Source organism: Pseudomonas sp. GW823-FHT02C05, assembly GCF_058797595.1.
On sequence record NZ_JBXAJU010000003.1, the window covers coordinates 559987 to 615615 of the forward strand.

The window sequence follows — 55629 nt, forward strand, 5'->3', positions numbered from 1 at the left end:
CTGGCTCAGGTGCAACAAACCGTCGAATTCGCCGACCCGCCCGGCGAAGGTGCCGGATTTCAGCCAGCTTTCGTCCGCCGAGCTGTAGCCGGTCTTCAGGCGCGCGCCAAAATCCTCGCCGGGCTTGATGATGTCGTCGGCGTCCAGAGTGTAGTAACTGACGGCGCCACCGATGGCGCTGCTGCCGTAGAGCACCGAGGCCGGGCCACGCAGGATTTCCACGCGCTTGACGATTTCCGGGTCGACGTAGTTACGGTTGGTCTTGGCATAAGGGCCGCTGAAGAAGTGATCCGGCACTTCCACGCCGTCCACCTGGGTGAGGATCCGGTCGTTGTCGATACCACGGATGTTGTAGCCGCTGATACCGGCACGCTGGCCTGCACCGCCGACTGAAACACCAGGCTCATAACGCACCAGTTCCTTGATCGTGTTGACGTTCTGGCGGTCGAGTTCTTCCCGGGTGTGCACGCTCACGGTGCTGGGTACCGAGTTGATGTCCTGCTCCTGACGGGTGGCGCTGATGGTCACCTGCTGCAGGTTCACCACATTGGCTGCGCTGCGCTTTTCCAGAACGATGTTGTTGTTGCCCAGCTTGCGGTAGCTCAGGTTGGTGCCGCTGAGCAGCCGATCCAGGGCCTTTTCCGGTGGCAGCGAACCGCGCACGCCCGGGGAGGACACCCCGCTGCCCAGCTCCGCCGGCAGGCCCACTTGCCAGCCGGTGACCGCAGTAAAGGCGTTGAGCGCCGATACCAGCGGCTGCTGGGCGATAGCGAAGTTGTAGTTGCCCATGCGCTGGCTGGAGGATGCCGGGGCATCGGCGGCCATCACGGGGGCAGCGTGGGCGCCGGCCAGCAGGATGGCTGCGGTCAGCAGCGACAGGGTGCAGTTTTGCAGGCGGGCACAGGGAACAGGGGATCGGCTGTTGAGGCGAGGGGACATCGAGAGCGCTCCGGGTCGCACGAAACTTTTATAGGTGCAGATACGCATTCAAAATGCGAATCAGTTGCATTGGCTATAACGAGACGTACGACCCGTAGAGATCGCGTAAAAATAATTGTTCTCAGTTGAGAATCACTAGTGCCGGGAACTCGGAAAGCCGTGCCGAAGTGATGTGGGCCAGGGAACGCACCACGTCCAGAGGCTGATCCAGGCGGTAGTTGCCGGTTACCGCGACCTTTGCCAGGTGTTCGTTGTTGTTGACGATCCAGCCCGGGTAATAGCGCCGCAGTTCGGCCAGGACCTGGCTCAGGGGGCAGTTCTCGAACACCAGGCGGCCCTGGACCCAGGCCAGCTCCTTGTCGGCGTCGAGCCTGGCCGGCTGGTCGAAGCCCTGGGGCCCGACCCGCACGCTTTCCCCGGCGCGCAGGCGCAGGCGCTGGTCGGCGTGGGTGGCGCGCAGGTCGATGTCACCGCGCTGCACCTGGACTTGTGCCACGCCGTCCAGGTAGCGCACGGCAAAGGTGGTGTCGCGCACGCTGGCCTTGACCGGGCCGGCGTCCAGTTCCAGGGGCAGGCCGCGATTGCCGGGGATCTCGAAGAAGGCTTCGCCCTGGTACAGCCGGGCCACGCGCTGGTGGTCGTTGATGTCGCTGGAAAAGGCCGAGTTGGTGTTGAGCAGCACCTTGGAACCGTCTTCGAGCTGCAGGCGCTGGCGCTCGCCGACCTGGGTCAGGTGGTCGGCCTGCAGGCGCAGCGGCAGGTTGCTGAAGCTGAATAATCCGAGCAGCAGCACCGCGGCGGTGGCCAGGGGTTTCCAGTGGGGGCGCAGGCGCGCCAGGCGCGAGACTTTCGGTGGCGCTGCCAGGGTCAGGGCGCATTGCGCCACTTGCGGGCCATTCCAGATCGCCTGGGCCTTTTCGAAGGCCTGGGCGTTGAGCGGTGAAGCCGCCAGCCACTGATGAAACTGGCGCACTTGTTCCTCGTTCGGATGTTCCAGCTCGATCAGCCAATCCAGTGCCTGATCCATGGCCAGGGTGCTTGAGTGCGGGCCGGCAGGGGTGGGCGGCTCGGCGCTGTGAAAATCCGTCACGGGTGTTCCTCGGCTGCGTCTGTGCGCGGCTGTTTTTTCAAGAGAGAGCGAAAGCCGGCCAAGGTTAACAAAGGCTCGGGGCTGCCGCAGTCATTCTGTTCAGCGGTTGAGACTCACTGGCCGTCGAGACGTTCGGCGACGCCGATGCAGATGGCCATGATCAGTTTCAATTCCTTTTGCACCGTGCTCAGTGAAACCCCGAGCTTGTCGGCGATCTCCTGGTAACTGTGGCCGTGCAGGCGGCTGAGGATGAAGATCTGCTGCTGGCGCGGGCTGAGCTGGCCGAGGCTGAGGTTCAGGCGTTCCAGCATCTGCTCGGCGTGGGCCGCGTCTTCGGCACTGCTGACGGGCGCGGCGACATTCTCCACCACCTCCGGCGGTACGTCTTCGAGCAGGGTGCGGCCCTGGATGCGCCGGGCCCGCAGGTGATCCAGGGCGAGGTTGCGCGCGGTCTGGAAGACAAAGGGTTCAAGGTGCGTGATCGGCCGCTCGCTCAGGGCCCGGGTCACGCGCAGGTAGGTTTCCTGCAGCAGGTCTTCGGCGGTGCTGTGGTTGTTGACCATCCGCTCCAGCGTTCGCAGCAGAGAAATGCGTTGGGTGAGGAAGACGTGGTTGAAGTGCGATTGACTCACAGCAAGGCCTGATCCATTTTTTCAGCAGATGATAATGATTGTCATCTACGTCAATGGTCAAGCCTTGCGTGAATTATCCTCGGCCGGCCAGGTAGGCCTGATAGTCGGGAATCCGGTGCTCATGGGCCTGGTTCATCAGCGGGCTGCTGAGCAGGTAGTCGGCGCTGCACTCGTTGCAGGCCACCGGAATGTTCCATACCGCCGCTACCCGCAACAGGGCCTTGATGTCCGGATCATGGGGCTGGGGTTCGAAGGGGTCCCAGAAGAACACCAGCAGGTCGACCCGTTGCTCGGCAATCTGCGCCCCCAGTTGCTGATCGCCGCCCAGGGGGCCGCTGATCATGCTTTCCACCGGCAGCCCCAAGTGCTTGCTCAGCAACAGGCCGGTGGTACCGGTGGCAACCAGCTCGTGCTCGGCCAGGCGCGCCTTCTGCCGCCCGGCCCACTCCAGCAGGAACGCCTTGCAGTGGTCATGGGCGACCAGGGCGATGCGCTTGCGCGCGGCCATGGTCTTGTGGGTGAAACTGATACCGATCATCGACGAATATCCGTTTTATTCCGCGTTGCACAGGGCCAGGCAGTTATCCAGCATGCGGTTGGAGAAACCCCACTCGTTGTCGTACCAGGCCAGCACCTTGAGCAACCGGCCACCGCTGACCTTGGTGTGGTTGGCGTCGAAGATCGACGACAGCGGATTGTGGTTGAAGTCGCTGGAGACCAGCGGCAGGGTGTTGTAGCCGAGGATCGTCGAGTGCTGGCTGGCGCTCTTGAGCAAGGCATTGACCTCTTCGGCGGTGGTGTCGCGCTTGAGGGTCACCGTCAGGTCCACCAGGGACACGTTGATCACCGGTACTCGCACGGCCATGCCGGTCAGCTTGCCAGCCAGCTCCGGCAGCACCAGGCCCACCGCTTCGGCAGCGCCGGTCTTGCTCGGGATCATGTTCTGGGTGGCCGAACGGGCGCGATAGGGGTCGCTGTGGTAGACGTCGGTGAGGTTCTGGTCGTTGGTGTAGGCGTGGATGGTGGTCATCAGGCCGTTGTCGATGCCCAGCTCGCGGTGCAGTACCTGGGCCACCGGCGCCAGGCAGTTGGTGGTGCACGAGGCGTTGGAGATGATCTGGTGCGACTGGCGCAGGATGTCGTGGTTGACCCCGTAGACCACGGTGGCGTCGGCGCCCTTGGCCGGGGCCGAGATGATGACCTTGCGGGCACCGGCGGTCAGATGGGCGGCAGCCTTGGCGCGGTCGGTGAACAGGCCGGTGCATTCGAACACCACGTCGATCTTCTCCGCGGCCCAGGGCAGTTCGGCCGGGTTGCGGATGGCGCTGACGGCAATCCGGTCGCCATTCACGGTGAGGCTTTCCTGATCGTGTTCGACTTGGGCGTCGAAAGTACCGTGCACGGTGTCGTATTTCAGCAGGTGGGCATTGATAGCGCTGTCTCCGAGATCGTTGATAGCGACGATCTGCAGATCCTGGCGATAGCCTTGGGTATAAAGTGCGCGCAGGACGTTACGGCCGATACGGCCAAAACCATTGATTGCGATTCGAAGAGTCATGTGCAAACGCCTGTCGTTGAATTTGTTGTTGGAATTACAAGATTATTCGCATAGAAATAGAAAACAAGCCTTTTTAGTGGCAATATTTTGTCTTATCTACAACGAGTGACCTGAATCAACTGGTCCAAATGGTCAGAAACATCCTCCACTGTCCCTGAGCGGTGGCGCGTCTGATCAGCATAGACAAACAGGTCGCCACATCCGTTAGCCTGGAGTTCTACACATGCATCCCCGCGTTCTTGAGGTCACCGAACGGCTTATCGCCCGTAGTCGCGCCACTCGCCAGGCCTATCTCGCGCTGATCCGCGATGCCGCCAGCGATGGCCCGCAGAGGGGCAAGCTGCAATGTGCGAACTTCGCCCACGGCGTGGCCGGTTGTGGCACCGACGACAAGCACAATCTGCGGATGATGAATGCGGCCAACGTGGCAATTGTTTCGTCATATAACGACATGTTGTCGGCGCACCAGCCTTACGAGGTGTTCCCCGAGCAGATCAAGCGCGCCCTGCGCGAGATCGGCTCGGTGGGCCAGTTCGCCGGCGGCACCCCGGCCATGTGCGATGGTGTGACCCAGGGCGAGGCCGGCATGGAACTGAGCCTGCCGAGCCGTGAAGTGATCGCCCTGTCTACGGCGGTGGCCCTCTCTCACAACATGTTCGATGCCGCGCTGATGCTGGGGATCTGCGACAAGATTGTCCCGGGGTTGATGATGGGCGCCCTGCGCTTCGGTCACCTGCCGACCATCTTCGTTCCGGGCGGGCCCATGGTCTCGGGCATTTCCAACAAGCAGAAAGCCGACGTGCGCCAGCGTTACGCCGAAGGCAAGGCCAGCCGCGAGGAACTGCTGGAGTCGGAAATGAAGTCCTACCACAGCCCCGGCACCTGCACCTTCTACGGCACCGCCAACACCAACCAGTTGCTGATGGAAGTCATGGGCCTGCACCTGCCGGGCGCCTCTTTCGTCAACCCCAATACGCCGCTGCGCGACGCCCTGACCCATGAGGCGGCGCAGCAGGTCACGCGCCTGACCAAGCAGAGCGGCAACTTCATGCCGATTGGCGAGATCGTCGACGAGCGCGTGCTGGTCAACTCCATCGTTGCCCTGCACGCCACGGGCGGCTCCACCAACCACACCCTGCACATGCCGGCCATCGCTCAGGCGGCGGGCATCCAGCTGACCTGGCAGGACATGGCCGACCTCTCCGAGGTGGTGCCGACCCTGTCCCACGTCTATCCAAACGGCAAGGCCGATATCAACCACTTCCAGGCGGCGGGCGGCATGTCGTTCCTGATCCGCGAGCTGCTGGAAGCCGGCCTGCTCCACGAAGACGTCAATACCGTGGCCGGCCGCGGCCTGAGCCGCTATACCCAGGAACCCTTCCTGGACAACGGCAAGCTGGTGTGGCGCGACGGCCCGATCGAAAGCCTGGACGAAAACATCCTGCGCCCGGTGGCCCGGGCGTTCTCTGCGGAGGGCGGCTTGCGGGTCATGGAAGGCAATCTCGGTCGCGGCGTGATGAAGGTTTCCGCCGTGGCCCCGGAGCACCAGATCGTCGAGGCCCCGGCCGTGGTGTTCCAGGACCAGCAGGACCTGGCCGATGCCTTCAAGGCCGGCCTGCTGGAGAAGGACTTCGTCGCGGTGATGCGCTTCCAGGGCCCGCGCTCCAACGGCATGCCCGAGCTGCACAAGATGACCCCCTTCCTCGGGGTGCTGCAGGACCGCGGCTTCAAGGTGGCGCTGGTCACCGACGGGCGCATGTCCGGCGCTTCGGGCAAGATTCCGGCAGCGATCCATGTCAGCCCCGAAGCCCAGGTGGGTGGCGCGCTGGCCCGGGTGCTGGACGGCGATATCATCCGCGTGGATGGCGTCAAGGGCACCCTGGAGCTTAAGGTAGACGCCGCAGAATTCGCCGCCCGGGAGCCGGCCAAGGGCCTGCTGGGCAACAACGTTGGCACCGGCCGCGAACTCTTCGCCTTCATGCGCATGGCCTTCAGCTCGGCAGAGCAGGGCGCCAGCGCCTTTACCTCTGCCCTGGAGACGCTCAAGTGAAACTGGCCCTGGTCGGTGATATCGGTGGCACCAACGCGCGCTTCGCGTTGTGGAAAGACCAACAACTGGAGGCGATCGAAGTCCACGCCACCGCGGACTACAGCTGCCCGGAAGACGCCATCAAGGCCTACCTGCGGGACCAGGGGCTGGCCCTGGGGGCCATAGGTTCGGTGTGCCTGTCGGTGGCCGGCCCGGTCAGCGGCGATGAGTTTCGTTTCACCAACAACCACTGGCGCCTGAGCCGCCAGGCTTTCTGCCAGGCTTTGCAGGTGGACCAACTGCTGTTGGTCAACGACTTCTCGGCCATGGCCCTGGGCATGACCCGCCTGCAGCCGAATGAATTTCGCGTGGTCTGCGAAGGCGTTGCCGAGCCCTTGCGCCCGGCTGTGGTGATCGGCCCGGGCACGGGCCTCGGGGTGGGCACCCTGCTGAACTTCGGCGACGGTCGTTACATGGCCTTGCCGGGAGAGGGCGGGCATGTCGACCTGCCCTTGAGCAGTGCGCGGGAAACCCAGCTCTGGCAGCACATTCACGACGAGATCGGCCATGTCAGCGCCGAGACCGCCCTCAGCGGTGGCGGCCTGCCCCGGGTGTATCGGGCGATCTGTGCGGTGGACGGCCATGAGCCGCGGCTCGAGACTCCGGAGGCCATCACCGCGGCCGGCCTGGCCGGCGACCCGATCGCCCGGGAAGTGCTGGAGCAGTTCAGCTGCTGGCTGGGCCGGGTGGCGGGCAACAACGTGCTGACCACCGGGGGGCGTGGCGGGGTGTACATCGTCGGTGGGGTGATTCCGCGCTTTGCCGATTTCTTCATCCACAGCGGCTTTGCCAAGAGCTTTGCCGACAAGGGTTGCATGAGCGATTACCTCAAGGGCATCCCGGTGTGGCTGGTGACCGCGCCCTATTCCGGGCTCACCGGTGCCGGCGTGGCCCTGGAGCAGGCCCAGGGCTGACGTCGCCCTGGCAGGCGACCCGGCATCAGGCATAATCGCGCACCCTGCCTAACAATAAGGACGGCCCCGGTGAGTTCAGTCAGTAAGTCGATTTTGTTGGTTGACGACGATCAGGAAATTCGCGAGCTGCTGGAAACCTATCTCAGCCGCTGCGGCTTCCAGGTGCGCAGCACCGCCGACGGGGCCGGCTTTCGCCTGGCCCTCAACGAGGCGCCCAGCGACCTGGTGATCCTCGATGTGATGCTGCCGGACGAAGACGGCTTCAGCCTGTGCCGCTGGATCCGCCAGCATCCCAAGCGCAGCCAGGTGCCGATCATCATGCTGACCGCCAGCTCCGACGAGGCCGACCGGGTCATCGGCCTGGAGCTGGGCGCCGACGACTACCTGGGCAAGCCTTTCAGCCCCCGGGAGCTGCAGGCGCGGATCAAGGCCCTGCTGCGGCGCGTGCAGTTCACCCAGGAGCGGGTTGTCGGCGAGGTGCTGTGCTTCGACGAATGGCGCCTGGATGTGATCAGCCACCGGCTGTTTCACAACGATGGCGAGGAGGTGATTCTCTCCGGCGCCGACTTCGCTCTGCTCAAGCTGTTTCTCGACCATCCCCAGGAAATCCTCGATCGCGACACCATCGGCAATGCCACCCGCGGGCGTGACCTGATGCCCCTGGATCGCATCGTCGACATGGCGGTGAGCCGCCTGCGCCAGCGTCTGCGTGACACCGAAAAGCCGCCGCGGCTGATTCGTACCGTGCGCGGCAGTGGCTATCAATTGGCAGCCAATGTGGTTGCCGGCAATGGCCACTGAGGCATTGCGCAAAGTGCTGCGGCGCCTGCCGGTGCCCCGTTCCCTGCTGGGGCGGATGCTGCTTTTGACCCTGCTGGCGGTGCTGTTCGCCCAGGCGCTGTCCAGCGTGATCTGGGTTTCCCAACTGCGCGCCACCCAACTCGAAGGGCTGGTGACCAGCGCCCGCAGCCTGGCCCACTCGATGACCGCCAGCGTCAGTTACCTGCGTTCGTTGCCGGTGGCGTACCGGCCCCTGGTGCTGGACCAGTTGCGCAGCATGGGCGGTACGCGGTTTGTCGTGACCCTGAACGACAAGCCCCTGGGCATGCAGGTGCTGCCCGCCACCCCGCGCAAAGAAGCGGTGTTGCAAGCCGTGGAGCAGGTGTTGCGCCAGTCCCTGGGCAATGACGCGGATATCTCCGTGACCTTCGTCAGCCCCGATGACCTGCGGATCTTCAATGGCGGCCTCAAGCTCGACGAATTGCCGCGCTCCTGGGCCCATTACGCCCTGACCCTGGAACCGGTGAACCCGCCGGTGCTGGTGACCCAGATCCAGATGGCGCCGGGAGAGTGGCTGTACATCGCCTCGCTGTTGCCCGAGCCCTACACCAGCCTGGAAGAACAGGGCCTGCCGGCGCAGCAGGTGTGGTTCATCCTGCTCACCAGCGGTTTTCTGCTGTTGTTCATCGGCCTGTTGGTGCATTGGCAGAGCCGGCCCCTCAAGCGCCTGGCCCGGGCGGCGCGGGACATGTCCCTGGGGGCCGACGTCGAGCCGGTAGCGGAGGGCGGTGGCAGCGAGGTGGTGGAAGTGGGGCGGGCCTTCAACAGCATGCGCGAGCGCATCAGCCGCTACCTGACCGAGCGCAGCCAGCTGTTCAGCGCCATCTCCCATGACCTGCGCACCCCCATCACCCGCTTGCGCCTGCGGGTGGAATTGCTGGAGGACGAGCAACTGCAGGCCAAGTTCGGGCGCGACCTGGATGAACTGGAGTTGCTGGTCAAGGGCGCGCTGCAGTGCGTCAAGGACACCGACATCCACGAGAACATCGAGCCGGTGGACCTCAATCAGGTACTCGACTGCCTGGTAGAGCCTTATCTGGCACCCAACGGCAATGGCCGCGTGACCCAACAGGGCCGGGCCCTGGCCAGCTACCCGGGCAAGCCCCTGGCGCTCAAGCGCTGCATGGGCAACCTGATCGACAATGCCCTGAAGTACGGACAGAACGCTCACCTGCACATCGAAGACGACGACAGCGGCTTTGTCCTGCATGTCGACGACGAAGGCCCCGGCGTACCGGAGCAGCGCCTGGAGCAAGTCTTCGAGCCGCACTTCCGTCTTGCTGGCCAGCAGCAGGGCTACGGCCTGGGCCTGGGGATTGCCCGCAACATCGCCCACAGCCATGGCGGCGAAGTCAGCCTGCAGAACCTGCGCGAAGGCGGCCTGCGCGTAACCCTTTACCTGCCCCGGACCTTCGACTGACCTGCCGGCCGTTGTAAGCGCTGGCTTGTGTCGGAGCTGGCTTGCCAGCGAAGGCGTCCTCAAGGGCACCACAGGGCTCAAGGGCCTCTTCGCCGGCAAGCCGGCTCCTATGGGGGAGTGCAATGTCACGGTTTGGTGACATTGCGCTGGTCCTTTGTTACCTGCGGTCGCAGGCGGCTTGATTAGACTCAAGCCTTCGATAAAAACAACAACAGGTCACCCATGGACGCTCTCTCCCTGCCATTCAGCAGTTGGCTGAATGCCCCTGCACATCAGGCCTGGCTCGCCGCCGAAGGCCTGCGCCTGCTGGATTTTGCCAAGGCCTCACGGCTTCCTGCGGGCTTTGGCAACCTCGATGAACAGGGCCGCCTGCCCAGCGGCGCCCAGGCCGAAACCATGAACACCGCGCGCATGACCCACAGCTTCGCCATGGCCCATATCCAGGGCCTGCCGGGTTATGCCGCTCTGGTGGACCACGGCATCGCCGCCCTCGGCGGGCCCTTGCGTGATGCCGAGCACGGCGGCTGGTTCGCCGTGGCCGGGCAGGCCGACGGCAACAGCACCAAGGCCGCCTACCTGCATGCCTTTGTCGCTCTGGCGGCCAGCTCCGCGGTGGTGGCCCAACGTCCCGGCGCCGAGCGTTTGCTGGAGGAGGCCATCGCCATCATCGACCGGCATTTCTGGAGCGAGGAGGAGGGCGCGCTGCGCGAGTCTTTCAACTGCGACTGGAGTCAGCCGGAAGCCTATCGCGGTGCCAACAGCAACATGCACGCCACCGAGGCGTTCCTGGCCCTGGCCGATGTCACCCAGGACTCACGCTGGCTGACCCGCGCCCTGCGGATCGTCGAGCGGGTGATCCACACTCAGGCGGCGGCCAACGACTTCATGGTGATCGAGCATTTCGACCTCGCCTGGCAACCACTTCGTGACTACAACCGGGCCTTTCCCGCCGACGGTTTCCGGCCCTTTGGCACCACCCCGGGACACGGCTTCGAATGGGCGCGGCTGTTGCTGCACCTGGAGGCTTCGCGGGTGAAGGCTGGCATGCTGACCCCCGGCTGGCTGGTGCAGGACGCGCAGAAGCTGTTCGAAAGCAACTGCCGCCATGGCTGGAGCGTCGATGGCGACCCGGGCATGGTCTACACCCTGGACTGGGACCACCAGCCAGTGGTGCGCGAGCGCCTGCACTGGACCCACGCCGAGGCCAGCGCCGCCGCCAGCGCCTTGCTCAAACGCACCGGCCAGGCCCAGTACGAGGCCTGGTACCGCTGTTTCTGGGAATTCTGCGAGGCCCATTTCATCGACCGCAGGCACGGTAGCTGGCACCACGAACTGGGCCCGGACAACCAGCCGTCAGCCCGGATCTGGGGCGGCAAGCCGGACCTCTATCACGCCTGGCAGGCGGTGCTAATCCCGCGCCTGCCGTTGGCCCCGAGCATGGCTTCGGCATTGGCCCAGGTGTCTGTTCCGGGCCTTGTGTAACCATGTGGTGACATTTCCCCATCGCTTCGTTACTCGAATGATCGACTAGGCTGTTTAGACTCGTTTGCAGCGCAAGCACCAGACTTGCATGCATAACAACAAGAAAGGTACTTCAAATGAATGCGATTTCTCGCCTCGCCACTGTCATTTCCCTTGCCTCTCTATTTCCCCTGAGTGCCCTCGCCGCCGACTCCAAAGGTTCCGTGGAAGTCGTCCACTGGTGGACTTCGGGTGGTGAAAAAGCCGCCGTCGATGTGCTCAAGGCCCAAGTGGAAAAAGACGGTTTCACCTGGAAGGATGGCGCCGTGGCCGGCGGTGGCGGTTCCACTGCCATGACCGTGCTCAAAAGCCGCGCCGTGGCCGGCAACCCGCCGGGTGTGGCGCAGATCAAGGGCCCGGACATCCAGGAATGGGGCAGCACCGGCCTGCTCAGTACCGAAACCCTCAAGGACGTGGCCAAGGCCGAGAACTGGGACGGCCTGCTGTCGCCCAAGGTGGCCAATACCGTCAAGTACGAAGGTGACTACGTGGCGGTGCCGGTGAACATCCACCGGGTCAACTGGCTGTGGATCAACCCTGCCGTGTTCAAGAAAGCCGGGATCGACAAGGCCCCGACCACCCTCGAAGAATTCTATGCCGCCGGCGACAAGCTCAAGGCCGCCGGCTTCATCGCCCTGGCCCACGGCGGCCAGCCGTGGCAGGACAGCACCGTGTTCGAAGACGTGGTGCTCTCGGTCATGGGCCCGGAGGGCTACAAGAAAGCCCTGGTGGACCTGGACCAGAAAACCCTCTCCGGCCCGGAAATGGCCAAGGCCTTCACCGAGCTGAAGAAAATCACCGGCTACATGGACCCCAACCGTGCCGGGCGTGACTGGAACATTGCCGCAGCCGACGTGATCGGCGGCAAGGCCGGCATGCAGATGATGGGCGACTGGGCCAAGAGCGAGTGGACCGCGGCCAAGAAGGTCGCCGGCAAGGACTACCAGTGCGTACCGTTCCCGGGTACCGACAAGGCCTTCACCTACAACATCGACTCCCTGGCGGTGTTCAAGCTCAAGGCCGACCGCAAGGGCGATATCGCTGCCCAGCAGGACCTGGCCAAGGTCGCCCTGGGCAAGGACTTCCAGAAAGTCTTCAGCATCAACAAGGGTTCGATCCCGGTGCGTACCGACATGCTCAACGACATGAGCGCCGAGGGCTTCGACTCCTGCGCCCAGGCGTCGGCCAAGGACTTCCTGGCAGACGAGAAGACCGGCGGCCTGCAGCCGAGCATGGCGCACAACATGGCCACTTCCCTGGCGGTGCAGGGCGCGATCTTCGACGTGGTGACCAACTTCATGAACGACAAGGATGCGGACCCGGCCAAGGCCAGTGCGCAGCTGGCTTCGGCGGTCAAGGCCGCGCAGTAATTCTTGAACCCCGCCGCCGGTACGCCGGCGGCTCACCCGTGACTGTCGCCGCCCTGCCTGTGCCCCGGCCCATGCAGCGACGGTGTGCAGCCCGGATTCACTCCTGACTGGGTTATTCCGATGAGCTCTGTGGCGGTTTTCAGCAAAGCCTCACCGTTAGATGCATTGCAGCGCTGGCTACCCAAGCTGGTGCTGGCACCGAGCATGGTGATCGTGCTGGTGGGTTTCTACGGCTACATCATCTGGACGTTCATTCTGTCCTTTACCAATTCCAGCTTCATGCCGAGCTACAAGTGGGTCGGCCTGCAGCAATACCTGCGCTTGATGGACAACGACCGCTGGTGGGTGGCGAGCAAGAACCTCGCGGTCTTCGGCGGCATGTTCATCGCCATCAGCCTGGTGCTGGGAGTGTTCCTCGCGGTGCTGCTGGACCAGCGCATCCGCAAGGAAGGCTTTATTCGCACCGTGTACCTGTACCCCATGGCGCTGTCGATGATCGTCACCGGTACCGCCTGGAAGTGGTTGCTCAACCCCGGCCTGGGCCTGGACAAGATGCTTCGCGACTGGGGCTGGGAAGGCTTTCGCCTGGACTGGCTGGTGGATCAGGACCGGGTGGTGTACTGCCTGGTGATCGCCGCGGTGTGGCAGGCCTCGGGCTTTGTCATGGCGATGTTCCTCGCCGGCCTGCGGGGTGTCGACCAGTCGATCATCCGCGCCGCCCAGGTGGACGGCGCGAGCCTGCCGACCATCTACCTGAAGATTGTCCTGCCGAGCCTGCGGCCGGTGTTCTTCAGTGCCTTCATGATCCTCGCCCACATCGCCATCAAGAGCTTCGACCTGGTGGCGGCGATGACCGCGGGCGGGCCGGGCTATTCCTCCGACCTGCCGGCGATGTTCATGTATTCCTTCACCTTCAGCCGCGGCCAGATGGGCATAGGTTCGGCCAGCGCCATGCTGATGCTGGGCGCCGTGCTGACCATCCTTGTGCCGTACCTGTATTCCGAACTGCGGGGCAAACGCCATGACTGACTCCCTTGGCAAACCGACCCTGAACTTCAGCCGGATCGCCATCTACGCCACCCTGCTGCTGGCGGCGGCGGTGTACCTGATACCGCTGGTGGTGATGCTGCTCACCAGCTTCAAGACCCCGGAGGATATCCGCACCGGCAACCTTTTGAGCTGGCCACAGGTGGTGGACGGCATCGGCTGGATCAAGGCCTGGGACACTGTCGGTGGCTACTTCTGGAACTCGGTGAAGATCACCGTGCCGGCGGTGCTGATCTCCACCTTCATCGGTGCAATGAACGGCTACGTGCTGTCGATGTGGCGCTTTCGCGGCTCCCAGCTGTTCTTCGGCCTGCTGCTGTTCGGCTGCTTCCTGCCGTTCCAGACGGTGCTGCTGCCGGCTTCGTTCACCCTGGGCAAGTTCGGCCTGGCCAACACCACCACCGGCCTGGTGCTGGTGCACGTGGTCTATGGGCTGGCCTTCACCACTTTGTTCTTTCGCAACTACTACGTGAGCGTGCCGGATGCGCTGGTCAAGGCTGCGCGCCTGGACGGTGCCGGGTTCTTCACCATCTTCGGCAAGATCCTGCTGCCGATGTCGGTGCCGATCATCATGGTCTGCCTGATCTGGCAGTTCACCCAGATCTGGAACGATTTCCTCTTCGGCGTGGTGTTCGCCAGTGGCGACGCGCAACCGATCACCGTGGCCCTGAACAACCTGGTCAACACCAGCACCGGGGCCAAGGAATACAACGTTGATATGGCAGCGGCGATGATCGCCGGGCTGCCGACACTGCTGGTCTACATCTTCGCCGGCAAGTATTTCCTGCGCGGGCTGACGTCCGGCGCGGTCAAGGGGTAAGGCATGGCAACTCTCGAATTACGCAACGTCAACAAGACCTACGGTGCCGGCCTGCCGGACACCCTGAAGAACATCGAGCTGAAGATCGATGACGGTGAATTCCTGATCCTCGTCGGCCCATCCGGCTGCGGCAAATCCACCCTGATGAACTGCATCGCGGGCCTTGAGAACATCAGTGGCGGGGCGATCCTGGTGGACGACGCCGACATCAGTGGCATGAGCCCCAAGGATCGTGACATCGCCATGGTGTTCCAGTCCTACGCGCTGTACCCGACCATGAGCGTGCGCGACAACATCGCCTTCGGCCTGAAGATCCGCAAGATGCCCGCCGCCGAGATCGACGCGGAAGTGGCAAGGGTGGCCAAGCTGCTGCAGATCGAGCACCTGCTCACCCGCAAGCCGGGCCAGCTCTCCGGTGGCCAGCAGCAACGGGTGGCCATGGGCCGGGCCCTGGCCCGGCGGCCGAAGATCTATCTGTTTGACGAGCCGCTGTCCAACCTCGACGCCAAGCTGCGGGTGGAGATGCGCACAGAAATGAAGCTGATGCACCAGCGTCTGAAAACCACCACGGTCTATGTCACCCACGACCAGATCGAAGCCATGACCCTGGGTGACAAGGTGGCGGTGATGAAGGACGGGATCATCCAGCAGTTCGGCACCCCGAAGCAGATCTACAACGACCCGGCCAACCTGTTCGTGGCCAGCTTCATCGGTTCGCCACCGATGAACTTCATCCCCCTGCGCCTGCAGCGCAAGGATGGCCGCCTGCTGGCCCTGCTGGACAGTGGCCAGGCTCGCTGCGAGCTGCCCCTGGGGCCCCAGGATGCCGGGCTGGAAGACCGTGAGGTGATCCTCGGCATTCGCCCGGAACAGATCGCCCTGGCCGCGGGCGAGGCCAACGGCCTGCCGACCATTCGTGCCGAGGTCCAGGTGATCGAGCCCACCGGCCCCGACACCCTGGTATTCGTCACGCTCAATGGCACCAAGGTCTGCTGCCGCCTGGCACCGGACCAGGCCCCCGAGGCCGGGGAAACCCTGACACTGCAGTTCGATCCGGCCCGGGTGCTGTTGTTCGACGCCCAGAGCGGCGAACGCCTGGGCGCCGCCGGGGCATCGGTGACAGAGGCCCGGGGCGGCAATGTGGCGCAGTTCAAGGGCCGCTGAATCCGTGACGGATGGCCTGTCATCCGTCGCCATTGCTGTAAACCGCGTTGGATAAATCGTTAATAACAATAAAGACGAGGATGTAGGGATGAAAAAGCAACACAGCAACACCCGATTGCTCTGCCAGTTGTCGGCGGTGGCGGCCCTGGTCCTGTCCGGCAATGCCATGGCCGATGAGGCGTTCAGCGCCGATTCGAAATGGATGACCGGCGACTGGGGCGGCGAGCGCACCAAGCTGATCGAGCAGGGGATCGACATCAAGGCCGACTACGTCGGTGAAATGGGCGCCAACCTGCATGGCGGTTACAACGACGACAAGACCGGGCGCTACAGCGACCAGTTCGGCCTGGGCGTGGCGTTCGACCTGCAGAAGCTTTTGGGCTGGGACAACACCCAGGCCAAGATCCAGCTGACCAACCGTAACGGCCAGAACATCTCCAACGACCGCATCGGCGACCCGCGTGCCGGCACCTTGAGCTCCTCCCAGGAGGTCTATGGCCGGGGGCGCATGGTCCGCTTGACCCAGTTGTGGGTTCAGCACCAGTTCCTCGACGGCAAGCTGGACGTCAAGGCCGGCTACTTCGGCGAAGGCGAAGACTTCAACACCTTCCCCTGCGACTTCCAGAACCTGGCGTTCTGCGGCTCCCAGGTGGGCAACTGGGCCACCGGCATCTGGTACAACTGGCCGGTCAGCCAGGCGGCGCTGCGCATCAAGTACAACATCACCCCCGAGCTGTATGCGCAAATCGGCGCCTACAACCAGAACCCGTCGCAACTGGAGCACGGCAACGGCTTCAAGCTCAGCGGCAGCGGCACCAAGGGCACCGTGTTGCCGGTGGAACTGGTCTGGTCGCCCAAGCTCAACAGCCTGCCGGGCGAGTACCGCGTCGGTTACTACAAGAGCACGGCCGATGCCAATGATGTGCGCAAGGACGTCAATGGTCAGGATGCCGCGAACACGGGTGATGCCTATCGCGTGCACAACAGCAAGCACGGCTACTGGTTCGTCGGGCAGCAGCAACTCACCACGCACAACGGTGATGCTTCCCGGGGCCTGAACATCGCCGCCAACGCCACCTTCCACGACAAGGACACCAACGTCGTCGACAACTACCAGTCGCTGATGTTCGTGTACAAGGGGCCGTTCGATGCGCGTCCCAAAGATGACGTCGGCATCGGTTTTGCTCGGATCCACGTCAACGACGATGTGCGCAAGAACGCCCAGCTGATCAACGAGGACAACGGCATCAGCAACTACGACAACCCGCTGTACATGCCGCTGCGCGACACCGAATACAACTACGAGATCAACTATGGCTTCCACGTCACCAACTGGCTGACCGTGCGCCCCAACCTGCAATACATCACCCACCCGGGTGGTGTGGATGAAGTCGACAACGCGCTGGTGGCCGGCCTGAAAATTCAGTCGGTGTTCTAAGGCCGTTGCGATAAGCTCCTTCTCTCTGTGCGCATTTTGCGGATGGCCTGGGCCGTCCGCTTTTTTTTGTCGGGCCGGCGCCCCCCTCATGAGTAGCGAGACAGCATTGATTTTCAGGACTGCGGCCCATGCATGAGCATCCGCTACAACGCTTTTTCAGATCCTTGCGCGAGCGCCCGGTGTTTGCCTGGGAGCGTTATCAACTGCGTGACGTGCTGGTGATCGATCACCCGCTGTGCCAGGCCGTGTTCAGTCGTCAGGGTGCCCAGTTGCTGCACTTCCAGCCGGCCGGACAAAAACCCTGGCTGTGGTGTGCGGCGAAGTGGCCGCAGGTGGGGGCGATCCGTGGCGGAGTGCCGGTGTGCTGGCCCTGGTATGGGCGCCATCCCAGCGAAAATGCCTGGCCTTCCCATGGCTGGGCGCGGCTGCTGGACTGGAAGCTGCTGGACAGCAGCAGTGATGAAGAGGGCGTGCGCCTGCACTGGCAATTGCAGTTGTGCGACTGGAAGGTCGACCTGCATGCGCACCTGGGCCAGAGCATGGACCTACGCCTGAGCACCGAGCACCAGGACACCGAACCCTGCCAGTTGAGCCAGGCTCTGCACGCCTACTGGCGTATTGGTGATGTCGGCGAGATAGCGCTGTCTGGGCTCGATGGCGCCCAGGGTTATGACCAGTTGAACCGTCAGGTCTGCCAGCAGCAGGGCGAGTTGCGGGTCGAGGGCGGTTGCCAGCGGGTGTTCCAGCACGAGGGTGAGTTGCAGCTCAAGGATCACGCCTGGCAGCGCGAGTTGTGCATCGATACCGGTGACCATGCCGACACCGTGGTCTGGCACCCCGGCACCCGGCCGCTGCTGGGGGTGAGCTGGAATGAGGTGTCGCGGTTCGTCTGTGTCGAAGCGGCTGTGGGTGGCACCGACAGCCTGCGCCTGGCGCCCGGGGAGCAAGCGCACCTGAGCTTGCAGGCGCGCGCTGCGGGGTAGGGAGCCGGCTGGCCGGCGAACCGGCCCGGCTTCAGTTGAACTCGTCGCCCACCGGGTAGCGGCTGGCGTTGAGGCTTTCCTTGATCTTGCGCAGGTGTGGCTGGAAATCCACGCCGCGGCGCAGGGTCATGCCGGTGGCCAGCACGTCGAGCACGGTGAGCTGGATGATCCGCGAGGTCATCGGCATGTAGATGTCGGTGTCTTCCGGCAGCGGGATGTTCAGGCTCAAGGTGCTGGCCTTGGCCAGTGGCGAGTTTTCTGCGGTCAGCCCCAGCACCGAGGCGCCGTTTTCCCGTGCGATACGCGCCACTTCCACCAGTTCGCGGGTGCGGCCGGTGTAGGAAATGATCACGAACAATTCGCCGGTATGAGCCACCGACGCGATCATCCGTTGCATCAGCACATCGGCGTGGGCGGTGACGGCGAGGTTGAAGCGGAAGAACTTGTGCTGGGCGTCCAGGGCCACCGGGGCCGAGGCGCCGAGACCGAAGAAGTGGATCTGCCGGGCCTGGATCAACAAGTCCACGGCCTTGCTGATCAGGTTCGGGTCCAGGGCCTGGCAGGCGCTGTCCAGGGAGGCGATGGCGCTGCCGAAAATCTTTTGCGTGTAGGCTTCTGGGTTGTCGTCGGCCTCCACGGCACGGCTGACATAGGCCGCACCGCTGGCCAGGCTCTGGGCCAGTTGCAGCTTGAGTTCCGGGTAGCCGCTGACGCCAAAGGAGCGGCAGAAGCGATTGACCGTCGGTTCGCTGACCGAGGCAGCCTGGGCCAGGGCGGCGATGCTGAAGCGAGTCGCCTGCTGCGGGTTGAGCAGGATGACTTCGGCGACTTTACGTTCCGCCTTGTTCAGTTCTTCAAGACGGTTCTGGATCTGCTCCAGAAGGTTTCGCACTCGGTCCATTAAGGTTTCCTAGATCGGCTAGACAGGCGCTGCGGGCAGGGCCGGGAAGCGGTCAATCGAGCAAGGCGCGCCGACGGATTGTCGGTGCAGGCCTTTTGAGCTTGCTGCGATTGCGCTGCGCACCGGGTCGCTGGCGCGCCTGCAATGCGAAGTTGAGAGGTGGCCTATCCTACTGATGGCCCGGATCGACCACCACCTGGAATCTGTATTTTGTAAAAATGTTGTGTTTATTACTACATTTTTCCTTGAGTGATGCCTTGAAAAAAGGTATTTGTAGCTTAACTTGATAAAAGAACAAACATCATGCCTTCGATAACGGTTGAACCCTGCACCTTTGCCTTGTTTGGCGCGCTGGGCGATCTGGCGCTGCGTAAGCTGTTTCCTGCCCTGTACCAACTCGATGCCGCCGGTTTGCTGCATGACGATACGCGCATCCTGGCCCTGGCCCGCGAGCCTGGCAGCGAGCAGGAACACCTGGCGAATATCGAAACCGAGCTGCACAAGTATGTCGGCGGCAAGGATATCGATAGCCAGGTCCTGCAGCGTTTTCTCGCCCGCCTGAGCTACCTGCATGTGGACTTCCTCAAGGCCGAGGACTACGTCGCCCTGGCCGAACGTGTAGGCAGCGAGCAGCGCCTGATTGCCTACTTCGCCACGCCGGCGGCGGTGTATGGCGCGATCTGCGAAAACCTCTCCCGGGTCGGGCTCAACCAGCACACCCGTGTGGTCCTGGAAAAACCCATCGGCTCGGACCTGGATTCATCACGCAAGGTCAACGACGCGGTGGCGCAGTTCTTCCCGGAAACCCGCATCTACCGGATCGACCACTACCTGGGCAAGGAAACGGTGCAGAACCTGATTGCCCTGCGTTTCGCCAACAGCCTGTTCGAAACCCAGTGGAACCAGAACTACATCTCCCACGTGGAAATCACCGTGGCCGAGAAGGTCGGCATCGAAGGCCGTTGGGGCTATTTCGACAAGGCCGGCCAGCTGCGGGACATGATCCAGAACCACTTGCTGCAACTGCTCTGCCTGATCGCCATGGACCCGCCGGCCGACCTTTCGGCCGACAGCATCCGCGACGAGAAGGTCAAGGTGCTCAAGGCCCTGGCGCCCATCAGCCCGGAAGGCCTGACCACCCAGGTGGTGCGCGGCCAGTACATCGCCGGCCACAGCGAAGGCCAGTCGGTGCCGGGCTACCTGGAGGAAGAAAACTCCAACACCCAGAGCGACACCGAGACCTTCGTCGCCCTGCGCGCCGATATCCGCAACTGGCGCTGGGCCGGTGTGCCGTTCTACCTGCGCACCGGCAAGCGCATGCCACAGAAGCTGTCGCAGATCGTCATCCACTTCAAGGAACCCTCGCACTACATCTTCGCCCCCGAGCAGCGCCTGCAGATCAGCAACAAGCTGATCATCCGCCTGCAGCCGGACGAAGGTATCTCGTTGCGGGTGATGACCAAGGAGCAGGGCCTGGACAAGGGCATGCAACTGCGCAGCGGTCCGTTGCAGCTGAATTTTTCCGATACCTATCGCAGTGCACGGATCCCCGATGCCTACGAGCGGTTGTTGCTGGAAGTGATGCGCGGCAATCAGAACCTGTTTGTGCGCAAAGATGAAATCGAAGCCGCGTGGAAGTGGTGTGACCAGTTGATTGCCGGGTGGAAGAAATCCGGCGATGCGCCCAAGCCGTACGCGGCCGGGTCCTGGGGGCCGATGAGCTCCATTGCACTGATCACGCGGGATGGGAGGTCTTGGTATGGCGATATCTGATTTGCAACTGCCGGCGGGCGTGCGCGCCCACGAATTCCGCAGCCCCACGCTGCTGGCTGAAGGCCAGGCGCTGAAGGTCGCCGAGCTGCTGCGCGAGGCCATTGCCGCGCGCGGCAACGCCACCCTGGTGGTGTCCGGTGGCCGTAGCCCGGTGGCGTTTTTCCAGGCCCTGGTGAAGCAGGAGCTGGATTGGTCCAAGGTGCTGATCACCCTGGCGGACGAGCGCTGGGTGCCTGTGGAGCATGCCGACAGCAATGCGGGCCTGCTCAAGCGCTACCTGCTCCAGGGGCCAGTGGCCAAGGCTCGCTTCCTCGGCCTCTACAGTGCGGCGGCCAATCTTGAAGAGGCTGCCCTGCAAGCGGACAGTCTGCTGGCCGAACTGCCAGGCATCGATGTGCTGGTGCTGGGCATGGGGGATGACGGCCACACCGCGTCGCTGTTTCCCAACAGCCCGAACCTGGCTGAAGCGCTCAAGGCCGATGGCACTCGTCGCTGCTGGCCGATGCTGGCGCCCAGCGTGCCCCATCAGCGCCTGAGCATGAGCCGGGCATTGCTGGCTTCGGCCCGCAACAGCCTGTTGTCGATTTCCGGTCAGTCCAAGCTGACCACCCTGAGCGCCGCACTGGCTGGTGACGCTGTCGCCGAAATGCCGATTCGCGCCTTCCTGCAAACCCCGTTAGAGATTTACTGGTGCCCATGAGCCAAGGATCAGCCGCTATGACAAACCTCGCCCCGACCGTTTCCATGGCGGACAAAGTTGCCCTGATCGACAGCCTCTGCGCCAAGGCGCGGATCCTGCCGGTGATCACCATTGCCCGCGAGCAGGATGTCCTGCCGCTGGCCGATGCCCTGGCGGCCGGCGGCCTGACCGCCCTGGAAGTGACCCTGCGTTCGCAGTTCGGCCTCAAGGCGATCCAGATCCTGCGCGAACAGCGCCCGGAGCTGGTGACCGGTGCCGGCACCGTGCTCGACCCGCAGATGCTGGTGGCGGCGGAAGCGGCAGGTTCGCAGTTCATCGTCACCCCGGGCATCACCCGCGACCTGCTGCAAGCCAGCGTGGCCAGCCCGATTCCCCTGCTGCCGGGGATCAGCAATGCCTCCGGGATCATGGAGGGTTATGCCCTGGGCTACCGCCGCTTCAAGCTGTTCCCGGCGGAAGTCAGTGGTGGCGTGGCGGCGATCAAGGCCCTGGGCGGGCCGTTCGGCGAGGTCAAGTTCTGCCCTACCGGCGGCGTCGGCCCGGCCAATATCAAGAGCTACATGGCGCTCAAGAATGTGATGTGTGTCGGCGGTAGCTGGATGCTCGATCCCGAGTGGATCAAGAACGGCGACTGGGCACGGATCCAGGAGTGCACGGCCGAGGCCCTGGCCCTGCTGGACTGAAGGTTCTACCCGATTCGTTGGTGTGTTCTACGGCTTTACGGTGCGCTTGGTCGGCGCACCGTTTTTTTTTGCCTGGAGAATAGCGCTGCCCGGCGCGCGACAGGTGGGCAGGGCTTACCGGCCGGCCAGGTCGGTGAGGGCTTCGATCAACTGCTGCATATGCGCAAGGGGAGTGGTCAGCCCCGGAGTGATGCGGATGCAGGTGCCGAACCCTGCGCCATTGCGGGCCACGGTAAACAGGTTGTAGTCCCGTAGCAGGCGATCCGCCAGGGCTTGCTGGTTCTGGTGGCGGGTGAAGCGCACAGCGCTGATGGCGCAGCACAGGCGCGGGTCCTGCGGGGTCATGACTTCCAGCCCGTCCATTTCGCGCACCGCTTCGCTCCAGCTATGGCGCAGGTAGTTCAGGCGCGCGCCCTTGGCCGCCGCACCACCCATCGCCCGGTGTTCCTCGAACACCCGGGGCAGGGTCATCAGCGCCGGAATATTTGGCGTGCTGTAGGGCGTACGGGCGCGCACGTCGTCACGGGGAAAATGGAACTCGTCCATGTCCGGGTCGATGTCTTCCAGGCGTTCGGGGTGGATATACACAAAGCCCAGGCTCAGCGGTGCGCCGATCCACTTGTGCAGGTTGAAACCGGCGAAGGCGATGCCCAGGTCGCGAAGGTCGAAGTCGATCTGGCCCAGGGCGTGGGCGCCGTCGAGGATGATGTCGACCCCGTGTTCCCGAGCGGCGGCGGCAATCGCCCGGACCGGCATCACCAGCCCGCTGCGATGGGTGACATAGGTCAGGGGCATCAGCTTGAGCCGTGGGTAGCGCTCGAAAGCGTCTTTGTAGGTGCTTACAAGGCTGTCAAAACTGGCAGGATGCCGGTGGACGATCTCTATCACTTCGACGCCGCGCTGGCGGGCCAGCCAGCGCATGGCGCTCTTGACCGTGTCGTACTCCAGGTCGCTGAGCAGCACCTGGTCGCCCGGTTGCAGGCGGTTGTAGTTGCGGATCAGCGATTGCAGGGCGTCGGAGGCACAGCGGGTCAGGGCCACGGCGTTTTCCGGCGCCTGCAGCAGCGCCGCCAGTTGGCGGCGGATGTCCAGCGCGTCGATCTGCTCGAAGCGCTGGCGCACCAGCAGCGAGTTGCTGCGGTTCACCCACTGGATGTTGTGCTGGTACTCCTGGGCCACGCTGCGGGTCATGCGCCCGAAGTAGCCGTTTTCCAGGTTGATCGGCCCCGGCTCGATGTCGAACTGGCGAGCGATGCCCTGCCAATGATCTTCGTCGTGGGCAAGTGTGGCTGCAGTCCTTGGCATGGAGGGCTCTTTTTCAGTGACGGGGTTTGGGTTTGCCGTGTTTGGCCCGCAGGGGATCGAGCAGGTCGCTAAGGCCGTTGTGGTCGATTTCCTGCATCAGGGCCAGCAGGCCGCCGAGTTCGCCCTTGGGAAAACCTTCCCGGGCGAACCAGTTCAGGTAGGGGCCGGGCAGGTCGGCCAGGATTCGGCCCTTGTATTTGCCGAAGGGCATTTCCCGGGTGACCAGCAGTTCAAGAGTTTCAGGGGGCATGGCGGGGGCTGTCGTGTCATTCAAGAGCCTTGGAAAATACAGGCATTCTGCATGGAGGCCAAATGACAGATCATGCAAATAACTCGGATACAGATTTTTGTATATTTTCTAAGTAATTGAATAGTAAGGAATAAAAATATAATCCAAGTCTGGCATGGCGGGTGCAACAGTTAACTCAACTAACTCAACTCTCGAGTTAACCCAATTCTCGCAACCCACAAGGAACCAGAAAATGACTGACTTGAATAAAGAAGCTATTTCGGTACTCAACAGCCTGATCGAGACCAGCAAGGACGGTCAGGAAGGGTTCAAGACCTGTGCCGAAGACATCAAGCACCCCGAGCTCAAGGCGCTGTTCATCAAGCGCTCCACCGATTGCGCCACGGCCGCGGCAGAACTGCAGTCGGTAGTGCGCTCCATGGGCGGGGATCCGGAAACCTCCACCAGTGTCAGCGGCGACCTGCACCGTCGCTGGGTCGACCTCAAGTCCCTGGTGACCGGCAAGGACGAGGAGGCGGTGCTCAACGAGGCCGAGCGTGGTGAAGACCATGCACTGAAGGCCTACAAGGAGGCTCTGGAGAAGATCAACAAGCACAACCTGGTGGGCATTCGTGACGTGGTAGAGCGCCAGTACCACGGCGTGCAACGCAATCACGACCAGGTCAAAGCCCTGCGCAACCAGGCACGCGCCCGTTCGTAAGGGGCAAAACCTGTCAAAAACGCCAGCCAGTCTGGCGTTTTTTTATGCCGGTAATTTAATGCTGGACGGTATTTAGTTAGCTAGCTAATAATTAGCCCAGCTTCGCTGATGCCTATCGCGACTATCGTTGTGTTTGTCCTGCCAAGAGTTGCCAGCCGTGCCCATTACCCTGCAAGCCCTACTTGCTCCCAACCTTCCTGCATTGCAGTTCGCGATCAAGACCCTGCTCGGTGGTGGGGTAGCGCTGTGGCTGGCATTGCGCTGGGGGCTGGAGCAACCGGCCTGGGCCCTGATGACCGCATTCATCGTGGCTCAGCCGCTGTCCGGCATGGTCCTGCAAAAAGGTCTGGCGCGGCTGTTGGGGACCCTGGTGGGGACCCTTATGTCGGTGCTGTTCATGGGGCTGTTCGCCCAGACCCCCTGGCTGTTCCTCCTGGCCCTGGCGCTGTGGCTGGGGTTGTGCACGGCCAGTTCGACCCTGTTGCGCAGTGCCTGGTCCTACTCCTTCGTGCTGGCCGGCTACACCGTGGCCATCATTGCCTTGCCGGCCATCAGCCATCCCCTGGGGATCTTCGACCAGGCGGTAGCCCGCTGTACGGAGATTTCCCTGGGCATCATCTGCGCCACCGCCAGCAGCGCGCTGCTCTGGCCGCTGCGCGTCGAGCGACAGTTGGCCGATCAGGCCCGCAGCGCCTGGCACAGCGGGATGCAGGCGGCCCGTGCCACCCTGGCCGGGGATGCCCAGGCCCGCAAGGGCCTGCTGGAGATCCTCGGGCGCATCGTCGCCGTCGATGCCCAGCGCGAACATGCCTGGTTCGAAGGCCCGCTGGGCCGCCAGCGGGCCCGGGCGATCGGTGGCCTGAGCCAGAAACTGTTGATGCTGCTGCGCATCTCCCGTTCGGTGCGGCGCCAGTGGAAGCAGTTGGATAGCGTCGAAGCCGCGCGGTTGCAGCCGTGGATGGATCAGGTCCTGGCGGCCCTGGACAGCGCTGAGGGGGCCAGCCTGCAAACCTTGTCGCCACGGGTGCTGGAGGCCTCCCGCGATGGGGCGATCAGCCCGGCGCAGAGTTACTGCCTGGCGCGTTTCAGCTTGTTGCTGGACACCGCCCTGGCTGCCACCCAGGCATTGGAAGCGGTGCAGGAGGGGCGCGGGGCAATGGTGCAGCCGGCGACGCTGACACCTCACCGCGACTTGTCGCTGGCCCTGGTATTCGGCGCCCGCAGCGCCCTGGCTTTTCTGACGGTGGCCAGCTTCTGGCTGGCCACCGCCTGGCCCGCGGCCTCCGGGGCGATGCTCCTGACCTGTGTGGTCTGCAGCCTGTTCGCCAGCCGCGAGAACGGGGCGCAGATCGGCATGAGCTTCATGCGCGGGATCTTTCTGGCGGTTCCGGCAGCCTTCGTGGTGGGGCAGATCCTGCTGCCTCAGTGGAGCGGTTTCCCGATGCTGGCGATGGCCATGGGCGTGCCGCTGTTCTTCGGCGCCCTGGGCATGGCCAAGCCGCAGATCGGCGCCACGGCCACTTCGTTCTGCCTGCACTTCATCGTGCTGATCTCGCCGATGAACCGCATGAGTTTCGATGTGGCCAGTTTCTTCAATAACGCCCAGGCCATGGTGCTGGGGGTGGGCGCTGCGGTGCTGGCCTTCCATCTGCTGATCCTGCGCAACCCGGCGTGGCACGGCCGGCGCCTGCTGGCTGCGACCCTGCACGACCTGGTGCGCCTGACCCGGCGCAACCTGCGGGGTGCGGAAAGCTGGTTTGGCGGGCGCATGGCCGACCGCCTGTTACAACTGGCGCGGCATTATCCGGAACTGCCGGAGCCGGCCCGCAGCCGCTGGGACGATGGCCTGCTGGGCCTGGATATCGGCGACGAACTGATGCACCTGCGCCTGAGCCTGGCGGTGGCCCAGGTACCGGTCGGCGCCGCGCAGCGAGCTTATTTCGAGCACCTGCAGCGCACCCTGGAACAAGGCCCGGCGGGCAGTCGTCAGGATGCCCTGGAGCAGCCCAGCGTGGCCCTGCTGGAGGCGCTGGGGCAGCAGCCGCCCAGTGATGCGTTGAAACTGGCGCAGGGCGCCGTCGTGCAATTGCAAAGCAGCTGGCGCAGTTGGTGCCGGCAGCAGGAGGAAAGTCATGGGGCTGCGTGAGTGGTCGCTGGGCGGGGTGCTGCTCAGCCCGTTCCTGATTTATGTGGTGCTGGCGCTGGTGCTGACCGGTGCCCTGCGGATGCTGGTGCGGGTAACCGGGCTGGGCCGCTGGATCTGGCACGAAGCACTGTTCGATTGTGCCCTGTACGTCTGTGTCTTGACGGTCATTACGCTGGTCCTGGGGCCCTTATAAGGAGTTGATCATGCGTACACCCGTACGTGTCGTGTTTACCCTCTGCCTGGTGGCGGTGGCGATCTTTGCCGGTTATCACCTGTGGCAGTACTACATGCTTACGCCCTGGACCCGCGATGCGCGGATCCGCGCCGACGTGGTGATAGTCGCCCCGGATGTGTCCGGCTGGGTGCGCGAGCTCAAGGTGGCGGACAACCAGTCAGTCAAGGCCGGCGAGCTGTTGCTGAGTATCGACCGCGACCGTTTCGAGGCCGCCCTGGAAAAAGCCCAGGCGGTGGTGCAGACCCGCCAGCAGCAGTTGAGCCTGCGCGAACATGAAGCCAGCCGCCGCGCTGCTCTTGGCCCCCAGGCCATCAGCGCCGAGCTGCGCGAGAACGCCCAGATCAACGCCGGCATCGCCCGTGGCGAGCTGCGCCAGGCCCAGGCCGAGGCCAAGGTCGCCGAATTGAACCTGGCCCGTAGCCAGGTGCATGCGCCCCGTGACGGGCATATCACCAACTTGCGCCTGGCCGAGGGCAACTACGTCAATGCCGGGCAGCCGGTGATGGCGCTGATCGATGACTCGACCTTCTATGTCCAGGCCTATTTCGAGGAAACCAAGTTGCCGCGGATCCAGGTCGGCGACCCGGTGAAGGTCTGGCTGATGAGCGCCGGTGATGCCCTGCAAGGCCATGTGGAAAGCATCAGCCGGGGGATCACCGACCGTAATGCCACGCCTGACGGGCAACTGCTGGCGGAAGTGGAGCCGACCTTCAACTGGGTACGCCTGGCCCAACGGATTCCGGTGCGGATCAAGCTCGACAAGGTGCCCGAAGGCATCAACCTGAGCGCCGGCATGACAGCCAGTGTGCAGGTGGAGGAGGGCGGCAAACAGTAGGAGCCGGCTTGCCGGCGAAAGCGCCGGCATAGCCTTCGCCGGCAAGCCGGCTCCTGAGGAGCGAGACTCAGCCGATGGTGATGGCTGGCAGGGTGGTCAGGGTCACGGTCTGCTTTCTGCGCGGAGCGGCGATTTCGGCTTCGCCGTCCACAACCAGTTCATCGTGCTGGTTGAATACGCGAGTGGCGATGCGCACGCGGAACTTGGGCAGTTTTTCGAGGATCTCCAGGCGCACGGTCAGGGTGTCGCCAATCTTCACCGGCTTCTGGAAGGTCATCTGCTGGCCGATGTAGATGGTGCCCGGGCCAGGCAGCTCGCAGGCCACGGCGGCACTGATCAGCGCGCCGCTGAACATGCCGTGGGCGATGCGCTCCTTGAACGTGGTGGCGGCGGCGAACTCGGGGTCCAGGTGCACCGGGTTGTGGTCGCCGGACATGGCGGCGAACAGCTGGATGTCACGCTCCTCGACGGTCTTGCTGTACTGGGCGGTCTGGCCGACTTCCAGGGCTTCGTAAGGCGTGTTGGTTACCTGGGTCATGTTGCTGAAATCCTCTGACAGATAAATAAGCGCACTGGCTGCGCACCGGCTATTCCGACCGTGGTGGCCGGCGGTGCTGCAGGGCCTGGTCGAGCCAGGCCAGCACGTCGTGGGTCACTTGGTCACGGTTGCTTTCGTTGAACAGCTCATGACGTGCCTGGGGGTAGATATTGAGTTGCAGGCACTGGCTGCCGGCCTCGCGCAACGCGTTGGCCAGATCCTTGAGACGCTTGCCAGCGCTCACCGGATCACATTCACCCCCCATTACCAGCAGCGGCAGGCCCGGATCGATCTGCTTGAGGTTGGCAATCTTGCTGATTTGCTGCAGCCCACCCAGCAGATCGATCCACAACTGGTTGGTGCAGCGAAAGCCGCACAATGGATCGGCCACGTACTTGTCGACTTCCGCCGGGTCGCGGCTGAGCCAGTCGAAGGCGGTGCGATTGGGTTTGAACGCCTTGTTGAACGAACCGAAGGACAGCCACTCGATCAGTGCGCTGCGCCCCTGGCCGCCCTGGCGCCAGCGTTCGATGCGGGCGATCAGGCTGGCGGCGCGGTACAGCGCCACCGGCTGGAAATTCGAGCCGCTGAGAATCGCCCCGTGCAGGCTGGCGCTGTGATGTTGCAGATAGGCCTGGGCGATGTAGCTGCCCATGCTGTGGCCCAGCAGCACGATGGGCGTGCCGGGGTGCTGCTGGCCGATGTGCTGGTTGAGGCTGGCCAGGTCGCCGACCACCTTGCTCCAGCCGTTCTGGTCTGCGTAGTGGCCCAGCACCCCCTGTTCCGCCGTCTTGCCGTGGCCACGCTGGTCGGGGGCGTAGACGGCATAGCCTTCGGCGCACAAGGCCTGGGCCAGGCGCGCGTAGCGCCCGCTGTGCTCGGCCATGCCGTGGGACAGCAGGACCACCGCCTTGAGTGGCGGTTCGGGCAGCCACTGGTTGACGAAGAGGCGGTGGTGGTCGCTCGTGGTCAACCAGAACGTGTCATGGGTCATGGCGATTCCTTTGCTCGAAGACGCTGCACTTTATAGCGCATCGGTGCCTGGGCGTCTGATTCGCGCGCCCGTTGGAAGCAAGATTCACAAAATTAATGACACACTTGCGCATATTTGCCTGAATCGCCATAGCTGCTAACGTCCGAGGAGCCCCGCCCCTGAGAGCGTTGCAGTGGCGGCCCGGACAGCTCAGGTACAAGAGAGGACAAGAATAATGCAACCTGATTTCTGGAATGATAAGCGCCCCGCTGGCGTCCCCAACGAGATCGACCTGGGGGCCTTCAAGTCGGTGATCGAGGTGTTTGAGCGTTCCTGCAAGAAATTCGCTGATCGCCCGGCCTTCAGCAACATGGGCGTGACCCTCACCTACGCCGAGCTGGAACGCTACAGCGCGGCCTTCGCCGGTTATCTGCAAAGCCATACCGATCTGGTTCCGGGAGACCGTATTGCGGTGCAGATGCCCAACGTTTTGCAGTACCCGATCGCGGTATTCGGAGCCTTGCGCGCAGGGCTGGTGGTGGTCAATACCAACCCGCTGTACACCGCGCGGGAGATGCGCCACCAGTTCAAGGATTGCGGGGCCCGGGCCCTGGTCTACCTGAACATCTTCGGCCAGAAGGTCCAGGAAGTGCTGGGGGATACCGATATCCAGTTCCTGATCGAGGCCCGGATGGGCGACATGATGCCCAGCGCCAAGGGCTGGCTGATCAATACCGTGGTGGACAAGGTCAAGAAGATGGTGCCGGCCTACCACCTGCCCCAGGCCATTTCCTTCAAGAGTGCCCTGCGCCTGGGGCGTGGCCAGAGCATCAAGCCGCTGCAGGTGGGCCACGACGATGTTGCGGTGCTGCAGTACACCGGGGGCACCACCGGCCTGGCCAAGGGCGCGATGCTGACCCACGGCAACCTGGTGGCCAACATGCAGCAGGCGCGGGCCTGCCTCGGCCAGCATGGGCCCGACGGCCACACCCAGTGGCGCGAAGGCCAGGAGGTGATGATCGCGCCGCTGCCGCTGTACCACATCTATGCCTTCACCGCGAACTGCATGTGCATGATGGTGACCGGCAACCACAACGTGCTGATCACCAACCCGCGGGACATCGGCGGCTTCATCAAGGAGCTGAAGAAGTGGCGTTTTTCTGCGCTACTGGGGCTCAACACGCTGTTTGTGGCACTGATGGATCACCCGGATTTCAAGAACCTGGATTTTTCCAATCTGAAGCTCACCAACTCTGGCGGCACGGCCCTGGTCAAGGCTACCGCCGAGCGCTGGCAGAAGCTGACCGGCTGCCGGATCACCGAAGGCTACGGGCTGACCGAAACCTCGCCGGTGGCCTGTACCAACCCCTATGGCGAGCGTTCGCGGTTGGGCACCGTCGGCCTGCCGGTACCGGGCACCACCTTAAAGATCATCGATGACCAGGGCGTCGAGCTGCCGCTGGGCGAGCGGGGCGAGCTGTGCATCAAGGGCCCGCAGATCATGAAGGGCTACTGGAACAAACCCGAGGCCACCGCCGAAGTGCTGGATGCCGAGGGCTGGTTCAAGTCCGGTGATATCGCGGTGATCGATCCGGACGGTTTCGTGCGCATCGTCGATCGCAAGAAGGACATGATCATCGTCTCGGGTTTCAACGTGTACCCGAACGAGATCGAGGATGTGGTCATGGCTCACCCGAAAGTCGCCAACTGTGCAGTCATCGGCATACCGGACGAGCGTTCCGGCGAGGCGGTGAAGCTGTTTGTGGTGCCGCGTGAGGCGGGGGTCAGCCTTGAAGAGCTCAAGGCCTACTGCAAAGAGAATTTCACCGGCTACAAGGTGCCCAAGCACATTGTGCTGCGTGACTCTTTGCCGATGACCCCGGTGGGCAAGATCCTGCGCCGCGAGTTGCGCGATATCGCTTGAGCCCAGGGCTTTTACCTGGCGGGCAAGCCGGTTGGCGCAACCGACTTGCCCGCTCTGCATTCCGAGGGGCGCAAAGCCCCGGGCCAGAGCGGAATTCAGGTGGGTAGAATTTTTACTCTAAAAGTGACTATTTAAGTGTCTTGAGTCATTTTTGTGACTATTCAGGCCTTCTTTGGCTCTAGTCGGCCTTTTCCAAAGCTGCTACTCTCGGCGCGCTTTGTGACTTCTCGGCCTAAGTAAAAGCCAGACTCACCAACAATAGACACCAATAAAAAACACAGACAAATAATAATCGCATCAAATGCGGTGATGAATTCGCGTTGCTGAGGAGTGGGCTTCCATGATCGAAGACTTTTGGAAGGATAAGTACCCAGCTGGGATTGCTGCCGATATCAATCCAGACGAGTATCCGAATATTCAGGCGGTGTTGAAGCAGTCCTGCCAACGTTTCGCTAACAAACCGGCCTTTAGCAACCTCGGCAAGACAATCACCTACGGTGAACTGTACGAACTGTCCGGGGCCTTTGCCGCGTACCTGCAGCAGCATACCGATTTGCAGCCCGGCGATCGAATCGCCTTGCAACTGCCCAACCTGCTGCAATACCCGATCGCGGTATTCGGTGCGATCCGCGCCGGCCTGATCGTGGTCAATACCAACCCGCTGTACACCGCGCGGGAAATGGAACACCAATTCAACGATTCCGGCGCCAAGGCCCTGGTCTGCCTGGCCAACATGGCCCACCTGGCAGAGGCCGTGGTACCCAAGACCGGGGTCAGGCACGTGATCGTCACCGAAGTGGCGGACCTGCTGCCGCCGCTCAAGCGCCTGCTGATCAACAGCGTGGTCAAGTACGTGAAGAAGATGGTGCCGGCCTATCACCTGCCCCAGGCCGTCAAGTTCAATGACGTTCTGCGCAAGGGCCATGGCCAGCCAGTGCAGGAAGCCAACCCTGCCAGCAGCGACGTGGCAGTGCTGCAATACACCGGTGGCACCACCGGGGTCGCCAAGGGCGCCATGCTGACCCACCGCAACCTGGTGGCCAACATGCTGCAGTGCAAGGCGCTGATGGGCTCAAACCTCAATGAAGGCTGCGAGATCCTCATCACCCCGCTGCCGCTGTACCACATCTATGCGTTCACCTTCCATTGCATGGCCATCATGCTCATGGGCAACCACAACATCCTGATCAGCAACCCGCGGGACTTGCCGGCGATGGTCAAGGAGCTGTCGAAGTGGAAGTTCAGCGGCTTTGTCGGCCTCAACACCCTGTTTGTCGCCCTGTGCAACAGTGAAGCGTTCCGCAAGCTGGATTTCTCGGCGCTGAAAGTCACCTTGTCCGGTGGCATGGCCCTGCAACTGGCGGCGGCCGAGCGTTGGAAGGAAGTGACCAACTGCCCGATCTGCGAAGGCTACGGCATGACCGAGACCAGCCCGGTGGCCACGGTCAACCCGATCCAGAACATCCAGATCGGCACCATCGGCATTCCGGTGCCTTCGACCCTGTGCCGGGTGGTGGACGACGCCGGGGAAGAGCTGCCCCTGGGCGAAGTCGGCGAACTGTGCGTGAAGGGCCCGCAGGTGATGAAGGGCTACTGGCAGCGCCAGGATGCCACCGATGAAGTCCTCAACAGCGAAGGCTGGCTGAAGACCGGTGATATCGCGCTGATCCAGCCCAATGGCTACATCCGCATCGTCGACCGCAAGAAGGACATGATTCTGGTCTCCGGTTTCAACGTCTATCCCAATGAGCTGGAAGACGTACTGGCCTCGCTGCCGGGCGTGCTGCAGTGCGCGGCGATCGGCGTGCCGGACGAGAAATCCGGTGAGACCATCAAGATCTTCATCGTGGTCAAGCCGGGCGTGACCCTGACCAAGGAGCAGGTGATGGCGCACATGCGTGCCAATGTCACCGGCTACAAGGTGCCCAAGGCTGTTGAGTTCCGCGATGCGTTGCCAACCACCAACGTCGGCAAGATCCTGCGCCGCGAGCTGCGTGACGAAGAGCTGAAGAAGCTCGGCGTGAAGAAGTAAGCCGCAGCGCCCACAAAAAAGCCCCGCCAGTGCGGGGCTTTTTTATTGGGCGGCGCCCGCCTTACTGCTGGAACTGGGCGAAGTTCACGCCGGTGCCGGCCGGGCGCACGTCCTTGAGGAAGGAGTCCTTGTCGGCGCTCAACTCCAGGCTCAGGGCGGCCTTGCGCTTGCCTTCGTTGCGGATCACCAGGCCTTCGAGTTTTTCCCGCAGGAACACCGTAGGCACTTTCAGGTGCAGCAGTTGATCGGTGTCCGGGGTGTGCAGCAGCAGGTGCACCCATTCGTACTGACCGATGGCCAGGCGGGTGACCAGGATATCGAACCACCAGATATTGCGGTTGCGGTTCAGCTCCGCGAAGTGGCAGTTGTTGACGCCCAGCACCGCACCGCCCAGTTCCTGGTTCCTGCGGGCGATAGCCTGCTTTTTATCGAGTTTCATAACGTTCCTACGGGGATTGGATCTTCAGTGCTTGGCCTGAACAGGGGGAGCATTCTCCCGGGTTGCCCGGCAAACATAAAGCGCTACCTGGGCGGCGCGATGAAATGCCCGGCAAAAATAATTGAAACTCTGCGCGAAAGCCGCGGGTCAACCTTGGGTAACGACGCAATCCCCTTTGTTCGATCAATGAATGTTCTACGGAGAAATACCATGGGCAGCACAGCGGATAAGGCAAAAGGTCTGGCTAACGAAGCCATCGGTAACGTCAAGCAAGGTGTCGGCAAAGCCACCGACAACACCAAGCTGCAGGCTGAAGGCAAGCTGCAGGAGAAGAAAGGCGAAGCCCAGCAAGCGGTGGGCAAAGCCAAGGATGCAGTGAAAAAGACCATCGACAAGGCCTGAAAACGGCCTGTTCGATGACCCACTGCAGCGGCCATCCACGGATGGCCGTTTTCATGTGAGGTGTGGGTGAGAGAGGGGAATCGGCCACTGGAAATGGTTGCGGTTCGCCAACTAGGCTAATTTGTTGTAGAAAACGCCCCCTGAGTCGCTATCGACTTCAACCTTTTTGCGGCGAAAGGAGACGCTATGATTTTTCCGGACCTCAAAGGTTTGCCCCTGCACCGGGTACTGATCCGCACGGTGAATGAGTTCATCGCGGACGAGATGTCCACCTACGCCTCGGCACTGGCCTACCAGATGCTGTTCTCGCTGTTCCCCTTCATTCTGTTCCTGATCGCCCTGATCGGTTTCCTCCATCTGCCGGACTTCTTCACCTGGCTGCGTCTGCAGTCGGAGCTGGTGCTGCCCCACGAGGCCCTGGAGCAGGTCAACCCGGTCATCGATCAATTGCAGCAGTCCAAGGGTGGCCTGCTGTCCATCGGTATCGTCATCGCCCTGTGGACCGCTTCGGCGGGTGTACGCCTGATGATGAGCGCGATGAACGCCGCCTACGACGTGGTCGAGGGGCGGCCGATCTGGAAGCGCTTCCCGCTGTCGGTGTTCTACACCGTGGGCATTGCCGGCATGCTTCTGGCCGCCGCGGCGCTGATGGTGCTGGGGCCGCAGGTGATGGCCTGGCTGGCGGGGCAGGTGGGCCTGGAGGACTTCATCGTCACCCTGTGGACCATCCTGCGCTGGCCGGTGATCGTGCTGCTGATGATGGTGGCCGTGGCCCTGATGTACTACGTGATGCCCGATGTGGAGCAGAAATTCCGCTTCATCACCCCGGGCTCGGTGCTGGCGGTGGTGGTATGGATCGTCGCTTCCCTGGGTTTTGCCTACTACGTGAAGACGTTCGCTAACTACAACGCCATGTATGGCAGTATCGGTGCGATCATCGTGCTGTTGCTGTACTTCTATATCTCCGCCGCGGTGCTGTTGCTGGGAGCGGAGATGAACGCGGTGATCGAACACATGTCGGCCGAAGGCAAGGACCCTGGCGAAAAGGACTTTGACCAGCACGACGAAAAACAACACGTTTCGGGACTGGGCCGGGACCACTCGCTCAAGCCGACCACTGACGAAGCCTGATCATGATCCGTGAAATCCTCAAGATGGGCGATGAGCGCCTGCTGCGCATCGCCCCGCCGGTACCGCCGGAAATGTTCGACAGCCCCGAGCTCTGGGAACTGATCGACGATATGTTCCAGACCATGGAAAGCGTGGGGGGCGTCGGCCTGGCGGCGCCGCAGATCGGTGTCGACCTGCAACTGGTGATCTTCGGCTTCGAGCACAGCGAACGTTATCCGGAAGCCGAAGCTGTGCCGCAAACCATCCTCATCAATCCGCTGATCACGCCCTTGAGCCCGGTGCTGGAAGAGGGCTGGGAAGGTTGTCTCTCGGTTCCCGGCCTGCGCGGCGCGGTGCAGCGCTACCAGCACATCCGCTACGAAGGCTTCGACCCCAGGGGCGAGCCCATTGTGCGCGTGGCCTCGGGTTTCCACGCCCGGGTGGTGCAGCATGAGTGCGATCACCTGGTCGGCCGGCTGTACCCCTCGCGGATCAGCGATTTCAGCAAGTTCGGCTTCACCGAAGTGCTGTTTCCCGACCTCGACCCCAACGCCGACGAATAAGCCCCGGCCCGCCCGGTGTCAGGGCCTCGACCCAGGCCGGTCGATGGCCATGGCCAGCAACGGTTTGCTGCGCTGGTAGCGGGCCAGCCGTTCGTTCAAGGCGTGTGGCAGGCAGGTCGTGCTGCAGAAGCCCATCGACCGGTACAGGGCCTGCAGGTCCGGATGGCAGAACAGCCAGACCGGGCCTTCGACGCTTTGCACGGCCTGCCCCACCAGCTGGGTGGCCAGCCCCTGGCCGCGACTGGTCGGGGCGACGAACAGGCCCGTCAGCCAATAGCCTTCAGCTGCCGGGCTCAGGCTCATGCCAGCGATGATTTCACTGCTTCTGGCAACCCAGAGCTGGCCCTCGGAAGCGGCGCGCATGGATGACCGGTGCTGGCGATAGAACTTGTTCAGCAAGGGCCGTTCAACCTCGGCAAGCAGGTTGATCTGGAGGTCGGGCATGAGGTTTCCGGATTTGGCAACAGGGGCCGGCGGATTATAAAAGAACCCTGGCCGACTATAGGTGCTATACCTGAAGCCTTTCCCGCATCAGTGGAGTGAACGTCATGTCCAAAGGTATGAACGCCAAGAAAAATGCCAAGAAAAAGCCGGCAAAGAGCGCAGACGAGAAACGCGCCGAGAAAAAGGCCAAGAAGACCGAAGTGAATATCTTCGGCCACTGATCACTTTGACGAAGCCCGCCCCGCGGGCTTCGTGCTCTCTCCCCTCAGGCCAGTTCCAGCGCCAGGGCATCGCGTACCGCCGGTCGCTGTTCGACCCGAGCCTGGAACCGCGACAGCGCCGGCCAGTTCGCCAGGTCGATGGCGAACAATGCCGTCCAGCGCAGGACGGTGAACAGGTAGGCATCGGCGATCCCGAACTGCGCGCCTTGCAGGTAGTCCTGGTGTTCCAGCGTCTGCTCGAGCAAGGCCAGGCGCTTGAACAACTTCTGCTTGAACACCTCTTTCACCCCATCATCGAACCCCGGATTGAACAGCCAGCCCATGATCCCGTGCACTTCGCTGGTGATGAAGTTCAGGGTTTCCTGCAGGCGCACCCGCTCCCAGCTGCCATTGGCCGCGGCCAGGCCGGACTCGGGCTTGAGGTCGGCGAGGTATTGCAGGATGGCCGGGCCTTCAGTCAGGACCTGGCCATCGTCCAGTTGCAGCGCGGCTACGTAGCCCTTGGGGTTGATGGCGAGGAAGTCCCGGCCGTCGGCGGTGCGCTTGCTGCGGTTGTCGACGCGGATGGCCTCGAACGGCAATTGCAGCTCGCGCAGCACGATATGGGAGGCCAGGGAGCAGGCTTGTGGGGCGTAGTAGAGTTTCATCGGCAGGTCTCTGGTGAAAGTGCGAGCCAGTGTCGTGCAAGGCGGCAACATGGGTAAAATTAATCTTTCAGAACACTGCCATAAGGACAGCTACTGCCATGATGAACCTGATGCACTGGCGCCTGCTGGTGGCGATTGCCGAGTGCGCCACCATCACCCGGGCCGCCGAGCAGGTGGGCATGACCCAGTCCGGGGCCAGCCAGGCCCTGGCCCAGATGGAGGACATGCTCGGGGTGCAGCTGTTTATCCGCGAGAGCCGCCAGGCGCTGCCCACGGCGATCGGTTTGCAGGTGCTGGCCCAGGCGCGGGTGATGCTCGAGGCCCTGGCCGAGGTCCGCCGGCAGGTGGACGCGGCGCGGGGCATTCCTCAAGGCAGTGTGCGACTGGCGGGCTTTCCCATGGTCCTGGCGACTTTCCTGCCGCCGTTGCTGCGGCGTTTCAAGCAGCTGTATCCGGGCATCGAGGTGGTGCAGCTGGAGGTCAGTGATGATGAGGTCGAAACGCTGCTAGAGGCGCAACTGGTGGACCTTGGGGTCGTGCTCAACCCGGCCCCCGAGCGCCGCTCTTGGTTGCTGGGGCGTGATTCGTGGGTCGCGGTGCTACCTGAAGATCACCCCTGGCAGGCCTCGACCATCGACCTTGAAACCTTGCTGGCGCAGCCCTTTGTCCTGGCCACCGGGGGCTGTTCGGTGAATGCCCGCAGCCTGGCCGCCGAGGCCGGGATCCCCCTGGCCGACGTCCGGGTGGAGGTGCGGGAATGGAACAGTGCCTTCAGCCTGGTGCGCGAGCGGCTGGGAGTGACTCTGGTGCCACAGAGTACGTTACCGGTGCAGCGCGAAGGGTTGCGGGTGCTGGAGCTGAGCACAGGAGTGGAGCGGGAGTTCGCCCTGGTAGCGGCGCCGGGGCGGGAGTCGAGTGTGCTGGTCCAGGCGTTTCTGTCGACCCTCGAAGAGTTTTAGTGCGGGAGCTTCCCGGGCTTTGCCACAGGCTCTGTTTATGTCTTGTTTGTTACTTGTCGCGAATGCACTTCAATACCTCGAAAGTTGTGAAAACAGACTGACTAGTGGCCTTGCATAGAGACTGCGGCTGTCTATGCTCAATTGTGAAAATTCGTATCTGTTGGCCTATGAGTATCCGTCCCGAGCGGCCTGCGCCGATGTAACCGGTATGCGTGCGACCTTCATCCAGGGCGCAGTATTGAATTCATGAATAAAGGCGAGAGTGCGCAGTTAGAGGCACCGCAGTATCAGGAGTGTCGATTTAGATGGAGTTTCTTAACTTTGTTAGGTCAGGCCCGGAAATGGGGCATCAAGTAAAGGATGGCTTGATAAGAGCGTTGCAACATGGACTCTCCGATTAAACATCATTTATCACCTGACACTTCCTCTCTCATATGGAGGGAGGCGCTTGCCCTGTTTTATAGATCGTTGTGGTGGATCAGTTGAAAGACTAGAAACTTCCGTCAATCAAAAGACAGCGTTGAAGGTGATACAACCATGTTTAACCTACATCACAAGGCTGACCTGCTGGAAATCGAACGATTCAACTGTGCGCTGAGCGAGGCCAACGCCAAGTTGGCGGCGATCAGTCGTTCCATGGCGATGATCGAGTTCTCGCCCGATGGCATCGTGCTGGATGCCAATGAAAACTTCTGCCAGGTCATGGGCTACTCCGCAGAAGACATACGTGGCAAGCATCACCGGATTTTCTGTGAGGAAGAGTTCTATCGCAGCGAGGAGTACAGCAAGCTGTGGCGCGACCTGGGGCGTGGCGAACCGGTCAGCGGGACTTTTCTGCGCCTGGACAAGCGTGGCCGGGAGATCTGGCTCGAAGCCAGCTACATGCCGGTGTTCGATGCCGATCGTCAGGTGCGCAGTGTGATCAAGGTGGCGTCGGACATCTCCGAACGCATCCATGTCGAACATGAGAACCAGAGCCTGCTGAACGCTATCGGCCGTTCCATGGCCAACATCGAGTTCAGCCCGGACGGCAGGATCATCACCGCCAACGACAACTTCCTGAAGACCATGCAGTACACCCTGAATGAAATCGTTGGCCAGCATCACAGCATGTTCTGCCACCGTTCCGAGGCTGAATCCCCGGAGTACAAGCAATTCTGGGCTTCGTTGAACCGTGGCGAGTTTCACTCCCATCGTTTCGAGCGGGAAAACAAGTATGGGCAGACGGTGTTTCTCGAAGCCTCCTACAACCCGCTGTTCGATACCAAGGGCCGCCTGTACAAGGTGGTGAAGATCGCCAGCGACATCACCGATCAGATGACCACCTTGCGCTCCGCCGCCGAGTCCGCCCACAGCACCTCGGTGCAGAACGACGCCTGTGCGCAGAAGGGCTCGGAGGTGGTGCAGCAAACCGTGGAAATCATTCAGCAGATTTCCCATGACCTCAATGAAGCGGCCCACAGCATCGATGCGGTGAGCAAGCAGTCGGACATCATCGGCAGCATCGTCCAGACCATCCGCGGTATCGCCGACCAGACCAACCTGCTGGCCCTCAACGCGGCCATCGAGGCCGCCCGTGCCGGTGAGCACGGGCGCGGTTTCGCCGTGGTCGCGGACGAGGTGCGCAGCCTGGCGGCGCGCACCAGCCAGGCGACGGTGGAAATCGTCGAGGTGGTGCGCAAGAACCACGACCTGTCGACGAGCGCGGTGACCAGCATGCAGTCGAGCCTGAGCCGCACCGGGCTCGGGGTCGAACTGGCGAATGAGGCAGGGGAGGTGATCCTGGAGATCCAGCAGGGCTCGCGGTACGTGGTGGATGCCATCAGCCAGTTCAACTCGACCCTGCAGTTGCAGTAGCCGGTTTTCGCCGGGCACAAAAAAGGGTTCCCATGGGGAACCCTTGCGCGTCCAGCGGGGTTACAGCGTGGCGAGGAACTTCTCGTCCACCGGTTTGGCGCTGTCCTTGGCGTCTTTCTCTTCCTTGGCCAGTTGCATCTTGTCCTGCAGGCGCTGGGCAATTTCCTGGTTGATCGCCAGCTGGCGCTCTGGCGGCAGGTTCTTCAGGTCTTCCTCGGTCAGCCCCATGTCCTTGAGGATGCTGTCGCGCAGGCGCTGTTCCGGGGTCTTGCTCATGTAGTCCTTGAACTCGCTCAGCGCGCCGGTTTCCGTCGCGCTGGTAGCCTGCGCGGCGCTGGCGGTCGGTGGCGTGGCCTGGAGCAGCACGCGGGTCTTGGCGAAGGCGGCGTTGACGTTGTCGTCCACGCTGTTGGCCTGCTGGCTGGAGGACTGGGACGCCGGATAGGTCACGGAGTTCTGGGCCTGTTGCAGCATGCCGCTGTACAGCGCGCTGGCGGCTGCGGTAGTCGGGTCCATATCGGTGCGCGAGGTGGGCTGCACCGAAACGGATTTCTGGGCGTTGACCAACATGATCGGGAACCTGTGTAAGAGAACTAGGCTGAGGTTTTAGCAAGTTCCATGCCGATTGATACGCCCTTGTATATCAAGGGCTTGGCTCAAGACGCCGGTCGTGGCTGCCAGCAAGCGGACAAGTCTTGCCGCTTTCAGGCAACCGCTGCCGGCGCCGTCTTCATGCGTGGGCAATGTCTTCCAGGGCCAGGTTGCGGGTGCGCGGCCCGAAGCGGCCGATGGTCAGGATCACGATCAGCATGCTGCTGACGATAAAGGCCAGGACCCCGGGCGTGCCGAAATGCTCGAGGAAAAAGCCCACCAGCAAACTGCTGAACACCGTCGACAAACGGCTGAACGAGTAACAGAAGCCCACCGCCCGGGCGCGAATGTTGGTGGGGAACAATTCGCTCTGGTAGGAGTGGTAGCTGAAGCTCAGCCAGGCATTGCAGAAGGTGATCATCACCCCGCAGACAATCAGCCCCAGGGCGCTGCTCTGCAGGGCGAACAAGGTGCCGAAGGTCATGGCGCCCAGGGCCGAGCCGACGATCTGCCACTTGTTCTCGAAGCGGTTGGCGAAACGCACGAACAGCAGCGGCCCGAGGGGATAGGCCAGGGTGATGATGAAGGCGTACAGCAGGCTGTGGGTGACGCTCACGCCCTGGCCCGACAGCAGCGCCGGCAGCCAGTTGCCGAAACCGAAGAAGCCGATGGCCTGGAACACGTGAAACACGATCAGCATCAGGGCCCGGCGGCGGTAGGGCGGTTGCCAGATATCGGCGAAGCGCCCACGGCCCTGGATATCCACGGCCTGGGGTTCGGGCTCATCCAGCGGCTTGGCGTAGTCCCGGGCGCAGCGGGTCTCGAGGCCTTGCAGGATCCGGTCGGCTTCGTCGAAGCGCCCGTGCTGGGCGAGCCAGCGTGGCGACTCCGGCAAGCGTGAGCGCAACCACCAGATGAACAGGGCGAACACCGCGCTGGCCAGCACCACCCAGCGCCAGCCGGAGATCCCCCAGGGCGCCTGGGGCACCAGCCACCAGGACATCAGCGCCACTGCCGGCACCGACAGGAACTGCACGAAAAAGGCAAAGGCAAAGGCCGAGCTGCGCATGCGCTTGGGCACCAGTTCGCTGAGGTAGGCGTCGATGGTCACCAGTTCGATGCCCAGGCCGATGCCCACCAGGAATCGCATGCAGATGATCCCCAGCGCCGTGCTCTGCAGCCCCATCAGCACCGTGGCCAGGGTGTACCAGATCAGGGCGAAGGTGAAGATCGCCCGGCGTCCGAAGCGGTCGGCTATCGGGCTCAGCAGGCTGGCGCCGAGGAACAGGCCGAGAAAGGTCGCCGAGGCGAAGGCCGCCTGGTCGGAAAAACCGAACACCCCCTGGTTGCCGCTGGCGAAGATCCCGTCGCGGATCAGCCCCGGGCTGATGTAGGCGGTCTGGAACAGGTCGTACAGCTCGAAAAAACCGCCAATGGACAGCAGCGCCACCAGGCGCCAGATCGTGGCCACGGCAGGCAGGCGGTCGATGCGCGCGCTGATGCCGGCGGCGCGTTGAGGGTCGAGGTCGCTGGTGAGCGGGGCAGAGGCGGGCATGCAGGGAATTCCACAGGACACAGAGCGGAAATCTTAGCCTGCTAACGGAAACCAAGGATTGTGAATCCACGTGCGTAAACCGGAGGATGCGCTGATTTATTGTCGTATTTCGTTACATCTGCCGGATTTATAGCGCAATGCCGGGCACCCGCGCGTGACGGCGGGTGCCCCGTGGTGGCTCAGTAGGTGATGGGAATGCCGAAATTTTCCTGGAAGGCATCGTCCACCGGTTCGTAGCCCAGCACCCGGGTGGTTTCGCTGAGGTCCAGGCGCTTGAAGCGATTGTTGGAAATGCCGTGGCCGATCAGCAGTTGTACCCCCGGGGTTTCCACTGCCCGTTGCAACAACTGCACTGCATCCCGTGGGCTGAGCCAGGCGCTCAGGTCGCGGGTGGTGGTCAGTTCGTGGTGTTTCGGGTCTTCGAACGCACCAATGCGCAGGGCAATGCAGGACAGCCCGCGCTTGGCGGCATAGAAGGCGCATAGCGCCTCGCCGTAGCACTTGCTCACGCCATACAGGTTGGCTGGCATCACCGGCATGCCCGGAGTGATCTGCCGGTCCACCGGGTAGCCCTCGATGGTCTGGGCGCTGCTGGCAAATACCAGGCGCCGGCAACCGGCCTGTACCGCGGCCTCGAACAGGTAGGTGGTGGCGAGGATGTTGTTCGGCAGCAACTCGTCGAAGCTGGCGCTGGCATGGGGAATGCCGGCCAGGTGCACGATGACGTCGATCCCCGGGAGCAGGCGGCCGATGGCTTGCGGGTCGTCGAGGTCCAGGCGCACGAAGCGGTGTGGCGCGGGGATTTCGAAGTCCGGCTCTACCCGGTCGGTGAGGGTGAAGCGGTGGCGCTCTTGGGAGCCCTGAAAAAACACCTTGCCGATCCTGCCGCAAGCGCCGGTCAGTAGTACGTTAAGTCCGTTCATTTCGAATCTCCGATGGGCCAGAGGAGGGATGGCCAGCTCAGGCGATGCCATTGCGCCCGTGCAGCATGAAGCCCGGGTGCAGGCTGAGGCGTTCGTAGTAGGCGGCCACGGCGGGGTAGGCCGGGTGCTCCATGGGGGTCATCTTCCAGCGATTCACCGAGAGGCCAAGAACGATATCCGCAAGGCTGAAATCCTCGCCCAGAACATAGGCGCCCGAGCGCTCGAGCTGGCGTTCGAGGATTTGCATCTTGGCATTCCAGGCCAGCAGGCTGGCGCCGATGCGCTGGCTGTCCTGGTAATCCGCATGCTGGCGCACCAGGCCCATGAAGGCATAGCTCCAGGACGGGTTCAGCTCGGTGGCCTGCCAGTCCATCCACTGTTCAACCAGGGCACGGGCGCGCGGGGCCGTGGGCAGCAGGCCGCTGCCGGGGTGCAGGTTGGCCAGGTAGCGGCAGATGCTGTTGGATTCCCACAGGACCCCGGCGTCGTCGATCAGCACCGGTACCTGGGCATTGGGGTTGAGGGCGAGAAACTCGGGGGTATGGGTGGACTGAAAGCCACTACCCCAGTCTTCCTGCTGGTAGGAAAGCCCAAGCTCCTCACAGGTCCACAAGACTTTCCTGACATTGATGGACGAGGCTTTACCGAGAATTCTGCAGCGGTTTCCCATGACGCTTCCTTGTTCGTGGTACTGGATGGCCATGGGAATCTAACAGCGTGGCGTCGTCTCGGCGACGATCAATTTGCCGATACGGGTATCTCAGGCCGGATCGGGGAGGGCCGAGGCCGGCAAGCCGAAAACCCGGTCGAACAGCCAGTTGAAGGCAAAGGTGTAGCAGGGGATGAACAGGATCAGCGCCAGGTCCAGGAGAAAGGCCTGCACCAGGCTGATCGCCATCCACCAGGCGATCAGCGGGATCAGGAACACGATCAGGGTCAACTGGAAACCCACGGCATGGGCAATGCGCCGCTTGACCGTACGGGTGCGCGATGGCTGGCGGCTTTCCCAGCGCTCGAACAGGGTGGTGTAGATGAAGTTCCAGGTCACCGCGATGCTGGTGATGACCACCGCCAGCGGTCCGGTGCTGCTGGGCGAGGTGCCGGACAGCAGGGCCAGGCCCAGGGCCGAGAAGGTCATGCCGAACACTTCGAATAAAGAGACATAGACCAGTTTGCGTTTCACGCCTTGCATGCGGGTTCCTCGATTTTGAATGGGAATGGCCAGCCTGAGGGTGGCGCAGGGCGCGGAAGATAGCTTCAATCAAGGTGACAGAAAAAGTCGGAAGCTTTCAGTTTTCCTGATAGGTTGTTTCTCATGAACTTCTCCAGCGACAGCATCCAGTTGTTTCTCGCCGTGCTCGATCGCGGCTCCTTTTCTGCGGCGGCGCGTTCTTTGGGCAAGGTGCCTTCGGCCGTGAGCATGGGCATCGCCAACCTCGAGGCGGAGTTGGGGTATGCGCTGTTCGATCGCAGCCACCGCGAGCCGCTGCCCACGCCGCTGGCCTTGTCCCTGGCGCCCCATGCGCGGCTGATTGCCGACCAGCTCAAGCAATTGCAGGTGCATGCCGTCGAGCTGTCCCTGGGCCTGGAGAGCAAGCTGTCGATCGCGGTGGTGGATGACATCGACAAGCAACGGGTACTGGCCGCCATCAAGCTGATTGCCGAGCGTTATCCGCTGCTGGAAGTCGAGCTGCTCAGTGCTCCCCAGGATGACGTGCTGCACCTTTTGCACAGTGGCCGGGTCAGCGTCGGCGTGGCCTTTGCCGGGTTGAGCGTGAATGCCCTGGAGTATTTCCAGTACCTGGGCTGCGAGCGGATGATTGCCTGCATTTGCGCCGGGCACCCTGTGTTCCAGGCCAGTGACGGTTCGCTGTACCTGGAAGAGCTGATCAAGGTCCGTCAGGTGGTGGTGGCCAGCCGCGACCTGCCCCTGAGTGATACCCGGCCCCTGGTGGGCGAGTCGCTGTGGCGCACCGACAGCCTGGCCATGGCCCTGCACATGGTGGAGGCGGGGATCGGCTGGGGCAATTTCCCGCTGTCGGTGATCCAGCCGTTGCTGGCGGCGGGGCGCTTGCAACGGTTGCATTTCAAGAACATCGACAACGGCCTGGTGTTGCCGGTGCACGCGGTGTGGTTGAAGAACCAGCCTTTGCAGAAGGGGGCCCTGGCCCTGGTGCAATTGCTCAGCGGCGAGGACCCGGCGCTGGGGGCCGTGGCCCCGCCTGCCTGAGTGCCTACGCCAGGGCTTGCCGGCGCAGCCAGTGCAGCAGTTTTCCGCTGGCCGAATCCGAGTCTATGGCCTGGGGGGAAAGCAGGTAATAAGCGCTGCCATCGGCGACAAAACCGAAGGGCGCACACAGCAGCCCGCCCTCCAGGTCGTCACGCACCAGTTGCCAGGGGGCAATGGCCAGACCCAGCCCGGCCACGGCCGCTTGCAGGCTGAAGTAGAAGTGCTCGAAGACCTGCTCCGGTGGCGTCGGGGCAACCGGCTGTTGCTGCAATTGCAGCCACTGTTGCCAGGCGTGCGGCCGGGTGGCGCTGTGCAGGCGCGGGGCCTGCGCCGCCAGTTGCGCCAGCCCGGCCGTTGCCGGGGTCCAGTCGGCCTGGCGCTCAGGGCGGCATACCGGGCCTATGGCTTCGTCGAATAGCCAGTGGGCCTGGGTGTCGCGGCTCCAGGCAAAGTCGTTGCGGCGGATTGCCAGGTCGATACCGGCACCGAACGAGAAGGGCCCGCCGCCGGCCAGCAGTTGGATCGGCACTTGCGGGTACTCGGCATAGAACCCCGGCATGCGCGGAATCAGCCAGCGCATCAGCAGGGTCGGCTCGCAGGACAGCACCAGCGGTGCTGCGGGAGCCGGGGCTCGCAGGCGGCTGGCGGTGCTCTCGATCAGGTCCAGGGCCTGGGTCACGCTGTGCAGCAGTTCGGCTCCGGCGGCGGTGAGAAAGACCCGCTGGCTGCGGCGCTCAAAGAGAGGGGTGCCGAGGTCCTCTTCCAGGGCGCGCACCGCACGGCTGATGGCGCCGTGGGTCAGGTGCAGGGTGGCGCCGGCCTGGGTGAAGCTTTCCAGGCGTGCAGCGGCTTCGAAGCAGCGCAAGGCGCTCAGCGGGGGCAGGCGCCGTCGCGAGAGTTGTGAGTTTTTATCACCAGGAATGTCAGTTTTCATCGTTATCGGCCTGGGTCATGGTCCCAATACAGTAGCGCCTGATTCTATAGCCTAGGCGTATTCAACGTGACCGAACTGTTACTCGTAATCACCATTACCATTCTTGCTGTACTCAGCCCCGGGGCCGACTTTGCCCTGGTAACCCGCAACAGCCTGCTGCTTTCGCGCCGCCACGGCGTGTTCACGGCCCTGGGCATCGGGCTCGGGGTCATGGTGCATATCGGCTACAGCTTGCTGGGGGTGGGGGTGCTGTTGCAGCAGTCGCTGCTGTGGTTTACCGGCTTGAAGATCGCGGGTGCGCTGTACCTGATCTACCTGGGCATCAAGCTGTTGCGCAGCCCTGAGCAACGTCCGGGGGAAGAACCGGCAGAGGGGGCTCGGATGTCGACCTGGGGCGCCTTGCGCAGTGGCTTTCTGACCAATTCCCTGAACCCCAAGACGATGATTTTCGTTCTCAGTCTGTTCATGCAGGTGATTCAGCCGGGCACGGCCTTGCCGGTGCAGATCGGCTACGGCGCGATCATCGTCCTGGCCCACGTGCTGTGGTTCGTGCTGGTGGCGCTGTTTTTCTCGGCACCGGCGATTGCCGGCCGGCTACTGGCCTACAAACGCCGGATCGATCAGTTGTTCGGCGCGGTGCTGGTGGGCTTCGGCCTGTTGCTCAGTGTCCTGAGCGTCAGGCCCTGAGGCGTTTCAGGTGCTTTCCCGAACCCGCAGTTCAAAGCCCATGTCCACCACCGGCTCGGCCACGCTGTTGCCGGCCAGCAGGGTCAGCATCTGTTCGGCGGCGCGGCGGCCAATGGCTTCGCGCGGAGTGCTGATGCTGCTCAGGCGCGGCACCATGTGTTCGGAGGAGGGCAGGTCGTTGAAGCCCAGCACCGCCACCTGCTCGGGCACCTTGATCCCGCAGCGCATGGCTTCCAGCAGCGCGCCCTGGGCCAGGTCGTCGTTGCCGAAGAAGATCGCGTCCACCTGGGGCTGGCTCTGCATCAGCTGCAGGAACAGCTCGGCCCCCAGGCCGACGGACGAGGGCCGTGGGGTCAACAGTTCCAGGTCGGGGTTGTACAGCCCGGCCTGCTGCAGGACGCGGCGGAAACCTTCGCCGCGCAGCAGGGTGCGCTGGTCCAGTTGCGCACCGACGTAGGCCAGGTGCTTGCGCCCGCGGGAAATCAGGTGCTGGGCCGCCGTTTCGCCGGCGTTCAATTGCGAGAAGCCCACGCAGTTGAGCCCGGCGCCGGAGTCCAGGTCCATCATGTAGACGCAGGGAATGTTGTTCGCCTCGATCATCCGTCGGGCGCTTTCGGTGCGGTCGAAACCGGTCAGCAGCAGCCCCCGGGGCTGGTAGGTCATGTAGTTGCGCAGCAGGTTTTCTTCTTCGTCCCGAGAATAGTGGCAGTTGCCGATCAGCACTTCGAAGCCTTTGGGGCGCAGTACCTGGTGGATGGCTTCCAGGGTTTCGATGAACAGCAGGTTGGACAGCGACGGCACCAGCACCACCACCGACTGGCTCTGCGCCGAAGCCAGGGCGCGGGCGGCGGAGTTGACCACGTAGTTCAGTTCCTGCGCGGCCTTCTGCACCTTTTCCACCAGTTCGGTGGCCACGCTGCTGACGCCGCGCAGGGCCCGGGAGGCGGTAATCGGGCTGACTCCGGCCAGGCGGGCGACTTCATTGAGGGTGGGACGGCCCGTGGTACGGGTGTTTTTATCGTTTTTATGAGTGGTCATCAGACGGCTTGCCAAACAAAATTCAAGTCTCTAAGGTAGCGCTGTCCTGAAACAGCTGCAATGCGTGAGCGAGGTGTGCCTGACCCTCGCTCTTTGGTTTGGCGGACTATATACGCGGCAACCCACAAAAATGACAAGAAGGCGTCGGCAGACACTGTTTTTGTACTAGATTTTTTATTTGCGAAGGTAGCGCTGTCTGCGCGCTGAGGTGTTTCATGAGTCAACCCATCACCGCCCTGGTCATCATGGGTGTTGCCGGCTGCGGCAAGTCCAGTGTCAGTCAGGCCCTGTGCCAGCGCAGCGGCGCCATGGCCATTGAAGGCGATACCTTCCACCCGGCGGCGAACATCGCCAAGATGAGTGCCGGCATTCCCCTCGACGACGAAGACCGTGCCGGCTGGCTCGACAGCCTGTGCGATGAACTGCGTCGTGCCCTGGCCGCCGGCCAGCACCCGGTACTGACCTGCTCGGCGCTCAAGCGCAAGTACCGCGAGCGCCTGCGCGCCGCCACGCCCGGCCTGGGCTTTGTCTTTCTCGAACTGACTCCGGCAGTCGCCGCCGACCGTGTGGCGCACCGGCCAGGGCATTTCATGCCTTCGACCCTGATCGACAGTCAGTTCGCCACTCTCGAATCCCCGGTGGGGGAGCCGCTCACCCTGGCCCTGGATGCCAGCACCCTGAGCGTCCAGCGCCTGGCCGAACTGGCCAACCAATGGTGGCTGGAGCATGGCCTGGAACCTTCACATTAAGTGCTGGCTCGAAAAAGGTAGCGCTATCCCACTCGGCCCTTGTTTTTAACGCTTTAATAAAAACAACAAACCGGAGGCAATCCCATGTTTGGCATGTCCCAAGAGACCTATCTGCTGGTTGATGCAGTGGTCACTATCATCGGGCTGATCGTGTTGATCACCCGATTCAAGCTGCACCCCTTCATCGCTCTGATCATCGCCGCGGGTTTCCTCGGCCTGACGTCGGGCATGCCGGTGGACAAGATCATCAAGGCGTTCCAGGACGGCTTTGGTGGCGTGCTCGGTTTTGTCGGCATCATCCTGGCCCTGGGTACCATGCTCGGCAAGATGATGGCCGAGTCCGGTGGCGCCGATCAGATCGCCCAGACCCTGATCCGCTCGTTCGGCAAGGAGCGGGTGCAGTGGGCGATGATGTTTGCCGCCTTCCTGGTGGGCATCCCGCTGTTCTTCGAGATCGGCTTCGTGCTCCTGATTCCGCTGGTGTTCATCGTTGCCCGGCGTACCGGGGTATCGCTGATCAAGATCGGCATTCCGCTGCTGGCCGGCCTGTCGGCGGTGCACGGCCTGGTGCCGCCGCACCCGGGGCCGCTGCTGGCCATCGGCGTGTTCGGCGCCGACATCGGCAAGACCATCCTGTATGGGCTGATCGTGGCGCTACCTACGGCGATCATCGCCGGGCCGATCTACGGCACTTTCATTGCCAAGTACATTCCCGGCAATCCGTCCCAGGAACTGGTGGACCAACTGGCCCGCGAGCCCCAGGCCGCCCAGTTGCCCAGCTTCAGCGTGACCCTGGTGACCGTGCTGCTGCCGGTGTTCCTGATGCTGCTCAAGACCTTCGCCGACGTGGCGCTGCCTGACGGACACTTCTTCCGCATCTGGATGGACATGATCGGCCACCCGATCACCGCCTTGCTGCTGGCGCTGCTGCTGTCGCTGTACACCTTCGGCTACAAGCAGGGCATCGGTTCCAAGCAGATTCTCAAACTGTTGGATGCCAGCCTGGCGCCGACCGCGGCGATCATCCTGATCATCGGTGCCGGTGGCGGCTTCAAGCAGATGCTGGTGACCAGCGGCGTGGGTGACGTGATCGGCCATATGGCGGTCAATGCGCAGATCTCGCCGATCCTCCTGGCGTGGCTGGTGGCGGCGGTGATCCGTATCGCCACCGGTTCGGCCACCGTGGCCACCATCACCGGTGCCGGCATCGTGGTGCCGGTGGTGGGGATGATCCCCGGGGTCAACCGCGAGCTGCTGGTGCTGGCCACCGGCGCCGGCTCGCTGATCCTGTCCCACGTCAACGACGCCGGGTTCTGGCTGGTCAAGCAGTACTTCAACATGACCGTGGCCGAGACGTTCAAGACCTGGACGGCGATGGAAACCATCCTTTCGGTGGTGGGTCTGATCTTTATCCTGCTGCTGTCGTTGGTGGTTTAAGAGCTTCACCCGTAGGAGCGGGCTTGCCCGCGAAACACCGATAGCACGGCCACAAAAAAACCGCATCGCTGCGGTTTTTTTGTGGCTCAAGCCATCTCAGCTTTTCGGTGCCAGCCCGTCAGCGCGGAACATGCCGCGGATGCCGCGCACTGCCTGGCGAATCCGGTCCTGGTTTTCGATCAGGGCGAAGCGCACGTGATCGTCGCCGTATTCACCAAAACCCACCCCCGGCGAGACACAGACCTTGGCCTCGGCCAGCAGCTTCTTGGCGAACTCCAGGGAGCCCAGGTGCGCGTAGGCCTCGGGAATCTTGGCCCAGACGTACATCGAGGCCTTGGGGTTCTCCACCATCCAGCCCAGTTCGTGCAGGCCCTTGACCAGCACGTTGCGCCGCTGCCGGTACTGTTCGGCAATGTCGCGCACGCATTGCTGGTCGCCTTCCAGGGCGGCAATCGCCGCCACCTGCAACGGGGTGAAGGTGCCGTAGTCGTGGTAGCTCTTGATCCGCGCCAGGGCGCTGACCAGTTCCGGGTTGCCCACCATGAAGCCGATGCGCCAGCCGGCCATGTTGTAGCTCTTGGACAGGGTGAAGAACTCCACCGCGATGTCCTTGGCGCCCGGCACCTGCATGATCGACGGGGCTTTCCAGCCGTCGTAGACGATGTCGGCGTAGGCCAGGTCATGGATCACCAGCACGTCGTACTGCTTGGCCAGGGCGATCACCCGTTCGAAGAAGTCCAGCTCCACGCACTGGGCGGTGGGGTTGGACGGGAAGCCGAGGATCATCATCTTCGGCTTGGGGATCGAACCGCGGATGGCCCGCTCCAGCTCGGCGAAGAAATCCACCCCGGGCACCAGCGGCACCGAGCGCACCTGGGCGCCGGCAATGACCGCGCCGTAGATGTGGATCGGGTAGCTGGGGTTGGGCACCAGCACCGTGTCGCCCTGGTCCAGGGTGGCCAGCATCAGGTGCGCCAGGCCTTCCTTGGATCCGATGGTGACGATGGCTTCGCTTTCCGGGTCGATATCGACCTCGTAGCGGTCCTTGTACCAGCGGGAAATCGCCCGGCGCAGCCGCGGAATGCCCTTGGAGGTGGAGTAGCCGTGGGTGTCTTCGCGCTGGGCGACGGTGACCAGCTTCTCGACGATATGCGGCGGGGTAGGGCCGTCGGGGTTACCCATGCTCAAGTCGATGATGTCTTCGCCGCGCCGACGCGCAGCCATCTTCAGCTCGGCAGTGATATTGAAAACATAGGGGGGAAGACGATCGATGCGCGCAAAGCGGCGCGGCGAACCTTGTTCGGCCATTGTTGCCTCGAAAAGACGTAAGCGCCCGGAACCGTCCGAGCGACGTTGGCCACTGCGGTGGCCTGCGGGGCAGACGATACGGGCGCCGCCGCCGGCTTGTCCAGAGGCGCGGAAAATTATTTTTGGTGCGCCCGTGCGGATTTGCGAGGGGGCAGGATTTGCCGCTATAACGTGCACGCTTCTTGCCTGCAAGGGCTGTGAGCTGCCTCAGCCGGCCCGGCTTTTCCGGGCTCCTCGCACCTCGCCCCTCTTCGAACAACAGCAGCAAACGGGATGAATGATGGAGTTTACCAGCGGCTTCTTGTTGAGCCTTTCGCTGTGCCTGGACATCGGCGTGGCCAATATCGCGATGATTACCCTGGCCATGCAACGGGGTTATTTCCAGGGCTTCTGCCTGGGCCTGGGGACCTGTGTCGGTGACCTGATCTATGCGCTGCTGGCCCTGGCCGGGATGACCGTGCTGCTGCAATACCAAAGCGTGCGCTGGGTGCTGTGGATCGGCGGTTCGGCCCTGCTGGTGTACTTCGCGGCGAAGATGATCTACGCCGCCCTCCATCACAGCGCAGTGCTGGCCACCGCCGGGGAGGCGGACCAGGGCTCGCCGCGCCGGGAGTTTTTTCGCGGGATCTTCCTGGCCATGTCGTCCCCCAGTGCGATCCTCTGGTTCGCTGCCGTGGGCGGCACCCTGATTGCCCGATCCGGGGGCGGTGGGATTGCCGATTCGGGATTGTTCCTGGCCGGCTTTTTCTGTGCCGGGCTGGTCTGGACCCTGGGCCTGTGCCTGGCCGCGACCCAGGGCGGCAAGCTGCTGGGGGACAAGCTGTTGCGCTATTCCTACCTGGCATCTGCGGCGATCTTCTGCTATTTCGCGGTGTACGTGATTCTATCCGGCTACCAGGAGTTCATCCTTGGTACGGGCGCGGCAGACCTTCCGGCGCTCTGATCCTGGCCTTGGCTATTGGCTTCTATACTTCGTGCCGAACCCATCTTTTCTGCGGCAGGAGTGGCATTCATGGATGAGCAAGAACAGGGCAGAGGCCCAGAACCGCGCTTCGAAAGGGAGCGTTTTTTGCTGATCGCCGGCCTCGGCGAACGATTCACTCCTGCCACTCGCCAGGACATCGGCCTGCTGTGGCAGCGCTTTGTGCCGCACATTGGCAAGGTGCCGGGGCAGGTCGACCGCAAGACCTATGGCATCTGCTGCAACCCCGACGGCCAGGGCGGCTTCGAGTACATCGCCGGGGTCGAGATCAGCAAGCTCGACGATCTGCCCGAGCGCTATCGCTGGATCGAGGTGCAGCCGCAGCACTATGCGGTGTTCGAGCATGGCGGCGCCTTGCAGGACTTGCCCCGGACCTTCGACTACATCTGGAACACCTGGCTGCCCCAGTCGGGTCGAGAGGCCGCCGATGCCCCGGAATTCGAGCGCTACAGCGCCGACTTCAACCCCCAGGCCGGCACCGGGGTACTGGAAATCTGGCTGCCCCTGAAAAGTGAATGACCCCCTCGGGGGCGCTGTCCCGTCCCCGATTCTCCCGCCCCGCACCGCCGCAATCTTTACGCCGTCTTAATGCCGCCCCCGGCAATCAGTGCCCGACCTTGATGCGCCCTCACCTAACCTGCGTGGCGCAGAGGAGAGCGGTGGACGAGGCGTTCCCGACTCCCTGCCGGCGCCCGTCGCGGGTGTCCTGACCGGCCGTGCCCGGGTTGCGCTTTGCGCTCCCGGCACCGCCTTTGAGCATTAAGGGGAGAGCTGCCTTGCTGACACTGCCATTCATCTACGGCGCCAGTGGTTTGTGCGCCGTGCTGCTGTTTGCCTACCTGGGTTATGCGCTGATCCGTGCCGAGAAATTCTGATGACCGCACGCAGCAACTGCCACCCACTTTCATTCGCCCGTCCGGGCATCTACCAGAAAGGAAACCAGCCATGTTCGACCTGATCTTCGTGGGCCTGACCCTGGGGTTCTTTGTATTGACGGCCCTGGTCATCGTCGCCATGGGCAAGATTTGAACGGAGCATCGACATGTTGAGTACTGTGCTGGAATACGCGGTGATCCTCGGCCTGATGACCGGGCTGGCCGCGCTGATGGGCCAATGGCTGGCCCGGGTCTTCAGCGGCCGTGGCCACGCCTTGCCGGAGCGTGCCACCTACCGCCTGCTGGGGATCGACCCGGCTGAAACCATGGGCTGGGCCCGCTATGGCTCGGCCCTGCTGCTGTCCAACGCGGCGATGATGCTGCTGGGCTACCTGCTGCTGCGCCTGCAAGGCAGCACGCCGCTCAACCCCCTGGGGCTGGCGGCGCAGACCCCGGACCTGGCGTTCAACACCGCCGCGTCCTTTATCACCAACACCAACTGGCAGGCGTACTCAGGTGAAAGCAGCCTGTCGAACTTCAGCCAGATGGCAGTGATCACCTTCCTGATGTTCGTCGGCGCTACCGCCGGTGTTGTCGCCGCAGCCGGCTTCATTCGCGGCCTGAGCCGTTCCAGCTCGGCGGATATCGGCAACTACTGGGTCGACTTCACCCGCACCCTGTACCGGGTGATGCTGCCGTTGTGCCTGGTCATGGCCCTGGTCTATGTCTGGCAGGGCATGCCCCAGACCCTCAACTCCCAGGCCCTGGCCACCACCCTGGAAGGCGCCCAGCAGCAACTGATCGTCGGCGCCGTGGCCAGTTTCGAGTCGATCAAGCACATCGGCACCAACGGTGGCGGCTTCTTCAGCATGAACGCGGCCCACCCGTTCGAGAACCCGACGCCGCTGACCAACGTCCTGCACATCCTCAGCATGTTGCTGATCCCTTCGGCCCTGACCTATGCCTTCGGCAGCATGCTGCTGCGTCGGCGTCAGGGCTGGGTGTTCTTCGGCACTTTCCTGGTGATGTTCGTCGGCTTCCTGGCGATTGTCTTCACCGCGGAGCAGGGCGGTAACCCGCTGCTGACCCAGGCCGGTGCCGACCAGCAGATGTCGGAGACCCAGAGCGGCGGCAACATGGAAGGCAAGGAGCTGCGCTTCGGCATTGCCGACACCGCGCTGTTCGTCACCACCACCACCGGCGCCACCACCGGTTCGGTGAATGCCATGCACGACTCGCTGACCCCCATGGGCGGCTTCGTGCCCCTGGCGCAGATGATGCTCAACTGTGTGTTCGGCGGCGACGGCGTGGGCTTTATCAACCTGATCCAGTACGCCCTGCTGACGGTGTTCCTGGTGGGCATGATGATCGGCCGCAGCCCTGAGTTCCTCGGCAAGAAGATCGAGGCCCGGGAGATCAAGCTGGTGATGCTCTCGGTGCTCGCGCACCCGATCTGCATCCTCGGTTTCACCGCCCTGGCGGCACTGTGGCCGGGCACTCTCAATAGTCTCAACAATCTGGGCCCCCATGGCTTCAGCGAGGTGCTCTACGCCTACGCCTCGGGCACCGCCAACAACGGTTCGGCGTTTGCCGGCCTGAACGCCAATACACCGTTCTTCAACACCACCATTGGCCTGGCGATGCTCATGGGGCGCTTCTTCACCATGCTGCCGATGCTGGCCGTGGCCGGTTCCCTGGCGGCGAAAAAGAACATCCCGGCCGGTGCCGGCACCATTCCCACCGCCACGCCGCTGTTCATGTTGCTGGTGGTGTTCGTGGTGCTGGTGGTCGGTGGCCTGACTTTCCTGCCGGCCCTCGCGCTCGGCCCGCTGGTGGAGCAACTGCAGTTGCTCGCCGGCCAGACCTACAAGTAAGGGGTTGTGATGACTACGCAAATGCAAACCCAGGGCGCCACCGCGCTGCTGTTCAAGGGCCTGTTGCGCCCGGTGCTGGTATCGGCGGTGTTCTTCATGCTGCTCACCGGGCTGGCCTATCCGCTGGTTACCACGGGGTTGGCCAACCTGCTGTTTCCGTTCCAGGCCCAGGGCAGTCTGGTGCAGCGTGATGGCCGGGTCGTGGGCTCGGCGCTGATCGGCCAGGCGTTCGACCGCCCGGAGTATTTCCAGGGCCGCCCGAGCATGACCCTAGGCAGCGATCCGCTGGACCCGAGCAAGAGTGTGCCCCAGCCCTACAACGCCGGGGCCAGTGGCGCCAGCAACCTGGGCCCCACCAGCCAGAAGCTGGTGGACAGCGTGGCCGCGCGGGTCAGCGCCTATCGCCAGCTCAATGGCCTGGCGGCAGACATGCCGGTGCCAGTGGACGCAGTGACCGCCTCGGCCTCCGGCCTGGACCCGCACATCTCCCTGGCCAACGCCCGGCTGCAACTGAACCGGGTGGCCCGCCAGCGGCAAATGGCCGCCGTGGACGTGCTGATGCTGCTGCAGGCGCACAGCGAAAGCCGCACCTTCGGCCTGCTGGGCGAGCCCCGGGTCAATGTGCTGCAACTCAACCTGGCGCTGGATGCCCAAGCGCCCCTGCATTCCTCGCCCGTTGCGGCCAGTGAGTAAGAGACGTCGATCATGAGTAGCAACCCTCGTATAGCGTTGTTCGACCGTGGGCTAGTGCTCACCGCGTGCCTGGATGCCGTGAAGAAACTGCTGCCCCAGGCGCAGTGGAAGAACCCGGTGATGTTCGTGGTCTACCTGGGCAGCCTTCTCACCACCCTGCTGTGGTTCCAGTCCCTGGGCGGCGAGGGTGAGGCCCCCAGCGGCTTTATCCTCAGCATCACCCTGTGGCTGTGGTTCACCGTGCTGTTTGCCAACTTTGCCGAAGCCCTGGCCGAGGGCCGCAGCCGGGCC

Annotated in this window: 56 protein-coding genes and 2 pseudogenes (2 of these 58 cut by a window edge); 37 read left to right on the top strand and 21 right to left on the bottom strand. The window is 63.1% G+C overall.

Features of this window, described 5'->3' with window-relative positions; all coding sequences use genetic code 11:
- The 5 genes from AC1RGE_RS18905 to gap all read right to left on the bottom strand — a co-directional run.
- Positions 1-939: the start of a TonB-dependent receptor gene (locus AC1RGE_RS18905; RefSeq protein WP_492584827.1), read on the bottom strand. 1680 nt of this gene lie to the left of the window's left edge; 939 of the gene's 2619 nt are visible here — the first part of the coding sequence; its start codon is at positions 937-939; the stop codon falls past the left edge of the window.
- A 121-nt stretch (positions 940-1060) separates the two neighbouring features.
- Positions 1061-2029, bottom strand: coding sequence for a FecR family protein (locus AC1RGE_RS18910; RefSeq protein WP_011062880.1), 969 nt, complete (start codon positions 2027-2029; stop codon positions 1061-1063).
- A gap of 113 nt (positions 2030-2142) precedes the next feature.
- The gene (locus AC1RGE_RS18915) at positions 2143-2661 is read right to left on the bottom strand and encodes an RNA polymerase sigma factor (RefSeq protein ID WP_072442708.1); all 519 of its coding nucleotides are present in this window, start codon (positions 2659-2661) and stop codon (positions 2143-2145) included.
- Between the two features lie 73 nt (positions 2662-2734).
- On the bottom strand, positions 2735-3199 hold the full coding sequence (locus AC1RGE_RS18920; RefSeq protein ID WP_011062878.1) for a methylglyoxal synthase: 465 nt from the start codon (positions 3197-3199) through the stop codon (positions 2735-2737).
- Between the two features lie 15 nt (positions 3200-3214).
- A complete protein-coding gene (gene gap / locus AC1RGE_RS18925) occupies positions 3215-4219 on the bottom strand; it encodes a type I glyceraldehyde-3-phosphate dehydrogenase (RefSeq protein WP_011062877.1) in 1005 nt (334 codons plus the stop codon).
- Between the two features lie 223 nt (positions 4220-4442).
- Between gap and edd the strand changes: the two genes are divergently transcribed.
- The 11 genes from edd to AC1RGE_RS18980 all read left to right on the top strand — a co-directional run bounded on the left by edd (position 4443) and on the right by AC1RGE_RS18980 (position 17825).
- Positions 4443-6269, top strand: coding sequence for a phosphogluconate dehydratase (gene edd / locus AC1RGE_RS18930; RefSeq protein WP_019094563.1), 1827 nt, complete (start codon positions 4443-4445; stop codon positions 6267-6269).
- Positions 6266-7222: a glucokinase gene (locus tag AC1RGE_RS18935; protein WP_492584828.1), complete on the top strand. Its 957-nt coding sequence runs from the start codon at positions 6266-6268 to the stop codon at positions 7220-7222. Before edd ends, AC1RGE_RS18935 begins: the two co-directional genes overlap by 4 nt.
- A gap of 69 nt (positions 7223-7291) precedes the next feature.
- Entirely contained in the window at positions 7292-8023 is a 732-nt protein-coding gene (locus tag AC1RGE_RS18940; RefSeq protein ID WP_015636744.1) for a response regulator, read from the top strand.
- On the top strand, positions 8013-9482 hold the full coding sequence (locus AC1RGE_RS18945) for an ATP-binding protein (RefSeq protein ID WP_019094564.1): 1470 nt from the start codon (positions 8013-8015) through the stop codon (positions 9480-9482). Before AC1RGE_RS18940 ends, AC1RGE_RS18945 begins: the two co-directional genes overlap by 11 nt.
- A gap of 222 nt (positions 9483-9704) precedes the next feature.
- The gene (locus tag AC1RGE_RS18950) at positions 9705-10964 is read left to right on the top strand and encodes a D-mannose isomerase (protein WP_492584830.1); all 1260 of its coding nucleotides are present in this window, start codon (positions 9705-9707) and stop codon (positions 10962-10964) included.
- 116 nt (positions 10965-11080) lie between these two features.
- Positions 11081-12373 (top strand): ABC transporter substrate-binding protein, encoded by a 1293-nt coding sequence (locus tag AC1RGE_RS18955; protein WP_053159862.1) that lies wholly within the window; start codon positions 11081-11083, stop codon positions 12371-12373.
- Positions 12374-12493: 120 nt separating this feature from the next.
- The gene (locus AC1RGE_RS18960) at positions 12494-13402 is read left to right on the top strand and encodes a carbohydrate ABC transporter permease (protein WP_011062870.1); all 909 of its coding nucleotides are present in this window, start codon (positions 12494-12496) and stop codon (positions 13400-13402) included.
- Complete coding sequence (locus AC1RGE_RS18965) at positions 13395-14240, top strand: carbohydrate ABC transporter permease (protein WP_011062869.1); 846 nt, start codon at positions 13395-13397, stop codon at positions 14238-14240. Before AC1RGE_RS18960 ends, AC1RGE_RS18965 begins: the two co-directional genes overlap by 8 nt.
- A gap of 3 nt (positions 14241-14243) precedes the next feature.
- Positions 14244-15404 carry an ABC transporter ATP-binding protein gene (locus AC1RGE_RS18970; RefSeq protein ID WP_011062868.1) on the top strand — a complete coding sequence of 387 codons (1161 nt, stop codon included), beginning with the start codon at positions 14244-14246 and terminating at the stop codon, positions 15402-15404.
- Between the two features lie 88 nt (positions 15405-15492).
- On the top strand, positions 15493-16842 hold the full coding sequence (locus tag AC1RGE_RS18975) for a carbohydrate porin (protein WP_492584832.1): 1350 nt from the start codon (positions 15493-15495) through the stop codon (positions 16840-16842).
- A 128-nt stretch (positions 16843-16970) separates the two neighbouring features.
- Entirely contained in the window at positions 16971-17825 is an 855-nt protein-coding gene (locus AC1RGE_RS18980; protein WP_019094568.1) for a D-hexose-6-phosphate mutarotase, read from the top strand.
- A gap of 31 nt (positions 17826-17856) precedes the next feature.
- Here AC1RGE_RS18980 and AC1RGE_RS18985 read toward each other — a convergent pair whose 3' ends face one another.
- A complete protein-coding gene (locus AC1RGE_RS18985) occupies positions 17857-18717 on the bottom strand; it encodes a MurR/RpiR family transcriptional regulator (protein WP_169892262.1) in 861 nt (286 codons plus the stop codon).
- Positions 18718-19029: 312 nt separating this feature from the next.
- Between AC1RGE_RS18985 and zwf the strand changes: the two genes are divergently transcribed.
- From zwf to AC1RGE_RS19000, 3 genes are read left to right on the top strand one after another with little or no spacing between them, the layout of a single operon-like run.
- On the top strand, positions 19030-20499 hold the full coding sequence (gene zwf / locus AC1RGE_RS18990) for a glucose-6-phosphate dehydrogenase (protein WP_346624666.1): 1470 nt from the start codon (positions 19030-19032) through the stop codon (positions 20497-20499).
- Complete coding sequence (pgl, locus tag AC1RGE_RS18995; protein ID WP_019094569.1) at positions 20486-21199, top strand: 6-phosphogluconolactonase; 714 nt, start codon at positions 20486-20488, stop codon at positions 21197-21199. Before zwf ends, pgl begins: the two co-directional genes overlap by 14 nt.
- Before the next feature lie 17 nt (positions 21200-21216).
- Positions 21217-21882, top strand: a complete 666-nt coding sequence (locus AC1RGE_RS19000; protein ID WP_015636736.1) for a bifunctional 4-hydroxy-2-oxoglutarate aldolase/2-dehydro-3-deoxy-phosphogluconate aldolase — start codon at positions 21217-21219, stop codon at positions 21880-21882.
- A gap of 114 nt (positions 21883-21996) precedes the next feature.
- Here AC1RGE_RS19000 and AC1RGE_RS19005 read toward each other — a convergent pair whose 3' ends face one another.
- Together AC1RGE_RS19005 and AC1RGE_RS19010 are read right to left on the bottom strand one after the other, a co-directional pair.
- Entirely contained in the window at positions 21997-23187 is a 1191-nt protein-coding gene (locus AC1RGE_RS19005) for an aminotransferase class V-fold PLP-dependent enzyme (protein WP_492584834.1), read from the bottom strand.
- A 13-nt stretch (positions 23188-23200) separates the two neighbouring features.
- Positions 23201-23437, bottom strand: a complete 237-nt coding sequence (locus AC1RGE_RS19010; RefSeq protein WP_325985136.1) for a DUF3820 family protein — start codon at positions 23435-23437, stop codon at positions 23201-23203.
- Between the two features lie 232 nt (positions 23438-23669).
- Here AC1RGE_RS19010 and AC1RGE_RS19015 point away from each other — a divergent pair, with 232 nt between their 5' ends.
- The 4 genes from AC1RGE_RS19015 (at position 23670) to AC1RGE_RS19030 (ending at position 27353) form a co-directional block, all read left to right on the top strand.
- Positions 23670-24137, top strand: a complete 468-nt coding sequence (locus AC1RGE_RS19015) for a ferritin-like domain-containing protein (RefSeq protein ID WP_011062859.1) — start codon at positions 23670-23672, stop codon at positions 24135-24137.
- A gap of 157 nt (positions 24138-24294) precedes the next feature.
- Positions 24295-26283 (top strand): FUSC family protein, encoded by a 1989-nt coding sequence (locus tag AC1RGE_RS19020; RefSeq protein WP_492584836.1) that lies wholly within the window; start codon positions 24295-24297, stop codon positions 26281-26283.
- Entirely contained in the window at positions 26270-26476 is a 207-nt protein-coding gene (locus tag AC1RGE_RS19025; protein ID WP_011062857.1) for a DUF1656 domain-containing protein, read from the top strand. Before AC1RGE_RS19020 ends, AC1RGE_RS19025 begins: the two co-directional genes overlap by 14 nt.
- Positions 26477-26486: 10 nt before the next feature.
- A complete protein-coding gene (locus AC1RGE_RS19030) occupies positions 26487-27353 on the top strand; it encodes an efflux RND transporter periplasmic adaptor subunit (RefSeq protein WP_019094571.1) in 867 nt (288 codons plus the stop codon).
- 67 nt (positions 27354-27420) lie between these two features.
- Here the strand turns inward: AC1RGE_RS19030 and AC1RGE_RS19035 are convergent, their stop codons facing one another.
- Both AC1RGE_RS19035 and AC1RGE_RS19040 read right to left on the bottom strand, forming a co-directional pair.
- Positions 27421-27891, bottom strand: coding sequence for a MaoC family dehydratase (locus AC1RGE_RS19035; RefSeq protein ID WP_019094572.1), 471 nt, complete (start codon positions 27889-27891; stop codon positions 27421-27423).
- Between the two features lie 49 nt (positions 27892-27940).
- The gene (locus AC1RGE_RS19040; protein ID WP_053153403.1) at positions 27941-28885 is read right to left on the bottom strand and encodes an alpha/beta hydrolase; all 945 of its coding nucleotides are present in this window, start codon (positions 28883-28885) and stop codon (positions 27941-27943) included.
- A gap of 214 nt (positions 28886-29099) precedes the next feature.
- Between AC1RGE_RS19040 and fadD2 the strand changes: the two genes are divergently transcribed.
- Positions 29100-30788 (top strand): long-chain-fatty-acid--CoA ligase FadD2, encoded by a 1689-nt coding sequence (gene fadD2 / locus AC1RGE_RS19045; protein WP_011062853.1) that lies wholly within the window; start codon positions 29100-29102, stop codon positions 30786-30788.
- Positions 30789-31128: 340 nt separating this feature from the next.
- Positions 31129-32820 carry a long-chain-fatty-acid--CoA ligase FadD1 gene (gene fadD1 / locus AC1RGE_RS19050; RefSeq protein WP_011062852.1) on the top strand — a complete coding sequence of 564 codons (1692 nt, stop codon included), beginning with the start codon at positions 31129-31131 and terminating at the stop codon, positions 32818-32820.
- A gap of 61 nt (positions 32821-32881) precedes the next feature.
- Here fadD1 and AC1RGE_RS19055 read toward each other — a convergent pair whose 3' ends face one another.
- Positions 32882-33259: a hypothetical protein gene (locus AC1RGE_RS19055; RefSeq protein ID WP_152686383.1), complete on the bottom strand. Its 378-nt coding sequence runs from the start codon at positions 33257-33259 to the stop codon at positions 32882-32884.
- Between the two features lie 210 nt (positions 33260-33469).
- Here AC1RGE_RS19055 and AC1RGE_RS19060 point away from each other — a divergent pair, with 210 nt between their 5' ends.
- The 3 genes from AC1RGE_RS19060 (at position 33470) to def (ending at position 35334) form a co-directional block, all read left to right on the top strand.
- Complete coding sequence (locus AC1RGE_RS19060) at positions 33470-33661, top strand: CsbD family protein (RefSeq protein ID WP_011062850.1); 192 nt, start codon at positions 33470-33472, stop codon at positions 33659-33661.
- A 186-nt stretch (positions 33662-33847) separates the two neighbouring features.
- Entirely contained in the window at positions 33848-34792 is a 945-nt protein-coding gene (locus AC1RGE_RS19065) for a YihY/virulence factor BrkB family protein (RefSeq protein WP_346624664.1), read from the top strand.
- A gap of 2 nt (positions 34793-34794) precedes the next feature.
- Positions 34795-35334: a peptide deformylase gene (def, locus tag AC1RGE_RS19070; protein WP_492584838.1), complete on the top strand. Its 540-nt coding sequence runs from the start codon at positions 34795-34797 to the stop codon at positions 35332-35334.
- Positions 35335-35352: 18 nt separating this feature from the next.
- Here def and AC1RGE_RS19075 read toward each other — a convergent pair whose 3' ends face one another.
- Together AC1RGE_RS19075 and gstA are read right to left on the bottom strand one after the other, a co-directional pair.
- Complete coding sequence (locus AC1RGE_RS19075) at positions 35353-35778, bottom strand: GNAT family N-acetyltransferase (RefSeq protein WP_015636728.1); 426 nt, start codon at positions 35776-35778, stop codon at positions 35353-35355.
- Positions 35779-36043: 265 nt separating this feature from the next.
- Positions 36044-36646, bottom strand: a complete 603-nt coding sequence (gene gstA, locus AC1RGE_RS19080; protein ID WP_011062846.1) for a glutathione transferase GstA — start codon at positions 36644-36646, stop codon at positions 36044-36046.
- A gap of 98 nt (positions 36647-36744) precedes the next feature.
- Here gstA and AC1RGE_RS19085 point away from each other — a divergent pair, with 98 nt between their 5' ends.
- The 3 genes and pseudogenes from AC1RGE_RS19085 to AC1RGE_RS19095 form a co-directional block, all read left to right on the top strand.
- On the top strand, positions 36745-37605 hold the full coding sequence (locus tag AC1RGE_RS19085) for a LysR family transcriptional regulator (protein WP_492584839.1): 861 nt from the start codon (positions 36745-36747) through the stop codon (positions 37603-37605).
- A 537-nt stretch (positions 37606-38142) separates the two neighbouring features.
- Positions 38143-38916: pseudogene (locus tag AC1RGE_RS19090) on the top strand (PAS domain-containing protein); the annotation flags it as partial.
- A 126-nt stretch (positions 38917-39042) separates the two neighbouring features.
- Positions 39043-39462 (top strand): annotated as a pseudogene (locus AC1RGE_RS19095) (methyl-accepting chemotaxis protein); the annotation flags it as partial.
- Positions 39463-39522: 60 nt separating this feature from the next.
- Here AC1RGE_RS19095 and AC1RGE_RS19100 read toward each other — a convergent pair.
- The 5 genes from AC1RGE_RS19100 to AC1RGE_RS19120 all read right to left on the bottom strand — a co-directional run bounded on the left by AC1RGE_RS19100 (position 39523) and on the right by AC1RGE_RS19120 (position 43723).
- On the bottom strand, positions 39523-40032 hold the full coding sequence (locus AC1RGE_RS19100) for a hypothetical protein (protein ID WP_019096099.1): 510 nt from the start codon (positions 40030-40032) through the stop codon (positions 39523-39525).
- 160 nt (positions 40033-40192) lie between these two features.
- On the bottom strand, positions 40193-41608 hold the full coding sequence (locus AC1RGE_RS19105) for an MFS transporter (protein WP_019093580.1): 1416 nt from the start codon (positions 41606-41608) through the stop codon (positions 40193-40195).
- A gap of 179 nt (positions 41609-41787) precedes the next feature.
- Positions 41788-42531: an NAD-dependent epimerase/dehydratase family protein gene (locus AC1RGE_RS19110; protein ID WP_011062841.1), complete on the bottom strand. Its 744-nt coding sequence runs from the start codon at positions 42529-42531 to the stop codon at positions 41788-41790.
- 37 nt (positions 42532-42568) lie between these two features.
- Positions 42569-43201: a glutathione S-transferase family protein gene (locus tag AC1RGE_RS19115; protein WP_492584841.1), complete on the bottom strand. Its 633-nt coding sequence runs from the start codon at positions 43199-43201 to the stop codon at positions 42569-42571.
- Between the two features lie 90 nt (positions 43202-43291).
- Entirely contained in the window at positions 43292-43723 is a 432-nt protein-coding gene (locus AC1RGE_RS19120; protein WP_015636721.1) for a PACE efflux transporter, read from the bottom strand.
- Between the two features lie 123 nt (positions 43724-43846).
- Here AC1RGE_RS19120 and AC1RGE_RS19125 point away from each other — a divergent pair, with 123 nt between their 5' ends.
- The gene (locus tag AC1RGE_RS19125) at positions 43847-44761 is read left to right on the top strand and encodes a LysR family transcriptional regulator (protein ID WP_011062838.1); all 915 of its coding nucleotides are present in this window, start codon (positions 43847-43849) and stop codon (positions 44759-44761) included.
- 4 nt (positions 44762-44765) lie between these two features.
- On the opposite strand, the gene AC1RGE_RS19130 is transcribed toward AC1RGE_RS19125, so the two are convergent.
- Positions 44766-45695: a LysR family transcriptional regulator gene (locus AC1RGE_RS19130; RefSeq protein ID WP_492584843.1), complete on the bottom strand. Its 930-nt coding sequence runs from the start codon at positions 45693-45695 to the stop codon at positions 44766-44768.
- Positions 45696-45761: 66 nt separating this feature from the next.
- On the opposite strand from AC1RGE_RS19130, the gene AC1RGE_RS19135 reads away from it, so the two are divergent.
- A complete protein-coding gene (locus AC1RGE_RS19135) occupies positions 45762-46382 on the top strand; it encodes a LysE family transporter (RefSeq protein ID WP_492584844.1) in 621 nt (206 codons plus the stop codon).
- 6 nt (positions 46383-46388) lie between these two features.
- On the opposite strand, the gene gntR is transcribed toward AC1RGE_RS19135, so the two are convergent.
- Positions 46389-47420: an HTH-type transcriptional regulator GntR gene (gene gntR / locus AC1RGE_RS19140; protein WP_492584846.1), complete on the bottom strand. Its 1032-nt coding sequence runs from the start codon at positions 47418-47420 to the stop codon at positions 46389-46391.
- A gap of 215 nt (positions 47421-47635) precedes the next feature.
- Here gntR and AC1RGE_RS19145 point away from each other — a divergent pair, with 215 nt between their 5' ends.
- On the top strand, positions 47636-48169 hold the full coding sequence (locus tag AC1RGE_RS19145; protein WP_011062834.1) for a gluconokinase: 534 nt from the start codon (positions 47636-47638) through the stop codon (positions 48167-48169).
- 84 nt (positions 48170-48253) lie between these two features.
- Positions 48254-49606, top strand: a complete 1353-nt coding sequence (locus AC1RGE_RS19150) for a GntP family permease (RefSeq protein ID WP_011062833.1) — start codon at positions 48254-48256, stop codon at positions 49604-49606.
- Between the two features lie 96 nt (positions 49607-49702).
- Here AC1RGE_RS19150 and alaC read toward each other — a convergent pair whose 3' ends face one another.
- Positions 49703-50914, bottom strand: coding sequence for an alanine transaminase (gene alaC, locus AC1RGE_RS19155; protein ID WP_011062832.1), 1212 nt, complete (start codon positions 50912-50914; stop codon positions 49703-49705).
- Between the two features lie 280 nt (positions 50915-51194).
- Between alaC and AC1RGE_RS19160 the strand changes: the two genes are divergently transcribed.
- From AC1RGE_RS19160 to kdpB, 7 genes are all read left to right on the top strand, one after another.
- Positions 51195-51857: a LysE family translocator gene (locus AC1RGE_RS19160; protein ID WP_011062831.1), complete on the top strand. Its 663-nt coding sequence runs from the start codon at positions 51195-51197 to the stop codon at positions 51855-51857.
- Between the two features lie 69 nt (positions 51858-51926).
- Positions 51927-52415, top strand: a complete 489-nt coding sequence (locus AC1RGE_RS19165; RefSeq protein WP_011062830.1) for a GyrI-like domain-containing protein — start codon at positions 51927-51929, stop codon at positions 52413-52415.
- 257 nt (positions 52416-52672) lie between these two features.
- The gene (gene kdpF, locus AC1RGE_RS19170; protein WP_019093583.1) at positions 52673-52771 is read left to right on the top strand and encodes a K(+)-transporting ATPase subunit F; all 99 of its coding nucleotides are present in this window, start codon (positions 52673-52675) and stop codon (positions 52769-52771) included.
- Positions 52755-52925, top strand: a complete 171-nt coding sequence (locus AC1RGE_RS19175; protein ID WP_011062828.1) for a hypothetical protein — start codon at positions 52755-52757, stop codon at positions 52923-52925. Before kdpF ends, AC1RGE_RS19175 begins: the two co-directional genes overlap by 17 nt.
- Before the next feature lie 13 nt (positions 52926-52938).
- Complete coding sequence (gene kdpA, locus AC1RGE_RS19180; protein WP_065365386.1) at positions 52939-54645, top strand: potassium-transporting ATPase subunit KdpA; 1707 nt, start codon at positions 52939-52941, stop codon at positions 54643-54645.
- 9 nt (positions 54646-54654) lie between these two features.
- Positions 54655-55338 carry a potassium-transporting ATPase subunit KdpC gene (gene kdpC / locus AC1RGE_RS19185; RefSeq protein ID WP_015636717.1) on the top strand — a complete coding sequence of 228 codons (684 nt, stop codon included), beginning with the start codon at positions 54655-54657 and terminating at the stop codon, positions 55336-55338.
- Positions 55339-55350: 12 nt separating this feature from the next.
- On the top strand, positions 55351-55629 hold the start of the coding sequence (gene kdpB, locus AC1RGE_RS19190) for a potassium-transporting ATPase subunit KdpB (protein WP_011062825.1). Its footprint extends 1794 nt past the window's final position; the window shows 279 of its 2073 coding nt (coding positions 1-279); its start codon is at positions 55351-55353; its stop codon lies beyond the right edge, outside the window.

Coding starts and splice junctions, on each gene's coding strand:
- AC1RGE_RS19100 (WP_019096099.1), bottom strand. CDS start 40,032: ATGTTGGTCAACGCCCAGAAATCCGTTTCGGTGCAGCCCACCTCGCGC.
- fadD1 (WP_011062852.1), top strand. CDS start 31,129: ATGATCGAAGACTTTTGGAAGGATAAGTACCCAGCTGGGATTGCTGCC.
- AC1RGE_RS19165 (WP_011062830.1), top strand. CDS start 51,927: ATGGATGAGCAAGAACAGGGCAGAGGCCCAGAACCGCGCTTCGAAAGG.
- AC1RGE_RS19120 (WP_015636721.1), bottom strand. CDS start 43,723: ATGCAAGGCGTGAAACGCAAACTGGTCTATGTCTCTTTATTCGAAGTG.
- AC1RGE_RS18945 (WP_019094564.1), top strand. CDS start 8,013: ATGGCCACTGAGGCATTGCGCAAAGTGCTGCGGCGCCTGCCGGTGCCC.
- AC1RGE_RS19065 (WP_346624664.1), top strand. CDS start 33,848: ATGATTTTTCCGGACCTCAAAGGTTTGCCCCTGCACCGGGTACTGATC.
- AC1RGE_RS19085 (WP_492584839.1), top strand. CDS start 36,745: ATGATGAACCTGATGCACTGGCGCCTGCTGGTGGCGATTGCCGAGTGC.
- gap (WP_011062877.1), bottom strand. CDS start 4,219: ATGACTCTTCGAATCGCAATCAATGGTTTTGGCCGTATCGGCCGTAAC.
- fadD2 (WP_011062853.1), top strand. CDS start 29,100: ATGCAACCTGATTTCTGGAATGATAAGCGCCCCGCTGGCGTCCCCAAC.
- AC1RGE_RS18965 (WP_011062869.1), top strand. CDS start 13,395: ATGACTGACTCCCTTGGCAAACCGACCCTGAACTTCAGCCGGATCGCC.
- gstA (WP_011062846.1), bottom strand. CDS start 36,646: ATGAAACTCTACTACGCCCCACAAGCCTGCTCCCTGGCCTCCCATATC.
- AC1RGE_RS19145 (WP_011062834.1), top strand. CDS start 47,636: ATGAGTCAACCCATCACCGCCCTGGTCATCATGGGTGTTGCCGGCTGC.
- kdpC (WP_015636717.1), top strand. CDS start 54,655: ATGACTACGCAAATGCAAACCCAGGGCGCCACCGCGCTGCTGTTCAAG.
- pgl (WP_019094569.1), top strand. CDS start 20,486: ATGGCGATATCTGATTTGCAACTGCCGGCGGGCGTGCGCGCCCACGAA.
- edd (WP_019094563.1), top strand. CDS start 4,443: ATGCATCCCCGCGTTCTTGAGGTCACCGAACGGCTTATCGCCCGTAGT.
- AC1RGE_RS19075 (WP_015636728.1), bottom strand. CDS start 35,778: ATGCCCGACCTCCAGATCAACCTGCTTGCCGAGGTTGAACGGCCCTTG.
- AC1RGE_RS19035 (WP_019094572.1), bottom strand. CDS start 27,891: ATGACCCAGGTAACCAACACGCCTTACGAAGCCCTGGAAGTCGGCCAG.
- AC1RGE_RS19015 (WP_011062859.1), top strand. CDS start 23,670: ATGACTGACTTGAATAAAGAAGCTATTTCGGTACTCAACAGCCTGATC.
- AC1RGE_RS19055 (WP_152686383.1), bottom strand. CDS start 33,259: ATGAAACTCGATAAAAAGCAGGCTATCGCCCGCAGGAACCAGGAACTG.
- AC1RGE_RS19125 (WP_011062838.1), top strand. CDS start 43,847: ATGAACTTCTCCAGCGACAGCATCCAGTTGTTTCTCGCCGTGCTCGAT.
- AC1RGE_RS19005 (WP_492584834.1), bottom strand. CDS start 23,187: ATGCCAAGGACTGCAGCCACACTTGCCCACGACGAAGATCATTGGCAG.
- AC1RGE_RS19150 (WP_011062833.1), top strand. CDS start 48,254: ATGTTTGGCATGTCCCAAGAGACCTATCTGCTGGTTGATGCAGTGGTC.
- AC1RGE_RS19160 (WP_011062831.1), top strand. CDS start 51,195: ATGGAGTTTACCAGCGGCTTCTTGTTGAGCCTTTCGCTGTGCCTGGAC.
- AC1RGE_RS19040 (WP_053153403.1), bottom strand. CDS start 28,885: ATGACCCATGACACGTTCTGGTTGACCACGAGCGACCACCACCGCCTC.
- zwf (WP_346624666.1), top strand. CDS start 19,030: ATGCCTTCGATAACGGTTGAACCCTGCACCTTTGCCTTGTTTGGCGCG.
- AC1RGE_RS18950 (WP_492584830.1), top strand. CDS start 9,705: ATGGACGCTCTCTCCCTGCCATTCAGCAGTTGGCTGAATGCCCCTGCA.
- AC1RGE_RS19110 (WP_011062841.1), bottom strand. CDS start 42,531: ATGAACGGACTTAACGTACTACTGACCGGCGCTTGCGGCAGGATCGGC.
- AC1RGE_RS19105 (WP_019093580.1), bottom strand. CDS start 41,608: ATGCCCGCCTCTGCCCCGCTCACCAGCGACCTCGACCCTCAACGCGCC.
- alaC (WP_011062832.1), bottom strand. CDS start 50,914: ATGGCCGAACAAGGTTCGCCGCGCCGCTTTGCGCGCATCGATCGTCTT.
- AC1RGE_RS19115 (WP_492584841.1), bottom strand. CDS start 43,201: ATGGGAAACCGCTGCAGAATTCTCGGTAAAGCCTCGTCCATCAATGTC.
- AC1RGE_RS18960 (WP_011062870.1), top strand. CDS start 12,494: ATGAGCTCTGTGGCGGTTTTCAGCAAAGCCTCACCGTTAGATGCATTG.
- gntR (WP_492584846.1), bottom strand. CDS start 47,420: ATGACCACTCATAAAAACGATAAAAACACCCGTACCACGGGCCGTCCC.
- AC1RGE_RS18970 (WP_011062868.1), top strand. CDS start 14,244: ATGGCAACTCTCGAATTACGCAACGTCAACAAGACCTACGGTGCCGGC.
- AC1RGE_RS18980 (WP_019094568.1), top strand. CDS start 16,971: ATGCATGAGCATCCGCTACAACGCTTTTTCAGATCCTTGCGCGAGCGC.
- AC1RGE_RS19025 (WP_011062857.1), top strand. CDS start 26,270: ATGGGGCTGCGTGAGTGGTCGCTGGGCGGGGTGCTGCTCAGCCCGTTC.
- AC1RGE_RS19010 (WP_325985136.1), bottom strand. CDS start 23,437: ATGCCCCCTGAAACTCTTGAACTGCTGGTCACCCGGGAAATGCCCTTC.
- AC1RGE_RS18955 (WP_053159862.1), top strand. CDS start 11,081: ATGAATGCGATTTCTCGCCTCGCCACTGTCATTTCCCTTGCCTCTCTA.
- AC1RGE_RS19030 (WP_019094571.1), top strand. CDS start 26,487: ATGCGTACACCCGTACGTGTCGTGTTTACCCTCTGCCTGGTGGCGGTG.
- AC1RGE_RS18920 (WP_011062878.1), bottom strand. CDS start 3,199: ATGATCGGTATCAGTTTCACCCACAAGACCATGGCCGCGCGCAAGCGC.
- kdpA (WP_065365386.1), top strand. CDS start 52,939: ATGTTGAGTACTGTGCTGGAATACGCGGTGATCCTCGGCCTGATGACC.
- AC1RGE_RS19060 (WP_011062850.1), top strand. CDS start 33,470: ATGGGCAGCACAGCGGATAAGGCAAAAGGTCTGGCTAACGAAGCCATC.
- AC1RGE_RS19130 (WP_492584843.1), bottom strand. CDS start 45,695: ATGAAAACTGACATTCCTGGTGATAAAAACTCACAACTCTCGCGACGG.
- def (WP_492584838.1), top strand. CDS start 34,795: ATGATCCGTGAAATCCTCAAGATGGGCGATGAGCGCCTGCTGCGCATC.
- AC1RGE_RS18975 (WP_492584832.1), top strand. CDS start 15,493: ATGAAAAAGCAACACAGCAACACCCGATTGCTCTGCCAGTTGTCGGCG.
- AC1RGE_RS19000 (WP_015636736.1), top strand. CDS start 21,217: ATGACAAACCTCGCCCCGACCGTTTCCATGGCGGACAAAGTTGCCCTG.